We start from the raw sequence: 55,044 nt of genomic DNA, 5'->3' as shown, positions 1-55,044 counted from the left end.
GCGCCGCGCCCGCCTGCCGTTAAGTCGCGCTCAGCGCTGGCTGGCGGCGGGCGAGGATGCGGCCCAGCCGGCGCTGCCGGTCTTCTTCACGCAGAGCGTGATCAAGACCATCGCGCTGCACGCCGCCAGCGATATGGACAACGAAGTGGGCGGCTGGCTGGCTGGGCGCTGGTGCCGGGATGGGCGCGCGGGCACCGAGTTCGTGGTGGTGGAGGCGCTGCTGCCGGCGCAGCAAGTGCGCTCGGGTAGCACCTTCCTCACCTTCACGCATGACAGCCAGGTGGCGATGCTTTCGGCCCTTGAGGAGCAATACGAGAACAAGTGCGTGGTGGGTTGGTATCACACCCACCCGCGTATGGGCATCTTTCTTTCAGGCTACGACACCTGGCTGCACGATCACTTTTTTCCGCAGGCGTGGCAGGTGGCCTTGGTAGTGGAGCCGCATACACGCCAGGCAGGTTTATTTGTACGCAAGGATGGCGAGCTTTCGCCGCGTCGTTACAGCGGCTTTTATGAGCTGCACTCCAGCAGCATGGAGAGCGTAGTGGACTGGACCAACTTGCGGGCCGTGCCGCGGCCAAAACCGGCTGCATCTGCAACGCAGCCGCCGGCCAGCCCTAAGGCTGAGCCCAGCCGCGCAGAGATCACGGATACGCGGCCGGTAGGAGTCAAGACGGTTAGCGCCAAAGCCAAGGTGACGAAGCCGCAAGCCGAGGCGAAGCCAGCAGCGGTGAAACCGCAAACTGACGCTCAGGCGAAGCCCGCGGTCAAACCGCAATCGGATATTCAGGCGAAGCCTGAACATCCAGCTCAGGCTCTGCCTGAGCAAGAGCCCCCAAAAACGGAGAATAAGCAATGAACCGGATGACACGCTTGTATTACTACACCCTGCTGGGGGCAATTGGCGGGTTGATCGGCTGGCAGGCCAGCAATGTGCTGGGCCTCTCGTTCACCCAGAATGTTTATCTCAGCGAAGTGGTGGTGGGCGGGCTGATCGGCTTTTGCATCGGCGCGCTGATCGGCATGAGCGAGGGCGCCGCCCTGCGCAGCCCTGGCTATGCCGTGCGCGCCGGCCTCACCAATGGCCTATTCGGCCTGGTGGGCGGTGCGATTGGCCTGCCGCTGGCCGAAGCCGCCTTCCAGGTATTGGGCGGCGAGAGCTGGACGCGGGCGCTGGGCTGGGCTGTGTTCGGCGGCTTCATTGGCGCCGGGCTGGGCTTCAGCAGCGGCGCTCAGATGTGGAAGCCCGCCTTGGGCGGGTTGCTAGGCGGCGCCATCGGCGGCGCCTTGCTGGAGCTGGCGCGTGAGCGCTTTGCCGATGCGCTCATCGGCAAAGCCATCGGCCTGGGCTTGCTGGGCGCGGCCATCGGCGCGCTGATTGCGCTGGTGGTGCTGCTGCTCTCGCGGGCCTGGCTGGAAGTGGTCAGCGGCAAGCTCAAAGGCACGGAATTCGTGCTAGATAAGTTCATCCATGCCAACGGGCCAACCGCCTATGTGGGCAGCAGCGCCCTCAAGGCAGACATCGTGCTGCCCGACCCGGACATTGACCCGCAGCACGCCATGCTGAGCGGCGGCGACACCCATATGAATATTCGTGACATGAGCCAGAAGGGCACTTTCATCAACGGGCGCAAGGTGGAGCAAGCCCGCCTGCTGGATGAACAGGCCATTCGGGTTGGCAATACTCAACTTGTCTATCACGAGAAGAGGTAAGCATGCAGACACTCACTCGTTTAACGCTTGGCATCATTCTGGCGCTCAACCTGCTGTCCGGCCTGGCCTTCGCGCCGCTGGCGCAGGAGGAGAGCGTGCAGGTGCGCATCACCCAGGTGGATACTTCGCAGTTCCCGCGGGTCACCTTCTTTGTCTCGGTGACGGATGCGGACGGCAACCCGTATCCGGTGGACCCGAGCCGCTTCGTCATTATGGAGAACGGCCAGCCCATCGCGCTGGACCAGATCGAGGGTTTTGGTGAAGTAGAAGCCCTGACCACTATGCTGGTGATGGATGTATCCGGCAGCATGAACCCTGACGGCAAGCTGGACTCGGCCAAGGCGGCCGCGCACCAGTTTGTGGAGCGCATGCGTCCGCAAGACCAGACCGGCTTGATCTCATTCAACACCCAGGTGCGCACCGTGCAGGGGCTGACCTCTGACCAGGCTGCGCTGCACAGCGCCATTGACAGCCTGCAGGGCGATGATGACACCGCCATGTTCAACGCCTTGATGACCGCGCTGGATGGACTGGAAGGCGTGCAGGGGCGCAAAGCCATCATTGTGTTGACCGACGGTCTGGATAACTCCAGCCAATGGAATGCACCGGATGTGGTGGCGCGGGTGCAGGATGAAGGCGCGTCCATCTCCACCGTGGGCCTGGGCACACCGGGCGGCGACCGCATGAGCGGCATTGACGAGCCCGGCCTGCAAGACCTGGCGGCGCAGTCTGGCGGGCAGTATGGTTATGCGGAGGATGAAGAAAGCCTGACGCGCTTGTACGCTGCATACTCGTACGCCCTGCAGAGTGAATACCAGCTCAGCTACATCTCGCCCGCTACGCTGCGTGACGGCGTCAACCGCTCGCTGAGCGTCAGCCTTGGAGCGGATGCCGTTGGCGCAGCCAACGGCGAATCGAGCGAAGCTCGATACAACCCCGGTGGTCTGGTGCCTGAGGTCGAACAGCCTGCTGCCTGGCCGCTGTTTGCGGCCATTGTGGGCGGCCTGGCGCTGCTGGTAGCGTTGCCGCTGATCGTGGGCGGCATGCGACAAGGCGCCAGTGCGAGTAACCCGAAGGCGGGCGGCCGGGCGCAACCGCGCCGCAAGCCGTTTGGCAAGCGGCCGCGCATCAAGCTGAAAGACTAGTGGCTATATAAAAAGCCGCCGCATTAGCGGCGGCTTTTTTGTCCGGCAGGTTTGCCGGGCATGACAAAGGCGGCAATGGCAAACAAGAACGCGCCGATCATCTCCAACGTTTCCTCGGTCCAGCCCGCCCAATGCTGAATACGATAGTTGGGCGTATAGAGCATATCGTCCAGCGGCAAATAATTCTGGTCGATCAATTGGGCGACAAAGATCACCAGCAGGGCGGCTGCCACATAAATGAACGTGGGGTGCTGGCCGAAGGCTTGCAGCACATCTCGCAGCATGATGATGGCAGGCGTGCGCAGGCGGCCGCTCCAGATCTGCACGGCCAGCCACAGCCAAGCTGCTTGCGCCATGGCCCATATCACCACGGGCATCACGCGCTCCAGGCGCACCAGATCGTCTGGCAGGAACGTGAAGCTGGCGTTGAGCTGATACCAAAGCGCGGCCAGCGCCACGGCCGCCAGCAGCAGGCTGGCGGCCACCCGCAGGGCGCGGCGGCCTAACCAGGCGTTGATGCGCGCCTGCAGGGCCGGCCAACGCTGCGGCAGCCGCAGCAGCCAAGCGGGCAGGGCCGCTGCGGCGGTCAAGCCCGCCACCATAGCCAGACGGGTGGGTGAGAGGCCGAGCACGAGCGCGTTCTTGGGGTCTCCGGGCAGCCAGAGCATGAAGCTTAGGGTGGCCAGGCTGGTCAGCAGGCTGGCCCACAGGGTGAGGCGCAGAATGCGCGCCTGCCAGGCAGGCTCGCCGGCCGCCTGTAGCCTGTGGCGGGCCAGCGCCCACATGGCCAGCAGGCCAAGGGCCACAACACCGCTGATGCGCATCAGCGTGGCGAACAGGGCCGGGTTCCAGCCGGCATCGGGCAGCCATTCGTCCAGCACGCCGCGGAGGAAGCCGATGGAGCTGTGCAGATCGCGTATATAGAAGTTGTAGCGTTCAATGTAAATGGGCTGGAAGTCCAGCAGTTCAACGCCGTAGGCGATCTCGTCCAGAAAGATGAGAAGGCACATTGCGACGATAAGCCAATAGACCCAGCGCAGGGGGTGGCGGCCCATGCGCACGGCTCCAGCCAGCAGCAGGACAGCGGCTACGAAGAATACCTGGGGGCTGAACGCTTCAGGGTCGGGCAGGCTGAACTGGTAGACCGTGAAGATGGCAAAAAGCGCTGGCGTAAGGAGCGCCGCCAAAAGGGCATGTTGCCACCAGCGTAATGTACGCATAACGGATCAATTCTACACTCCAGCCCTGGTGGTTGCGCCGGCAGGGAACGCGGCCTTTGAAGGGTAAAATATGGGCACAGGTCGTCGTCTATATTGCATATTGAGAAGACCTGATCTATTTAGATAGGAGAATGATGGAACGCAACGGTTTATTGCAACTGGCAGGGCAGGATGTCACCATTGTAGGCCCCGATATTGAAGTGGGCCAGCAGGCGCCTGAATTCACTCTGCGCGCCAAGGATTGGACAGTGGTGGATGTACTGAAAGCCACCGAAGGCAAAGTGCGTGTTATTGCTGCCGTACCCTCGCTGAACACCAGCGTGTGTGATGCGGAAGCCAAGCGCTTTAATGAAGAAGCCGCCTCGCTGAACCCTGATATTGCAATTGTTACCGTTAGCACGGACCTGCCGTATACACTCAGCAACTGGTGCGCCGCCAGCGGTGTGGAACGCGTGACAACGTATTCTGACGCGTACGACACCAATTTTGGCCAGTCTTACGGTGCCTTGATCAAGGACCGCCGTATCCTGCGCCGCGCCGTGTTTGTTGTTGACCGCAAAGGCAAAGTGACCTACGCTGATTACATGAAGGCCCTGGGTGACCAACCGGACTATGCTGCCGTGCTGGAAGCCGCCAAGGCCGCCCTGGCTTCTTAGTTACAGGCGGCCAGGCCGCAGCGTGCGGTGCCGTTCCCCTAGGGAACGCGTCCCATCGCAATACATGCACGAAACCGAAATAGACAAGTTAACCGCTCGCTCCGCCTGGGGTAATCCCCAGGAGGTGCGATTCCGGCTGACGGCGATCTCACGCCAGTGGGCGGCCCGGCCGCACCTGTGGCGGCCGCCCACGGACCTGCTCGAGACCGAGCAGGCCTACCTGGTGCGCGTGGAGGTGGCCGGCATGCAGGAAGCCGAGCTCAACATTGCCATTGAGGGGCGCGAGATGGCGGTGTACGGCCTGCGCCAGCAGCCGGTGGAACCGCTCAACGAGCAGGCGGCCTATTATCAAATGGAAGTGCGCTTTGGCGAATTCCTCAGCGGGCTGCAGCTGCCCGGTGAAGTCAACACCGACGGCATTCAGGCTGTATATCAAGATGGATTTTTAACTGTGACGTTACCGAAAGTGAGAGCATCCTAATGGCTCGCTCCTGGTTTGATGAACTTTCTGATATGTGGGATTGGATGGAGGCCGAGGACAGCCATGCATTGCATGAGCTGATCTTCAAGCCCACTATCACCAAGATCGCGCGCGGCAAACGCGCTAAGAGTGCGCGCCCGGATGCCGACGGTGATGAAGGCCTACCCGAGATACCGGGCGAGCTGCCCATCCTGCCGCTGCGCGGCCTGGTGGTGTACCCGCAAACCGGCGTGCCGCTCACCATCGGCCAGCCGCGCTCCATCCGCCTGGTGGATGACTCCGTTTCCGGCAGCCGCCTGGTTGGCCTGGTGGCCTCCAAGGACCCGGATAAAGAGAACCCCGGCCCGGAGGATCTGTACTCGGTGGGCACGGTGGCCTCGGTGCACCGTTTGTTCCGCGCCCCGGATGGCACGATTCGCCTGCTGGTGCAGGGCCTGGCGCGCTTCCGCCTGGGCGAGTTCACCGCCACCGAACCGTACCTTAAAGCCAAGATCGAGCTGGCGCCCGAGTTTGAGGAAGAGGGCCTGGAGGTGGAGGCCTTGGCGCGCAGCGCCCGCAACCAGTTCCAGCGCATCGCCGAACTGCTCGGCACCATCCCGCAGGAATTGGTCTCCAGCATTATGGACCTTGAGAACCCGCTGCAGACCACGTACCTGGTGGCTAACTTCCAGCGAATGGAATTGGCCCAATCGCAAGACCTGCTGGAGCTCGACTCTCTGCGCGATAAGCTGCACAAGCTGGTTGAGTTCCTGACCCATGAGATCGAAGTGCTGGAAGTGGGGCAGCGCATTCAAAACGAAGCGCGCTCTGAGATCGAGGGCATGCAGCGTGATTACTTCCTGCGCGAGCAGCTCAAGGCCATCCAGCGTGAGCTGGGCGAGACCGACGAAGTGGCCGCCGAAGTGGAAGAGCTGCGCAAGAAGATTGACGAAGCCAAGATGCCTGACGAGGCCGATAAACAGGCCCGCCGTGAGCTGGACCGCTTGTCCAAGCTCAACACCGCCTCGGCGGAGTATGGCGTCATTCGCAGTTACCTGGATTGGTTGATCGCCATCCCGTGGGCCAAGACCACGGTGGACAATCTGGATATCAAGCACGCCCGCAAGGTGCTTGACCAGGACCACTATGGCCTCAAGGATGTCAAAGACCGCATTCTGGAATTTTTGGCGGTGCGCAAGCTGCGCTCAGAGCGCAGCGCCGAGTTCAGCAAGCGAGCCAAGGACGATTACCAGATCCGCCGGGAGCGCGAAGGCGTGATCCTGTGCTTTGTCGGCCCCCCGGGCGTGGGCAAGACCTCGCTGGGGCGCTCGATCGCCCGCGCCTTGCAGCGCGAGTTCGTGCGCATCTCGCTGGGCGGCGTGCGCGACGAGGCTGAGATCCGCGGCCACCGCCGCACCTACATCGGCGCGCTGCCCGGCCGCATCGTGCAGGGCCTGCGCCGCAGCGGCACGCGCAACCCCATCTTCATGCTTGACGAGGTGGACAAGCTGGGCAACGACTTCCGCGGCGATCCGGCTTCGGCCCTGCTGGAAGTGCTGGACCCCGAGCAGAACAGCGAGTTCCGCGATCACTATATTGAAGTGGCGCTGGACCTTTCGCAGGTGATGTTCATCACCACCGCCAACTCGCTAGACACGATCCCCGGCCCGCTGCGTGACCGCATGGAGATCATTCGCCTGAGCAGCTACACCGAGGGCGACAAGCTGGAGATCGCCAAGGATTATTTGATCCCGCGCCAGCTGCGTGAGAACGGACTGCGCAAGAACGAGGTCAAGTTCAGCAACGATGCCATTCGCCAGATCATCCGCGCCTACACGCGCGAATCCGGCGTGCGCAACCTGGAGCGCCAGATCGGCGCGGTGTGCCGCAAGCTGGTCACCCGCATCGCAGAAGGCACCAGCAAAACGCCGATCCAGGTGACGACCGAGCTGGTGCGCGAGCACCTCGGCCCGCAGCGCTTCTACCGTATGGAGGAGATCGCCAGCCGCACCTCGCTGCCCGGCGTGGTGACCGGCCTGTCGTGGACGCCGACCGGCGGCGATGTGCTGTTCATCGAGGCCACGCGCATGCCCGGCGGCAAAGGCTTCCAGCTCTCCGGCCAGTTGGGCGACGTGATGCAAGAGTCGGCCCGCGCTGCGCTCTCGTATGTGCGCTCACGCGCCAAGCACCTGGGCATCGAGCCGGACTTCTTCCAGAGCACCGACCTGCATCTGCACGTGCCCGCCGGCGCCCAGCCCAAGGACGGTCCTTCGGCCGGCGTCACCATGGTGACCGCGCTGGTCTCGCTGCTCACCGGGCGGCCGATCAAGGCCCATGTGGGCATGACCGGCGAGATCACCCTGCGCGGCCAGGTGATGCCCGTGGGCGGCATCAAGGAGAAGGTGCTGGCCGCCCACCGTGCCGGACTCAAAACCATCATCCTGCCCGCCCGCAATGAGGTGGACCTCGACGAGTTGCCCAAGGAGGTGCGCACCAGGCTTGACTTCAAGTTCGTCAAGACGATGGACGAAGTGCTGGAGTATGCCCTGGTCGCCAAGAAGGCCGCCAAGCCTGCGGCCAAGGCAACAGCCAGCAAACCAGCCAAAAAGGCAGCCCGCAAGACGGCCAAGCCCGTCGCGGCTTCCAAGAACGGGCACAAACCCAAGGCGCGCAGCAAGCGCGCGGTGCGATAGCCATGGCCAAGACCATCCTGGTGCTGGAAGACGAAGAGATCTTGTACCAACTGGTGCACGATCTATTAAGCATTGAAGGCTACAAGGTCAATCGCCTGACCGATTTTGGGCGGCTGGCCGAGGAGCTGCGCACCAACCCGGCTGACGCCATCGTGGCGGATGTGAATCTGCGCGGCGCCAACGGCATCGAGCTGGTGGAAGCGTTGCGCGCCCAGCCGGGCTTTGAGGATGTTTACGTGCTGCTGACCTCCGGCATTGACTACCGCCAGGAGGCGCTGCAGCGGGGCGCGCACGACTTTTTGCAAAAACCCTATATGCCAGATGAACTGGTGAATTTATTGGCGCGCCGCCTGCAAGCATAGCGGCGCTGCCACATTTATTACGGAGACACAGTGAGACAGAATAAGAACCGCACAGGTGGCAAGAAGTGGTACGCAATGGACCTGCATCTGCATACCCCCTCCTCCAGCGACTATCAGGAACCCAGCGTCAGCTATTTGGATATTCTGCGCAAGGCAGAGCAGCGCGGGCTGGACATCATCGGCTTTGCCGACCACAACACTGCTAGCGGCTACCGCCGCATGGAAGAAGAGATCGAGCAGTTGCGCATGCTGCGCAACCTCAAGCGCATTCTGCCTGAGGAAGAGGAGCGCTTGAAGGAATACGAACGCCTGCGCGCCAAGATCCTCGTGCTGCCAGGCTTCGAATTCACCGCCACCTTTGGCTTTCATGTGCTGGCGCTGTTCGACCCCAAGAAGCCGCTGCGCGAGATCGAGCACATCCTGCTCGACTTGAACGTTCCCTCGAACCAGCTGGAGGCCGGATCGGTTACGGTGGGCGCCTCGGCAGATGTGCTAACCGCCTACCAAGCCATCCACGAGGGGGGCGGCATCGTCATCGCCGCGCACGCCAACTCTACCAACGGCGTGGCCATGCGCGGCTTCAATTTTGGCGGGCAGACCAAGATCGCCTATACGCAGGACCCGCATCTGCATGCTCTTGAAGTGACAGACCTGGACAAGCGCGGCCGCCATTCCACTGCGGCCTTTTTCAGCGGCATCAAGCCGGAGTATCCGCGCCGCATGCACACCATTCAAGGCTCAGATGCTCACCGCATGGACAATGACCCCAAGCGTCACAACAACCTGGGCATCGGCGGCCGCATCACGGAAGTGCTGCTGCCTGCGCCCACCTTTGAAGCGTTGAAGGCGCTGTTCGAAAGCAACGACTTTGCCCGCACCCGACCGGCCCAGAGCAAAAAGCAGGCCGAGGGCGCCCACTTCGACTTTGTGCGCTCGGCCCGCGAGCAGGGCAGCAACATCGTGCAGGAATTCCATGAGAGCATGAGCGGGCGCAACAATCTCAACAGCATCATTGCAGATGTGTGCGCCTTCGCCAACACCAACGGCGGCACGCTTTTCGTAGGCCTGAGTGCCGAAGCCAAGCCGGTGGTCGGCGTGCGCAACGCCAGCCAGGCCATCCGCCAGCTGGAGCAGGAGATCGCAAAGCGCATCAGCCCACCGCTGGCCTGCGCGGTGGACAGTCTGCAGAGCGAAGGTAAGAGCGTGCTGCGCGCCATTGTGCCGCGCGGCGATGACCCGCCCTATGCGGTGGACGACAACCAGATCTACCTGCGCGCCGAGGCCGAGACCGGCCTGGCGGTGCGTGACGAGATCGTGCGCCTGGTGGCCGGCATCGCCCCGCGCGTGGAGGAGCCGGCCGCCAAGCCCGGCAAGGAAGGCCGCCGGGGGAGAGGTAGGGGCGGCCAGGCGGCTGGTAGCCAGAACGGCCGCGGCAGCAAACCGCAAGCGGCCGCAGACGCCCAGGCCGCCGCCGAGGCGCCCAAGGCCGAGCTGCCCGCCCGCGCTGAGCATGCCCCGCGCACCGGCGTGGAAGTGGTGAGCGAAGAGCAGCGCAATGGCGTGGCCTATTACATTGTGCGCGATCTGCGCAATAACATGGTGGTCAACAACGTCACCCAGAAATCAGCCCGCAAGCTGTGGCACTATGCCATCACGGAATATGCCGGCCTCTCCAAGACCGAAGCCGATCTGAAAGTGGAGTGGCGCGGCGATTTTGGGCTGCTGAAGCATTATGTGCAGCGCCAGCAGGATCGCTATGACTTTGTGCAACGGGTGGATGGCGGCTTGCGCTTCTACTTCGGCGTCACCGAAGAAGGCGTACACGGCGACTGGCGCCAGTTTGTGGCTGAGGAACCGCAGGAGAATGAAGACCTGGCCGCGTAGCGCCGGCTATTCCACATCCAAAACGTAGATCTCGCCGTACCCACTACCGTAGTTGCTCAGCACGCGCATCGTGCTGGCGGGAATATGCTCCCGCATCTGCTGCGGAGTGGGTACGTCTCGTTTGTAATCCAAGGCATCGCTGAACCACACCAGCCAGGCCGTGTCATCCGGCGCGGGCCAGCCCTCAAAATCGGCCAGGGCAGCTTGTAGGCTGGCCTGGGTCTCGCCGTCGTAGCGCGGCAGGCGGTAAATGCGGCGGCGCAGCAAGAACCATGCCGCCCCCTCGTTGTTGCTGTAGACCTTATCCTCCGGTTGGAAGGGGAACTGGCTGAGATGGGCGGCGAAGTCGGACTGGCGCAGGGCGCGTGTGTTGTACAGGTTGTAGTAGCTCACATCGCCCTCGGCGTGGGAGCTGCGCACATACTCCACTGTGCGATAGAGCGGGAAGATCAGCCCCAGCGCCGCGGCCGCCAGCGCCAGGCCGCGCCAGGCGCGTTGCAGCCGAACGCCAAACTCTTGGTATAGCGTATAGCCCAACACCAGCAGACAGGGCAGCAGCACGGCGTGCAGGCGCTGGCTGCCGTGGACGCGGTGCTCCGAGTAGCTGATCGTGAAGACCAGCATGGCGCCGTACACAAGCGTGAACGCAATAGCGGGCAGCAGGGGGGCAGCCAGGCTGCGTTGCAGCCAGGCAGCCCAGCGCCGGCGCGTGCTGCGCAGCGCCAGCGCAAGCAGCAACACGCCCAGCAGCGCCAGCGGCGGCACGCTGAGCAGAATGCGCTCGGGCACGAACCAGCTGGCTACCTTCTCAACCGCGGCAACGAACAGGCCGGGCGGATACGAGGGCTGGTGGGTGCCGAGCAGGATGCCGGTCAGGCGATAGTTGTGGAACACGGCCCACAGCCCGATCGGCCCGGCGGACAGCGCTCCGTAGGCGGCGGCACGCAGCACTGCCTGGCGCCATTCGTCGCGCCAGACCCACAGCACCATTAGCCCGCCGGCGATGACCAGTGAGGAGCCGGCGTAGCGCAGGAAACAAGCTGCCGCGGCCAACAACGCCATGTGCCAGAAGCTGCGCGGGCTGCGTGTCGCTGCATAGCGCTGGGCCGCCAGTAGCCACAGCAGCACGCACAGCATGAACAGCGGGTCTGAGGCAACATTGGCCGAGACTTCTATGAGAGCGCGGCTGCTGGCGACGACCAGGGTGGCGAACAGCGCAAAAATGTAGCGTCCGGGCAGAGCGCGGGTAAAGAACACGCCGCTGATGGCAATGATGGCCGGGAAGGTGAGGATGTTGATGAGTTGGGCGATCCCCATCACGTCTGCGCCGGTCAGCCGGTGCAGCACGGCGATGATGGCGGGGTAGAGCGGCGGCCAGTTGACCAGCGGCTCGCCCAGATAGTCCAATGTGCCGCGGCCCGCCGCCAGGCTTTCGGCGGTGGAGAGATAGCGAGCGCCATCTGTGGAGAGGCCGGGGCCGAACTGGCTGGTTGCAAAGTACACCGCCAGCCCACCCAGCACGGCGATAAGGGCAAGCAAGTGATAGAAGGTGCGCGGCTTCATTGCGGGGATGATTGTAGCCCAGCGCCTGTTAAGCGCCGCGCCAGCCCTGTCCAGCGTTGGGCGACCTTGTTGTTGTTGACCGCCATGCCGATCGCTTTGCGGCTGCCCACCAGCACACATAGCGATTGGGCACGCGTGACCCCGGTATACAGGAGATTGCGCTGCAGCATGATGTAGTGCTGGCTGAGCACGGGCATCACCACGCAATGAAACTCGGAACCTTGGGCTTTGTGGACGGTGATGGCATAGGCCAGGGTCAGCTCGTCGGCCTCGCTCCACTCATAGCTTACGCGGCGGCCCTCAAAGTCCACGGTCAGGGTTTGCTCTTCGTTGGCAATCTCCACCAACCGTCCAATGTCACCGTTGAAGACGGTCTTGTCGTAATTGTTGCGGATCTGCATCAGGCGGTCGCCCACACGCAGCAGTTGGCCGTGCAGCCTGCGCTCCGGCTTGAGCGCGCTGGGCGGGTTGAGCGCCTTTTGCAGCGCCTCGTTGAGCGCCGCCACACCCGCCTCACCGCGGTACATCGGCGAAAGCACCTGGATGTGCTGCGGGTCGAGCTTGAAGCGGCTCGGAATGCGCTGGCTCACCAGCGCTACGATCTTCTCGTTGGCTTCCTTGGCATTGTCGGTGGCGTCAATGAAAAAGTCACCCTCCGCATCCTTGCTGGTCTGCGGCAGCTCGCCGCGGTTCATGGCATGGGCGTTGCTGACAATGTTGGAGTTCTCGCCCTGGCGGTAGATCGTCTGCAAGCGGGTGACCGGGTACTGGGCGCTGGCGATCAGGTCACGCAGAACATCGCCGGCGCCCACCGAGGGCAGCTGGTCCACATCGCCCACCAGCAGCAGGTGCGTGCCGGGCTTGATCGCCTTGAGCAGCGTATAGGTGAGCTGCAGATCCAGCATCGAGGCTTCGTCGATCACGATCAGGTCAATAGCGAGCGGCTCGTCTTCGTTGTACTTGGGGCCTTCGCCCGGCGTATAGCCGATCAGGCGGTGGATGGTGCTGGCGGGCTGGCTGCTGGTTTGCGAAAGCCGCTTGGCGGCGCGCCCAGTGGGGGCGGCCAGCGCGTAGCGCTTGCCGGCCAGCTCCAGCGCCCCGATGAGCGTCTTCATCGTGGTGGTCTTGCCGGTGCCTGGGCCACCGGTCAGGATGCTGACCGGCTGGCGCAGGGCGGTCAGCACCGCCTCGCGCTGCAGCGCATCTAGTTGGGTCAGGTCGCTCAGCGCTTGCGGGTCCCGCGCCAGCGGCATATCCGCGGTGGCACTATTGGGTGCGTTGGCCAACGCCTGCAGCAGCTCGGCCAGACCCACTTCGGCGGTGTGCATTTCCGGCGGGTAGACGGCTTCGCCTTCCAGCACCACGTCCTGGCGGACGGCCAGGCGGTCTATGGCTTCGCTGACGGGACGCGGGGCAGTGCCCAGCAGCTCCGTGGCGCGCGCCTGCAGTTGCGGGCGCGGCGCGTAGACGTGGCCCTCGCCGGTGAACTCCGCCAGGGTGTAGAGCAAGCCAGCTTCCATGCGGGCGGGGTGGTCGGCGGGCAGTCCGAACGACTTGGCGATGCGGTCTGCGGTGAGGAAACCGACGCCCTGCAGATCACGCGCCAGGCGGTAGGGATCTTTCTTGACCACCTCCATCGCGCGGTTGCCGTACTCTTTGTGGATCTTGGTGGCCAGGTTGGCGCTGACGCCATGGCTGCTCAGGAACACCATCACATCCCGCACCTGGCGCTGCGCATCCCAGGCGGAGAGGATCTGCTTCTGGCGTTTGGGGCCGATGTCGGCCACCTCGCGCAGGCGCTCCGGCTGCTTGTCGATGATCTCGATGGTCTGCGCGCCGAAATGGTCCACAATGCGCCCGGCGATGGTGGGGCCAACGCCTTTGAGCAGCCCGGAGCTCAGATAGCGTCGGATGCCCTCCACCGTGGTGGGCAGGGTTTGCTGCAGCTTCTGCGCCTGGAACTGGATGCCGTGGCGCGGGTGCTTGACCCACTCGCCTTCCATCTCCAGATGCTCGCCGATCGCCAGCTCGGGCAGATAGCCGATGACGGTGACCGTGCCATCGCTATCCTGGCTGAGCGCGTTTTCATCCGGCTTGATGCGCAAGACGCTGTAGCCGTTCTCGTCGTTGTAGTAGGTGATGTATTCAACAGAGCCACTGAGTGCGTCAGGCATGTGGAGATTATAGTGGGGCGCTCAGCAGGAATCAAAAAGACGGGCCATTGGCCCGTCTTTTTTGTATTAGCGGCGGCGGTGATGCCAGGCCAGCAGGCCGGCGATCACAGCCAGTGAGGCTAGCAGCGCCTCCAACACCGGCGCGTTGTAGGCAACCCAACCCGTCAGCGTGGCAGGCGCTTCTTCTTTCATGCTGGGCGGCTGGTCGGCCAGGCCGCCTTCATCGGCAGGCATGCTCTCCAGCATCAGCGTTTCGGCGCTGTCGGCGGCTTCGTTGGCCGGGCCGTTGCCAGCCTCGCCGCCAGCCGCGTAGCTCTCGGCTTGCGGCGCCTCGGCCATCATCAGCACCGGCTCGGCGCTGCGCGCTGCGAGCGGGGTGGGCAGACCGTTGACCGAGAAGTCGGTCACCAGCACGAAGATGAGCGTCAGCGCGGCGACGGCACTGGCGAAGTTGAAACCAGACCATGCTCCCAGTATGCCGCGCTGGGTTTGCCCGGCCATTTGCGGGGTGAGCATGAAGCTGCGCGGCACGCGGCGCTGCGGCGCACGGCGCAGCAGCGTGCGTAGGTTCGTCAGGCTTGCCAGAGCCGCAGCCAGCTGCGGCTCTGCACCCAGGCGCGCCAAGAGCGCCTGTGCTTGCGCAGGCGCTAGCTGGCCGTCCAGGTGGGCAGACAGCTTCTCAAAGTCTTGAGGGGAAATGGCGGCTTTCATGGCGTGCCTTTGCCTGTAAGACGAAATTTATCGGGCAATAGTTCCGCAAAGCCTTGCAGGCATTCCTGCATGCGCATGCGGGCACGCGCCAAGCGGCTCTTCACTGTGCCGAGCGGCCGCTTGACGATCTCAGCCACTTCGGCGTAGTCCATACCCTGCACATCCACCAGCACCACAGCGGTACGGAATTCTTCATCGAGTTGGTTCAGGCAACGCTGGATGGCGGCGTTGAGTTCCACGCGCTCAGCCAGCTCGGCTGGGCTTTCGCCGGGGTCGGCCAGCCAGGCCGGGTCGGGCGCGTCTTCGCCGTCCTGCGGATCCGGTTCCAGGGGCAGCTGTGGGCGGCGTTTTTGGCGGCGCAGCTCATCGTAGCTGCCGTTGGTGACGATGCGCAGCAGCCAGGCTTTGAACGAGCCACCCTTGTAGCTGTGCAGATTGCGATAGGCGGAAATGAACGCGTCTTGCGTGGCGTCCTGCGCGCCGGCGTCATCTCCCAGCAGGCGATAGGCCACGTTGTAGGCCAGGCCCTGGTAACTGATCACCAGGCGGTTGAACGCGTCAAGGTCGCCGGCTTGGGCGTCCCTTATCCATTGCTCTTCGTTCAAGATTTCCTTTTGGCAAAGACCAGCAGGTAGACCGCTCGCCAAGCCATCAGCACCGCGGCTAGGCCGGCGGCGGTGATGGCGGTGAACAGCGGCAGGGCTACCCCGCCCAGCCAGGCGGCCCGCAGCACCGCGCCGAGCGGCGCGGCCAGCAACATGGCCGGCAGCACGGTGAGGATGCTGCGCCAGGTGGGCAGGGCCCACTGGTTGAGGTAGTAGCCAGCCAGCGCCCAGGCCAGACCGAACGGGATCAGATTGGGCAGTAGGCGGGTCGAATCACTTTCGTGAAAGCGCAGGCCCACCAGCATGAAAGCCAGAATCAGCACGGCATCGCCGAGGATTAGAATGTGTTTTGATGTCATGCGCCAAGTTTAATGCATTCATGCAAGGCGCGTTTTGAAATCAGAACAGAGGAAGATTGACGAACGAAACCTTTAATTCCGCCACGGTCAAAGCCATCTTTTTGGATGTGGATGGCACCCTGCGCGATACGGATGACCACTATGCCAGCCTGTTTGCGCGCGGCCTGCGACCGCTGGGCAGCGAGCGGGCGAACCGGCTGGCGCGCAGGATGGTGATGCGGCTGGAGAAGCCCGGCAACGATGCGCTAGGCCTGCTGGATGCGCTGGGCCTGGATGGGCCGATCGGCCGTCTGATGGAAGCGGCGGCCGCCCGCCGCCCACCGCGTTTGCTGGACCCGCATCTGATCGCAGGCATCCCCGCCGCAGTGGAGGCGTTGGCGGCCCGTTACCCGCTGGCGGTCATCACTGTGCGCGGCGCCAGCGCCACGCACGCTTTCCTGCAGGCCAGCGGGCTCGCAGCGCACATCCCGCTGGTGGTGCACGGGCTCAGCACGCGGCGCACCAAGCCCGCCGCCGAGCCGGTGTTGCACGCTTGCACGCATTACGGCGTGCAGGCGGCCGAGTGCGTGATGGTGGGCGATACGACAGTGGACGTGCTCGCCGCCAAGCGGGCCGGGGCGCAGGCCATCGGCGTGCTGTCAGGTTTCGGCGAGGAGGACGAGCTGCGCCTGGCCGGCGCGGATCTGATCCTGCCGTCCGTGGCGGAGCTGCCGGCGGTGTTTGGGCTATAGATACCGAGACTGCTGATTGTGCATCCCGAGCGTAGCGAGGGATCCTCATTGCGCGAATGGATAACTCAACCTAGTACAGAAGACTTGCCAGCAAGGATTCTTCCCTGGCCTGGGTTCGGCGATCTGGTGTAGATGTGTAAAACCCGGTCAGAATGACACGGTGTGGTTGGATGCACACGGAGGCATGCTGCGCCCTACGAAGGTCGAGCGAATGCTAGCCATGTTGTCATTCCGAACCCGAGCGTAGCGAGTGGTGAGGAATCCTTTAGGGCATCAATAAGCCGATTTGCTTGGCCTAAAGGATTCCTCCTCGGCCTTCGGCCTCGTTCGGAATGACAAAAAAGGCGGATGGGGTGATTACTTGCTCAGCCGCTGCAGGAACTGTTGATAACGCTCAGGGTTGGGCGGGTTGAGCGCCAGGATGGCGCGCACGGCAACCTTGGCTCCCTCACGGTCGCCGGCTTCAACTAACAGCTGGCCCACCGTGTTCCAGGCCTTGATCGCATCGCCGCGCTTGCCCATCTGCTGGTAATGCTCCGCAAGACGGCGATGGCCAAGGATGAAGCGCGGATTATCGTCCACCAGCGTAGCCAAAAAGGTACCAGCCTCTTCATCACGGCCGCGGCTGTTGAGATACGAGAGGTAGTTCTCCAGTTCGCCGTTGGCTTTGCCTTCCTGGCCCAGGCGCAAGTTGAGCTGCACCAGGTTCAGGCGGGCGGTCTCGTCATCCGGCGCCAGGCTGCGGATCTGCTCATAGACCAGCAAGCCCTTACGCCAGTCGAGGCGTTGCAAGTCAATATCGGCCATCTGGTGCAGCACCTGCACGTTCCAGGCCGCGTCCACCTCGGCGCCCTGCGCCAGGCGCAGGGCTTTCTCGTAGGTGTCGCGCGCTTTGTCCAGCTGGGCCAGGCGGTAATACACATCCGCCAGCTCCAGGTTCTGGCTGGCGGCCTGCTGCAGCTGGCCGTTGGCGGCCAGCTGCTCGATCAGGCGCAGGCGCGCATCCACATCCAGCGGGGAGACTGAGACAATCCGCTGGTAGGTCTGCGTAGCACGCTCTTTGTCGCCGCGTGAGGAATACACCCGCGCCACAATGGCCAGCTTTTCGGTGGCCTGCTGCGGCCGGTCACTGAGCAGCAGCAACTCGGCCATGTGCACATGCAGGGGCAGGTAGCTGGGCGAGAACTCCAGCGCGCCATACGCCTCTTCCATGGCGGCGCGCGAATGGCCCTGGCGCGAGATCTGGTTGATGCGCCCCAGTGCATCCACCAGGCGGGCGCTGTTGGCATGCGTCAGGATCTCGGCCACCGGCACGGGCGTGGAATTGCCCGGGCGGATGGGCAGCTGGCCGCGCGCCTCGTTGACGCCAATGCGCCAGTTGGGGCGCATCAATAAATAGCGAATGTTCTCCGCCAGCAGTTGGGTGGCCTTGGCATCGTCGCTGGCGGCGGTTCTTTGCAGCAAGGCCTGATAGGCGGCCTGCAGCGCGGGGGCCTTGTCTTCGCCCACCACGGCGCTGTCAGCCAGCGCCAGCGCCTGCAAGTATTCCAACACTGCGTCGTGGGTCTTGCCTTGCTCGCGCAGATAGTCTGCGATCAGCAGGCGGCTGGCCAGCGTATAGTCCGCGTGCTCTACGGCGCGCTGGAAGCTGCGCTGGGCGCTCTCGGAGCGGCCCAGCTTCTCGAGCAGCATGCCCAGGTTGAAATGGGCGGCTGCATGGTCAAGCCCCGCGTCGATCGCCTGCTTCAGTTCATCGGCGGTTTCCTTGTCGTGCTTGCGGGTTTCGTGCTCGATGGCTTTGGAAAGATGGCGCACGATGGCGCGCTCATCAAAGCCGCGTGCCAGCGAACGGGCCAGATTTTGCAGACCGCCGCCGCCCTTGCGCTTGTCGGTGTCCTGCGGGGTCAGGTCAAACAACATGGCAGCCAGCGCTTGCAATGAACGCTGGCTCGCCTCTTCGATCGGGTCGGGGCCTTCTTCAAAGGCGTGCAAGGCAGACTGGAAGGCGGCCGGCCGCGCCCCGGGGCCGGCGGGCAGCCGCAGCGGGCCGGTGGCGGCGCCCATGCGCAGCGGCTTGGGCAGCGTCTTGAACGCCTTGAGCATGGCCACCGCTTCCTGTGCGTCCTTGCTCTTGGGGTTCAGGCGCAGGGCGTGCTCGCCGGAGGCGCGGGCGTCTTCGATCTGGCCGGCGTGCTGTTGCAAGGCGGCCATGGCGATGTATTCGGTGATGGCTTGCGGCGTGCGCCCCAGACGCTCGTACACCAGCGCCAGGCGGCTATGGGCGTCGATGTTCTCAGGCTCCAAGCGCACGACGCGGGTCCAGTTGTTGATGGCCTTGTCGGCATCGCGCAGGCTCAGATACAACTCGGCGGCGCGCATGGAGAACTGGATGGCTTCATCCTTGCGGCCGGTGGTCTTGAAGATGTCGGCCATCTTTTCGATGGGCAGTGGGTCCTCGGGCGCCAGGCGTGAGGCTCGGCGATAGTACTCCAGCGCTTGCTCCAGGTTGCCCAGCTCGTAATGCGCCAGCGCCAGGCTGTTGAGGCAGGGCGGGTTGTCGGGGAATTCCTGCAGGGCGCGGGCATAGTGCTCCACGGCCTCCTGCCAGCGGCCTTCCCAGGCAGCCGAGTGGCCCTGGTTCATGGAACGGCGAAAGATATCTTCGTTACCGAGTGGGGTAAGCATAGGTTGAGAAAAAGTCTAGCACACTCTATGCCAAGCGGGATGGTGCGCGGTTGCGTGTGCAAAAAAGGCGGCGCATAGCGCTCCAGACAGCAGGAACTTGCCGTGAGTATTCACAAGCCGGGAACAGATACTGGTGGCTTATTACCGATTGGTGCGCACGCCGCCTTTTGGCTATTGCGTTGGGGGCGTCCAGTCCGGGCCTACGATGACTTCAACATCCACCTGGCTGTTGGGATCATAGCGGCTGAAGATGTGGCTGGGGTTCACGCCCATCAGTTCCACAAGGAACTGCAGGGTGTACGGGTTGCCCGTATAGTCGATCAGGGTGGTGGCACCCACCTGGTTGGCGTTTCCGGTGCTGACGATGTTGAAACCCTGCGCCTGCAGATAAGCGCGGGTGGTGTCAGCCAGGCCGCTTTGGCCGGAGCCGTTGTTGATCACCACCGCGGCAGCCTCAGCCTGCATATTGGCCTGCGAGCTGCTGTTGATGGCGACCACGCTGCGAACGGTGGAGGTGTTGAACAGATTGTCGCGCAGCGTGCGGATGTTCTCGGTGATCGGTTTGAGGATCGATAAGCCGTCTGGCGAGGTGCCGAGGGTCACATAGTCCGGCGGGGAGATGACGGCTTGTTTGATGTTGCTGGGGTCAACGTTGCGCAGGGTCCAGCCCAGGGCGAACATTTCATCAATGGTCATGTTGGTGTTCACGCCGCTGGAGAGGTCCTGATAGATCTGGAAGCCGCGGGTGATCAGCAGGTTGCGCACTTCTTCGCGCATCAACTGCGTGCGGATCGCCAGAATGATCTCCTGCTGGCGGCGGGCGCGGTCAAAGTCGCCATCTTCGCTGTGGCGGGCACGCGCATAGGCCAATGCATACGCTCCGTTGAGCACCTGGCGGCCTTCTTCAATATGGCGTGGCAGTTCTTCGCCGATCAGTTGCACGTCCAGGCTGTCCTGAACGTCAACCTTGACGCCGCCGATCAGATCCACAAAGCGTTCAAAGGCGCTGAAGTCGATCTGGCCATAGTAGTTGATCTTGATGCCCAGAAATTGCTCGACGGTCTTGATCGCCAGGCCAGGGCCGCCGCCAGGCAGGCGCGAACCTTCGCCCAGCTGGTAAGCTGCGTTGATCTTCTGGTGACCAAAGCCAGGCACGTCCACCCACATGTCACGCGGGATCGAGAGCATGCCCGCCGTGCCGGATACAGGGTCGTATGTGAACAGGATCATGGAGTCCGTGCGGGGCGGGCCGTCACCCGAAGCCCAGTCACGCGCATCCAGACCCATCAGCAGGATATTGACCCGCGACGTGCCGTCCCATTCTTCCAACGAGGGGCCGAGGTTCTGGGCCACGGCGGGAGGGCCGGCCTCCGCCTCACCCGAATCGTTTTGCAGTAAGGCCAGGCCGGGCAGACTGAAAGAGGTAGTACTGACGATGAACTGGCGCACCAGGTTGAAGGCGGCGCTCGCCGTAACCAGCGTGGCGAGGATGAAAGCTACCGCCAGGCCCTTTTGCAGGCCGCTTAATGAGCCGAAGCTCTCAGCAAGTCGTTTAAAGAGTGGTTTTTTCATAGTTTTTCACAACAAGTGCCGATTATAGCATTTGGGCTTTTAAGCCGCATGAAAGCTTGGTGAGCCGCCTTTTGCCGTGGTTTTGAGATGCAACTATGGTGCCATACGCGGGGCTTCGCCGCCGCAAGCATCTTATATGCGGCAGGACTATAATGTGGCCCAAAATGGCTTCCCCTTCAGAAAAAGCAATTGAGACATTGTTCGCCAGCGGCGGCCAGGCCGCCCTGGCGGTTACCGGGGCCGGCTCGCTGGCCGTGCAGTGGCTGCTGGGCGTAGGCGGTGCCTCTGCCTATGTGCTTGAAGCAGTGGTGCCTTATGCCTCCAAATCATTGCAAGACTATATAGGCTTTTGGCCGCAGAAGTTTGTGAGCCCCAACACGGCCCGGGCCCTGGCGGCCACCGCCTACACCCGGGCGCTGGCCGCCCAGCCGCAGCCTGCGCCCGCCGTGGGCCTGGGCTGCACTGCATCCATCGCCACCAACTACGCCAAGCGCGGCGAGCACAGCGCCGTGGTGGCCACTCACACCGCCCAGTATGTGCGCACCTATCACCTCAGTATTCAAAAGGGGCTGCGCCAACGCGAAGGCGAAGAGCAGCTGGTGAGCACGCTGATCCTGAATGCCTTGCTGGATGCCGCTGGGCAGCCGCGGCTGCCGCTACCGCTGGCCGACGGCGAAGCGCTGCATGAAGAGCAGCAGCCCGCCAGCCAGGCGCTGGACGCCCTGGTGGCCGGCGAGGCGGGCAATGTGCTGGTCTACCCGCCGGCCGCCTATGTGCAAGACGTGTCGTTCAGTGGGGCGATCCTTTCCGGCTCATTCAACCCCATCCACGAGGGGCACTTGCTGCTGGCGCAGACCGCCCAGCGCAAGCTCAGCCGCCAGTTCGCCTTCGAGCTCTCGCTGGACAATGTCGAGAAGCCCAGCCTGCGTATGGAAGAAATGCAAGCGCGGCTGGAACAGCCGCGCTTGCAGGGGCAGCGCCTCTTGCTCAGCCGTGCTCCGCTGTTCCGGGATAAGGCCGCGCTGTATCCCAACAGCGTGTTCGTTGTCGGCTATGACACCGCTCGCCGTCTGATCGACCCCAAGTACACCAACGGCGAGGCGGCCATGCTGGAGGCCTTCGACTTCATCCGCGCCCAGGGCTGCAGCTTCCTGGTGGCCGGGCGCAAAGTGGATGGTCGCTACTCCACTATGACCGATCTGGCCATGCCGGCCGGCATTCAAGACCTGTTCATTGCCCTGACCGAAGATGAATTCCGGCTTGACCTGTCCTCCACCGAAATTCGCAACCAGAAGAAATAGGCGTCGCCATGCCAAGCACCTTGCCCCGCGCCTCTTTTCGCCTGCTGCCTGCCGGGCTGCGCGACATCAGCGCCATACGTGATCTGGAGCAGCTCAGCTTCCCGCTGGATGCCTGGCCGCTGATCGAGATGATCGGCGTGCTCAGCCTGCCCAACATGCTGCGCTGGAAAGCGGTGGATGGTGAACGCGAAGAGCTGGTGGGTTTCATCGCCGTGGATGTGCGCCGACGCCAGAACGTTGCCTGGATCGCCACGGTGGCGGTGCACCCTGAGCGGCGCGGCCAGGGCATCGGCGCTGCCCTGATGGCCGAGGCCGAGGCCGGCGTGGATGTGCCGCGCATGCGCCTCTCCACCCGCATGAGCAACGAAGCCGCCATCTCGCTGTACGAGAAGCGCGGCTACCACCGCGTGGATGTATGGCCCAAGTACTATGCCGGCGGCGAAGATGCCCTTGTAATGGAAAAGTGGCTGTTTCACGAATAAAAAAAGAACTCCTTAAGGAGTTCTTTTTAGATTTTTTGCTAGCGCCGTTTGGCTTTCGCTTTGGCCTTTGTCTTTGCCTTCGCTTTGGCCTTCGGTTTCGCTTTGGCTGCCGCCTTCCTGGCGGGCTTTGCCTTTGCCTTGGCTTTGGCCGGCGCCCTCTTGGCGGCTGGTTTGCCGCCGCCGGCTGGCGCCTTGCTCACCAGCAGCTTGGTCTGCTGGATCTTCTTGTCTGACAAGTCCCAGGTCTTGACCTCACGGTTCACCAGGGTCTTGTGCTTCTTGGCAATGTCGCGCAGCGCTGCGCCCACTGAGCGGCGCACGTATTCGCTCTCGTCGGCGCGCAGGCCGCGCAGCAGGTTGATCGCCGCTTCCGGGTTGGTCTTGAAATAGGGGCGGGCGGTCCACACTCGCAGGCCTTCGGTGACGGCGCGGCGCACGCTGGGGTTGTCGTCGCCCAGCCAGTCTTTGATCAGCGCCAGGCTTTCCTGGTAACCAGCCTTCTCGCAGATCAGGTCAAAGGTCTGGGCCAGCGCTTCCTGCACGCGGTAATCCGGGTCACGGCTGACGCGCTGGCGCAGCAGCTTGAGCGTCTCGGGCATCTCGCCCGCCAGGTGGCCCAGCAGGTAAGTGGCCAGGATGCGCGCCTGGTACACGTGCGATTCAAGCAGGTCCTTGGCCAGGTCCAGGTTCTTGAGCGACGTCTCCTTCTTAATGGACTGTTCGGCCATGCGCTGCAGCTGTGGGAAGCCCACACTAGCCTTCGAGATCTTCAGGATCAGAGCGTCTAGTTTTGTTTTGGCAACCATAAGGTTCTCTCTTCTTTATACAAGTGGCGCAGCCTAAGGCTGCGCCACTTCGCGTACACATATACTCTACCGTTCAGCGCACCGCGCCGCTCACGATTTCACCACCAGCTTTTCATATACAGGGTAGTTCCAGTGGCGGAATTCTGGCAGACGCCCGCGTACCGCGTCGTCGTACAGCTGGCGCAGGCGGGCGGCCACCGGGCCCATCACGCCGTCGCCGATCACGCGGTGGTCCACCTTGGTGATGGCGGTCACCTGGGCGGCCGTGCCGGTCATGAACATTTCGTCCGCCAGGAACACTTCCGTGCGGTCGATCGAGCGCTCGATGACGGTGTAACCCTCGCTGCGGGCCAGCTCAATGATCGAGCGGCGCGTGATGCCTTCCAGAATGTTGTCGGTGATCGGCGGGGTGTAGACCACGCCGTCACGCACCATAAACAGGTTCTCGGCGCTGCCCTCGGAGATGTGCCCGTCAGCCGTCAGCACGATCGCCTCGTCGAAGCCCGCCCGCACCGCATCGGTCTTGATGAAAGCGGTGTTGACGTAGGCGCCGGCGATCTTGCCGCGGGCGGGGATCATGTTGTCGTCCAGGCGGCGCCAGGAGGAGAAGGTGACGTGGGCGCCGGTGTCGTTGGCTACGTACTTGCTGAACGGCACCGAGAACAGAGTCACTTCGGTTTGCAGGTCGTGCAGTTTTACGCCAATGATCTCGTCGGCAAAATAGGCCATGGGGCGCAGGTACACATCCTGGCGGTGGCCTTCCATCTGCAGCAGCTCCACCATGCGCTCCATCAGCTCGTCCGGGCCGACGGGGATGTCCATCACCATCAGTTTGGCTGAGTTGTACAGGCGCTTCAGATGGTCCTGCGGGCGGAAGATGAACAGCTCTTCCTCTGCATCATTCCAATAGCCGCGCACCCCGCCGAAAATGGCTGTGCCATAGTTCAGCGCGTGGGTCATGACACCGATCTTGGCCTCGGAATAGGGAACGATCTTGCCTTGAAAATATGCGTAATTGGGAACTGCCACAAACACCTCCAGCTGGTTTCAGACCCTCAGGCCTGGCGGTTTAGGCCCCCACAACCGGCATTATACCGCAAAGGCGTCTGGCGCCCTACTGCCTGGCATTTGGCCGTTTCCCACCCCGCCTGGGAGTGTTATAGCCGCTGCAGCCAAAAAAGCCGGGTTTGGCGGCCTAACGCTAGTAAAATCAGGCCCTGAGACGGGCTAACCCGCCGAATTTTCACCGAGGAGACGCCCCATGAAGCGTGCAGTAAGCATCAGCATTGGTTCTTCCAAGCGAGACAAGGCCGTAGAAGTGAAGCTGTTGGGCGAGACCGTGCGCATTGAGCGCATTGGCACCAACGGCGATATGGAAAAGGCCGCTGAACTGTTCAAGGAGTTGGATGGCAAGGTGGACGCCTTTGGCCTGGGCGGGGCGGACTTGGGCCTGCTGGTGGACAAGAAGTATTACCCCCTGCATTCGGTCAAGCCCATCGTTCGCCATGTGAAGCAGACCCCGCTGGTGGACGGCGAGGGCCTCAAGAACACGCTGGAGAAGCGTGCCGTCGGCTTTCTGCATGCCAAGACTGGTGACTACATCAAAGAGAAGAAAGCCTTCATCACCATCGGCACTGACCGCTGGGGCATGACCGACTCGTTCCTGAAGGCTGGTTATGACTGCGTATTCGGCGACTTCATGTTCGCGCTGGACGTGCCCATCGCCATCCGCTCAGAGAGCGGGCTCAAGACCATGGCCGCCCTGGTGACTCCGGTCGCCACCCGACTGCCGTTCAAGTGGCTGTATCCCACCGGCGAGAAGCAAGACCAGCGCACCCCCAAGTGGGAGCAGTATTTCAACTGGGCCAGCGTGATCGCCGGCGACTTTCATTACATCAAGCGCCATATCCCGAATAGCCTGCCGGGCAAGGTGATCGTCACCAACACCACCACGCCAGACGATGTGAAACTGCTCAAGGACATTGGCATCAAATACCTGGTCACCACCACGCCGGTATTCGACGGGCGCTCCTTCGGCACTAACATGCTCGAAGCCGCCCTGGTGGCCGCCGCCGGCAAGGGCCGCAAGCTGACCCATGCCGAGCTCAACCAGATGATCGACGAGCTCAAGCTTGAGCCGCAGATCCAGGAGCTGAATTGAAATTCGACGCGCTGCTCTCCGCTGGGGGTATCCCCGAACCCGGCGAATCCCTCTACGAATTCAGCCAGGGTCGCTCCAAGGCCCTGATCGAGATCGCGGGCAAGCCGATGGTGCAATGGATCCTGGATGCGCTCAGCCAAGCTGAGCACATCGGCAACGTGGTCATCGTTGGCCTCAGCGAGGCCGATGGGCTGACCTGCAAGAAGCCGCTGAGCTACGTGCCTAACCAGGGCGAGATGCTACCCAACATCCGCGCCGGCGCACGCAAGATCGCCGAGCTCAATCCGGACGCCAAGTACTGTGTGCTGGTACCTTCCGACACGCCGGCCATCACCGGCGAGATGGTGGATTGGGTGCTGGAGCAGGTGCGCATCCCCGACGATGAGATGCTCTACAACGTTGTGGAGAAAGACGTGATGGAAGCGCGCTTCCCCGATTCGCGGCGCACCTTCACGCGCCTCAAGGACGCCGAAGTGTGCGGCGGGGATGTGACCCCCGTGGCGCTCAGTGTGATCCTCTCCAGCGGCGGCACCTGGGAGAAGCTGACCGAAGTGCGCAAGAGTCCGCTCAAGCAGGCCGCCATGATCGGCTTTGATACCCTGTTCCTGGCGCTCATCCGCCAACTTACCATCGCCGACGCCGCTCGCCGCGCCGGGCGCAGCCTGGGCCTGCGCGCCCGCGCTCAAAAATGCCCGTATGCCGAGATCGGCATGGATGTGGACAAGGCCCATCATCTGGAAGTGATCCGCAAGTACCTGGAAGCGAAGAACTGATGAATCATTGGCTTGAACAAGACGCCCAGCTGTCTACGCGCCTGCACATAGCAGAGAAACCCGGCCCGCTGCGCCAGCTGGCGATCTTTTTTGGGCACTCCGGCGATTCGTGGTTCTGGGGCATTGGCCTGGCGCTGGTGATGTGGCTGGGCAGCCCGGCCTGGAAGCAGGTGGCCCAGGCGCTGTTCATCGGCATTGCGCTGACCGCCATTGTGGTGCTCATCATCAAGTTCAGCGTGCGCCGCTCGCGCCCGGCCGGCGAGTGGGGCCAGATCTACCGCAAGACCGATCCGCACTCGTTTCCCTCCGGCCACGCCGCCCGTGCCGCCATGTTGGCTGTGCTAGGCCTGGCCATGGGGCCGGCTTGGTTCGGCGCGCTGCTGGTTGTGTGGGCGCCGCTGGTTGGCCTGGCCCGCGTGGCCACTGGCTTGCACTTCGTCTCCGATGTGCTGGCCGGCTGGGCGCTGGGCATCCTGATGGGGTGGGTCACTCTGCAAGTGCTCGGCCTGGAGTTTGTGGCGGCGCGGCTGCCCTTCTAGCTGGCTATAGGGCAAAATAGCCCGCATGCTTAAGTCTCTGCTCAAGCGCATCCCAAGCTCGCTGTTCGTCATTCTTGTGCTGATCTTCCTGGGCGGCTACTGGCTGGGCCAGTGGCGCGCTGCGCCGCCCAGCGCCGAGAGCGCCAGCGGCTATACGACCAACAACGTTCGCGCCGAAGTGAGCGAGATCGTGCAGGCCGGCCAGGTTGACCTGGGCGGCCGAATGCAGAACTTCCAGATCCTGGCTGTGGAAGTGCTGGAGGGCCGCTATGCCGGGCGCACGTTTGAGATCGACTATGGCCGCCGCCAGATCGTGGCGGCCGGCTCCTACTTTGCGCCCGGCGATCAGCTGCTTATCACTGTCAGCGAGTTTCCCGAGATGCAGGCCCAGGCTTATTACACAGACTATGTGCGCAGCCGCCCGCTGGCGGCGCTGTTCGTGCTGTTCGTCATCACAACTCTGCTCATCAGCGGCAAAAAGGGCGCCCGCAGCCTGGTGTCGATGGCGTTCAGCCTCACCGTGATCCTGGCCTTCATCCTGCCCCGCATCCTCGGCGGTGAGGATCCGGTGTGGGTCAGCGTGCTGGGCTCTTTCGCCATTCTGGCGGGTTCGCTGTATCTTGTGTACGGGTGGACGATCAAGACCCATGCCGCCGTGATCGGCACGCTGATCGCGCTATTGCTCACGGGTCTGATGGCGGATGCCTTCATCCAGCTGACCCGCATGACCGGCTTCAGCAGCGAGGAAGCCATGTTCCTCAGCCAGCAGTCACAACTGGTGGTGGATTTCCGCGGCCTGGTGCTGGGCGGCATCATCATCGGCAGCCTGGGTGTGCTCGACGACCTGGTGATCACGCAGGCTTCGGTGATCTTCGAGCTCTATTTGCTTGACCCCAAGCAGACCTGGCGCGCCTTGTATCGCCGCGGCATGCGCATCGGGCAGGACCATGTGGCCGCCACGGTTAATACGCTGGTACTGGCTTACACCGGTGCAGCCCTGCCGCTGTTGTTGCTGGTCACCGGTGCGGGCACCGACTGGTTTGCGTTTATCAACCGTGAATTTGTCGCCGAAGAAATTTTGCGCACCCTGGTGGGTTCGCTGGGGCTGATGGCCGCCGTGCCGCTGACCACGCTGGTGGCCTGCTGGGCGGCCACCAGCATGTCAAGTTGGGGGCGCGTCCGCCCGCTGCTTGGCCCGGCTGTGCAAGCCGATTTTGACCATGAGCCTCATGGTCACGGCCACCACCATCACTAGCTAACTGTTCGCCCGCATAAATGCGGCGGTCGTCTCCACCAATTCCTTCATCACATCTGCATCCGTGCGGCCTGAGCGCTTGAGCACCTTGAAGCTGTGGTCGGCCGCGTCTACCCAGTGCAGGGTTGCATTCGGCAGCTGGCTGACGACCGGCTCCAGCAGGGCAGGCGTGGCTAGCTCATCGCGCGGGCCTTGCAGGAATAGCATCGGCACGCCGACCTGCGCCAGGTGCTCAGCCCGCTTGGTGGCCGGCGCGCCGGCTGGATGCAGCGGGAAGGCGAAGAAGACGAGGCCGTGCACACTTGGCAGCGGCGCCTCGCTGGCCGCCAATGAGGTCATCCGCCCGCCGAAGGAGCGTCCGCCGGCAAACAGCGGCAACTCGGGCGCAACCTCGGCCGCCGCGGCGCAGGCGGCTCGCACTGCTGCCCCGGTTACCACTGGCGAGTCCGGGCGGCCGCGCTTGTGCTCCTTGTACGGAAAGTTGTAGCGCAGCGTACCGATGCCGGCCGCGGCCAGCGCATCGGCCAGGCTTTGCATGCTGGCGTGGCGCATATCCGTGCCGGCGCCGTGCGCCAGGGCCAGCAGCGCCGTGGCGCCGACTGGCAGCTGCAGCAGGGCCGAGACCTGGCCATATTCCCCCAGATCGAGCTTGAGTTCGCGTGTAGGCATATGGCGAGTCTAAAGCAAAACGCCCAGCCGTTGGCTGGGCGTTTTGCTGTTGGTTTTCGCGCTCTGCCTTATTTCCTGCGCGTAGTTTTCTTTACTGTCTTCTTGGCGGCGGTTTTCTTCGCACCCTTTGGGCGCGCTCCGCTCAGTCGCAGCTTGTTGCTCGGGTCGCTGTGCGTGCCACCGCTGTTGACATGCTTGTCGCTGATGACCGCGCCGTTCTTGATGACGTGCACCAGCGCCATGGCGTGGCCGCGCCCCAGGTCAAAGTCTTCCTTGAGCCAGGCCACGATGTCGCCGGCTTTCGTGTCTGCGCCAAAGCCTTTGGCCTTAGCCAGCGCAATGAACTCGTTGGGCGTTTTGCCGGTCTTGGCTTCGATATTGTCCAGATAGGCTTGAAATGACATGGCCAGTTCCTACTTCGCCAGCAGCTCTTCCAGGCGGTCCCAGGTTTCGGTGATGCCTTGTTCCACGCCCATCTCCATGATGGTCTCGAGCTCCTCGGCCGAAGCATAGACGCCGCGGCTCAACACTTTGGTGCCGCCGTCCACCTCTACGAAGTCCATAGTGATCTCGCTTACCGGCATGCCCGGCACCTTGCCGCCCTCGGCGTTGGAGAAGGCGTCAATATACGTATAGCTGTCGGGTGCGCTGATGGCGGTGTAGTCGGCCAGCCCCCACGATTGAATGGCTTCACCATTCTCCGGGTTCTTGCCGGTCATGCAATAGTGCCAGCGGCCGCCCACGCGGAAGTCCATATCGCAATGGGTTAGGTCCCAGCCTTTGGGTCCCCACCAATTGGTGAGATGCTGGCACTCGGTAAAGGCAGCCCACACGCGCTCACGCGGGGCGGCGAAGGTGCGCTCCAGGTACAGCTCGGCGCCGTCCGCCTTGATGATCATTTTGTCGTTCATTTCTTTCTCCTTGATGGTTTGTGTTTTTTGGGTTTGGGCGCTCGCGGCTTGGTGTGCGCATCGGCTGCTTCCAGCGTCTTCAAATACGCGTCCAGCTTGTCGAAGCTTTCGTGCCAGTTGCGGCGGCAGCGCTCCAGCCACTCGGTGACCAGGGCCAGTTGCTCGGCCTCCAGGTGGGCCGGGCGCGCCTGGGCGGCGCGCCCGCGGCTGATCAGCCCGGCCTTTTCCAGCACCTTGAGGTGCTTGGAGATGGCCGGCTGGCTCATGGCGAAGGGCCGCGCCAGCTCGCTGACCGAGGCGTCGCCGCCGGCCAGGCGCTCCAGGATCGCCCGGCGGGTGGGGTCGGCCAGGGCGGCAAACTTAAGGCTGAGTGTGTCGTTCATATATAACCGTTTTATTATATAACTATATAGTTATATAACAGAATGGCGCAGCGCTGTCAAGCATTTAAAACGCAAACGGCGCCAAGGGGCGCCGCTATGCGCAGATACGTGCTTAGTTGTTACTGAGTTGCTCTGCCAGCCCTATAAGCAGGCCTTCCGGCCCGCGGATGTAGCACAACCGGTAGCTGTCTTCGTACTTAACCACCTCGCCAACCAGCTGGGCGCCGTGCTTGCTCAGCCGGGACAGCATTTCGTCAAGGTCGTCCACCGTGAACATGGCCCGCAAATAGCCCAGCGAATTCACCGGCGCTGTGCGGTGGTCTGACACTGTAGACGGGGTGAGGAAGCGCGACAACTCAAGCCGGCTGTGTCCGTCAGGCGTGACCAGCATGGCGATCTCCACCGATTGCGTGCCCAACCCAGTCACCCGGCCCGCCCATTCGCCTTCTATCATGGCGCGCCCTTCGAGGGCCAGGCCGATCTTTTCAAAGAAGGCGATCGCCGCATCCAGCGATTCGACCACGATGCCGATATTGTCCATCCTAAGCAGTTTGCTCTTCGTCATGGCTGGCTCCTGATATGAAAACGACGCCGATCCGGCGCCGCTGGGGGAATGGAGCGGAGAGGGAGGGATTCGAACCCTCGATACCTTGCGGTATACGCGCTTTCCAAGCGCGCGCACTAGGCCAGACTATGCGACCTCTCCAATGAGGCGCACATTATAACCGAGTAGAAACTGCCAATCTCGTATACTCTCCCATCATGCGCACCCTTATCTATCTCGGCCTGGGCAGCAACCGCGGCGACCGGCTGGCGAATTTGCACGCCGCCATCGCCGCTCTGGCGCCGGCTGTACGCGTGCGGCGCCAGAGCGCCGTGTACGAGACCGAGCCGTGGGGCTACGCCGAGCAGGCCAGTTTCCTCAACATGGCCCTGGAAGCCGAAACCGAACTGACGCCGGCTGATCTGCTGGCGCATATCAAGCAGGTCGAGCAGCAAGTGGGGCGGGTGGCCAGCTTCCGCTACGGCCCGCGCGAGATCGACATTGACATTCTGCTGTATGGCGACCAGCAGCTTGAACTGCAAAGCGTGCTCGGCTCCGCCGAGTACGCTCTGCAAATTCCCCACCCGCGCCTGGCGGAGCGCGCCTTTGTGCTGGCGCCGCTGGCCGAGCTGGCGCCCGAGCTGCCGGTGCCTGGCAGCGGGCGCACCGTAGGCCAGCTGCTGGCCGCACAAGACGCCAGCGGCGTGCAAGCGTTTGACACTGGAGCAGAGCAATGAAGATCGGCAATCACGAATTTACCTGGGGCAGCCGCACCTATGTGATGGGAATCCTAAATATCACGCCAGACAGCTTCTCCGGCGATGGCCTGCTAGAGAAGCATGCCGTTGAGGCGGCTCTGGCGCAAGCCCGCCGCTTTGTCGAGGCCGGAGTAGACCTGCTTGACGTGGGTGGTGAGAGCACGCGCCCCGGCAGCCAGCCGGTCTCCGCAGACGAAGAGCTGCAGCGCACCATTCCCGTGGTGCAGGCGCTGGCCGCCGAATTCGATACGCCGATCTCCATTGACACTTACAAAGCCAGCACCGCCGCCGCCGCGTTGGACGCCGGCGCCGTACTGGTGAACGACGTGTGGGGTCTGCGGGCTGACCCTGCCCTGGCGCCGCTTATCGCCGCCCGCGGCGTGCCGGTGGTGCTGATGCACAACCGCAGCCAGCCCGCCAACGCTGAAGTGCGCGAGCGCCTGGGCGGCCGCTACGTGGGCGTGGAATACACCGAGCTTATCGAAGACATCAAGCGTGAATTGCAGGAAAGCGTGGCCATCGCCCATGCTGCCGGCATCTCTGATGAGCGCATCATTCTTGACCCCGGGATCGGCTTCGGCAAGACCGTCGAGCAGAACCTGGAGTTGCTAGACCGCGGCGGTGAGTTGCGTAGCCTGGGTTACCCGCTGCTGGTCGGCCCCTCGCGCAAATCCTTCATCGGCTACACCCTTGATCTGCCGCCTGACCAGCGCATGGAGGGCACCGCCGCGGCCGCGGCCGTCAGCATCGTGCGCGGCGCAGACATTATTCGCGTCCACGATGTCGAGCCGCTCGTGCGCGTGGTGCGCATGACGGATGCAATCGTACGCCACAGTAACGGCGTACGCCGCAAGTGACGGCGCACGCCTTAAAATGACTGCGTACGCCCGCCAGGCGCACCGCTTCAAACCATTGCGGTATAAAGGGCACTCATGGTTGCTGAAAGCTCCCGCACACTAACTCGTGACGACCTAATGCGCTATTCGCGCCATCTGCTCATCCCCGAGGTGGGCTTGGCCGGCCAGCAGAAACTGCGCGATTCCGCCGTGTTGCTCATCGGCACCGGCGGCCTCGGCTCGCCGGCGGCCATGTACCTGGCCGCGGCGGGCGTGGGCCGCATTGGCCTGGTGGACTACGATGTGGTGGATGCATCCAACCTGCAGCGCCAGGTCATCCACGGTACGGCTCAACTGGGCACGCTCAAGGTCGAATCCGCCCGCCAGCGCATTATGGATATCAATCCCACCGTGCAGGTGGATGTGCACAATGTGCTGTTCACCTCAGCCAATGCGCTGGAGATCGCGCGCGGCTATGACCTCGTCATTGACGGCACGGATAACTTTCCCACCCGCTATCTGGTGAACGATGTCAGCGTCAAGCTAGGCATCCCCAATGTGTACGGCTCCATCTTCCGCTTCGATGGCCAGGTCAGCGTCTTCGACGCCGAGCACGGCCCGTGCTACCGCTGCCTGTTCCCCGAGCCGCCACCGCCCGGCCTGGTGCCTTCCTGCGCCGAGGGCGGCGTGCTGGGCGTGCTGCCCGGCATCATTGGCAGCATGCAAGCCAGCGAAGGCATCAAAGCCCTGTTGGGCATAGGCGAAACGTTGGTGGGGCGCCTGCTGCTCTTCAATGCGCTGGATATGCGGATAGAATTCGTCAAGCTGCGCAAGGACCCCAACTGTGTCGTATGCAGCCAGCCAAAAGACAAGATCGAGCTAATAGACTACGAAGCCTTCTGTGGTCTGCCCGCTCACGACCACGATGAGGCAAGCATGGATAAAAAATACGAGGTCACTCCCAAGGAGCTGGCCGAGCAGCTCAAAGCTGGCTCACAGGTCAAAGTGATCGACGTGCGCGAGCCGCACGAACTGGCCATCTCTCGCATCGAGGGCAGCATTGACATCCCCCTGGGCGAGGTTGCCGCCCGCTTATCCCAACTCGATACGGCCAACGAATATGTGGTGATATGCCGCGTCGGCGGCCGCTCGGCCCGCGCCGTGGAGTTGATGCTGGCCGCGGGCTTCGGCAAGGTCAAGAACCTCGTCGGCGGCATCAACGCCTGGGCTGAGCAGGTGGATCCGGACCTGCCAACGTACTAAATTCCTTATCCACACCAACTCGGGTTCAGCAGGACTATAATTCTGCCCATTCGCCATGGAAACACAAGCTAACCCCCATAAAACCGTCCTGGTCGTGATGGCCCATCCGGACGATGAGTCCTTCGGCATGGGCGGCGCGATCGCTTACTGGGATACCCAGGGTGTGGATGTGCACCTCGCCTGCGCCACGCGCGGCGAAGCCGGCACCGTGGACGCAGAGTACCTGACCAAGTACGAGACTATCGCCGAATTGCGCGAGGCCGAACTGCTGTGCGCTGCGGATGCGCTTGGCCTCAAAAGCGTCAACTTCCTCGAGTATCGTGACAGCGGTATGGTCGGCTCTGAAGACAACAGCCGCCCCGAGGCCCTGGTGCAAGCCCCGCTGGAGCAGGTGGCTGAGCGCATCGTCGTCCTTATCCGCCGCCTGCGCCCGCAAGCCGTCATTACCTTTGACGAGACCGGCGGCTACTACCACCCTGACCATATCCACATTCACAAGGCCACCGTGGCGGCCTTCCATGCCGCCGGCGATGCCAGCCAGTATCCAAAAGCAGGCCAGCCGTACCAGCCCGCCATGCTCTATGTCAACGCCCGCAACCGCGCCCGCCTGCGCCGAGCCGTGTTCCTGATGCGCCTGCTGGGCAAAGACCCATCCAAAGTGGGCCGCAACAAGGATATTGACCTCACCGTGCTGGCGCGTGACAAAGACACCCCGCCGCACATCACCATCAACTATCGCAGCGTGCAAGCCCGCAAGGATAAGGCGGATGCCTGCCACGCCAGCCAGGGTGGGGGGCGTTTCATTGGCTCTAACCTGCTTGAGATTGTCGCCCGCTGGCTGGGCAACAAAGACCGCTTCACCCGCATCTACCCGTCCACGCCAGACGATTATCGCTCAACCGACCTGTTTGCCAACTAAGTGGCGTGTGGTACAATCTGCCGCTGTGTTTGAAACCCATTAAGGAATGTACATGTCTGACTTGCTGAAGGCCGTAGAGGCCAAGAAAAACGAAAATATCCCCGACCTGCGCCCCGGTGACCTGGTGAGTGTTCACGTCAAGATCAAAGAAGGTGACCGTGAGCGCATTCAGGAGTTCAAGGGCACCGTGCTCAAGGCTGGCGGCTCCCGCAACAACCGCAACTTCACCGTGCGCCGCATGGCCAGCAACGGCATCGGGGTCGAGCGCACCTTCCTCACCGCCTCTCCGCTGATCGAGAAGGTGGTGGTCGAGCGCCACTCCAAGGTGCGCCGCGCCAACCTGCGCTACCTGCGCGATGTGAGCGGCAAGAAGGCCCGCCTCAAGCAGAAGTTTGACAAGTAAGAATCCGCATCTGGTATAACCAAGAGCGCAGCAACCCGCTGCGCTCTTTTTATTGCCTATGACCTCTTCGCAACCCATTGGCGCATTCGATTCCGGTGTGGGCGGCCTCAGCGTGCTGCGCGCCCTGCGCGCTCAGCTGCCGGCCGAAGACATCATCTACTTCGCTGACCAGGCGCATGTGCCCTATGGGCCGCGTGGCCTGGACGAGGTGCGCGCCTTCTCGGAAGGCATCGCTCGCTATCTGATCGCTCAGGGCTCCAAGCTGATTGTGATCCCTTGTAACACCGCCTCCGCCGCCGCGTTGGTATCAATTCGTGAGCTGTTTCCCAATATTCCCATCGTGGGCATGGAGCCAGCCGTCAAGCCGGCCGCCGAGCATACCGAAAGCGGGGTCGTGGGCGTGCTTGCCACTGCCACCACTTTTGAGGGCGAGCTGTACGCGTCGGTCGTGGAGCGCTTCGCACAGGAGGTTACTGTGCTGCAAAACCCCTGCCGCGGACTGGTGACCGAGATCGAAGCCGGCCGCGCCAATGGGCCTGAGGCTCGCCGCATCCTGGAAGCCGCGCTGCTGCCAATGCTGGCGCAGGGCATGGATACGGTGGTGCTGGGCTGCACGCACTACCCCTTCGCCTTCGATACGATACGAGACATCGTTGGTCCCGCCGTGCGCCTGGTGGACCCGGCGCCTGCGGTCGCCCGCCGCGTAGAGAGCCTGCTGGCGGAGCGCGGCCTGGCCGCGGCGCGCGAGCGCGGGTCTACACGCTACTTGACCAGCGGCGACCCAGGCGCTTTGCAGGACCGCCTTCGCGAATTTTTGGGTGAAGCTGCTGAGGTTGAGGGAGTTGCTTGGCGCGATGGGGAGATAATTACCGCAGATGAACGCGGATGAACACAGATAAACCTAAAATCCCTTTACAACCCTCTGAACTTCCACGCGGGACTTAGCAAAGTTGAACAGCAGGCCAAGCGTTAAGTTTGCGGCGGTCAGGTAGTTGAGGCACTGTGCCATGTGGGCTTTGTCAAAACTACGGGCAACTTTGATTTCAACCAGAACCTGGTCTTCAACGATCAGGTCAGCAAAATAATCACCCACAACAACTCCTTTATAGGTGATCTTAAACGGAACTTGCTGTGCCGTTTGTAAACCCTTATTGCGTAGTTCCACGGCGAGGGCGTTCTCATAGACCTTCTCTAAGAAGCCAGCGCCAAGTGTATTGCTGACTTCATAAGCACAGCCTATGACTGTCTTGGTAAGTTCATCTGCACTTTGCAACACCCACCTCTATTGAAACCAACTATCAGCGTTTATCCGCGTTCATCTGCGGTCTAATCGCTGTTGAAATCTACCCATCTGCGAAGCGAATACCCGCTCGCTGCAATGAAACCTCAATCCCGCTAAAGTTATCAAACGACAGGTCAGTAAAGCGAAGCCCGTACAGGTCCTTCAGGCGACGGAAGATGCTGATGTACGTCTCCGGCAGGCGGAGCTCCCAATCCAGGCCCAGCTGCACCGCCGCATTCTGGATACGCTCCGGTTCCGTGCCCTCGATCTCGATGAAGTTGCCGTAGGGCATCTCATCCAGTGTGATCTTCAGCCCATCCATGCCGTAGGTCGTGCGGTACTTCTCGTACATGAACTTGGAGCGAAAGCCCAGCGCCTCGATCAACTTCTGCGCCTGCGTGAAGTTGGATACCTCAAACTCAAGCTCCTGGCGCGCCAGCACCCCGCCCAGCGTGGTGCTGGGCCCCTTGAAGGTCATGTGGCTGCTGCTGTCGCGGCGCAGGCGCAGCATGCACTGCGCCTGGCCCAGCGCCCCATTGGGGCTGTCGAAGCGCAGGTTGTGCTCATGCATCCGCGGTTGCAGCAGCGTGGCGCCGGCATCCACCAGGCGGCGTTCCAGCTCTGCCAGGCTGCTTATATGAAATTTAACTTCGAGTTCTTTGTCACCAACCAGTGTAACCATGACTTATTCAACACTTACCATGCTCTGGCGTTGCTCTACGCTGTCGCCAGCCTTCACTTGAATTCGCGTAACCTTACCGTCACGCGGTGATTTCAGTTCGTTCTGCATCTTCATCGACTCTAGGATAACCAATACCTGGCCCTTTTTAACCTCATTGCCTTCTTCTACGGCGACTTTAACGATCAGGCCAGGCATGGGCGCCTTGAGCACAAATTCGCCGCCCTCGCCGCTGCCACCGCCGCCGGCGGCGCGCAGGCGCTTCTCGCGCTCGTCTTCCACCTTGGCGGTGTGCAGCACGCCGCGCAGCAGCACCTGCAGGTCATCCTCGTCGCCGGTGTACACGTGCGCCTGGTATGACTTGCCGTCCACCAGCAGCGAATAAATCGGCTGCCCGCTCACGGATTTGAAGTCGACCTCATACACCTTGCCGTTGATGCTAACCTGGCGGTCACTGAGGATCTCAACTTCGTACGGAGTATCGTCGATCGTGGTTATGTATTTCATCAGCGGTGCATCCGTTCCCAGCGTGAGACCCACTTCCAGTTGCTCGTATCACGCTTGCCGCGCGAAATGATGTGAGCGGAACGCTGTGTCTGGTCATTGGCCACCAAGGTCGCCACGATGGCAGCGATCTCCGGGTGGGTTTCCATGCTTTCCTCGGCCTTCTCCAGCGAGAAGCGCTCTTCCACAAAGCGGGTGTCAAAGTTGCCGGCAATGAAACGCGCCTGCTCCAGAATGCGCTGGTGGAAGGGGATGTTGGTCTTGACGCCCACCACGTGATATTCCTCAAGGGCGCGGCGCATGCGCAAGATGGCTTGCGCACGTGACTCGCCCTTGACCACCAGCTTGGAGATCAATGAGTCATAGTAGGGCGAGATGTTGAACCCAGCATACACGCCGGTGTCCACCCGCACGCCCGGCCCGGTGGGCACGGTGAGGTGCGAAATGAAGCCGGTGGACGGGAGGAAGTTGTTATGCGGGTCCTCGGCGTTCACGCGGCATTCGATGGCCCAGCCCTGCATACGCACTTGCTCCTGCGTCAGGCTCAGCGGCCTGCCGCGGGCGATGCGCAGCTGCTCTGTCACAATGTCCAGCCCGGTCACTTCTTCAGTGATGGGGTGTTCCACCTGCAGGCGGGTATTCATCTCCAGGAAGTAGAAGTTCTTGTCCTTATCCACCAGGAATTCGATGGTGCCGGCGTTGACGTAGCCCACCGCCTTGGCCGCCTTCACCGCCACCGCGCCCATCTTCTGGCGGAAGTCTTCGTCTTCATCAATAAAGGGGGAGGGCGCCTCCTCCAGCAGTTTCTGGTGGCGGCGCTGCAGTGAGCACTCACGCTCGCCCAGGTGAATGGTGTTGCCGTCTTCGTCGGCGATCACCTGGAATTCGATATGGCGGGCTCCCTCGATCAGCTTCTCAAGGTACACGTTGCCGTCACCGAAGGCGGCCTGTGCCTCGCGGCGGGCGCTCTCCAGCAGTTCGGGCATTTCTTCCAGGTTGCGCACTTCGCGCATGCCCTTGCCGCCGCCGCCCGCCGTAGCCTTGATCAGCAGCGGGAAGCCGATCTCCTGCGCGGCCTTCAGCAGCTCTTCGTCGGTCAGGCTACCTTCGCCCTCAGTACCGGGCACCACCGGCACGCCGGCGGCGGCCACGGTGGCGCGGGCGATGGCCTTGTCGCCCATCGCCATGATCGCCGAGGGCTTGGGGCCGATGAAGCGGATGCCCGCGTCCACACAGGCTTGCGAGAAGTCCGAACGCTCGGCCAGGAAGCCATAGCCGGGGTGAATGCCGCCCGCGCCCGACTTCTTGGCCACGTCCAGAATATGGTCCATACGCAGATAAGACTCGCGCGAGGGCGCCGGGCCGATGTAGTAGGCCTCGTCGGCCAGGCGCACATGCAGCGCCTGACGGTCAGCCTCCGAGTACACGGCTACGGTTTGGATGCCCAGTTCACGACAGGCGCGGATGATGCGCACTGCGATTTCCCCACGGTTGGCGATGAGTACTTTATTGAACATGGCGGCCTACAGAGGGATGTTCCCATGCTTGCGGGCCGGGTTGCTGTCGCGCTTGTTGGTCAGCATTTCCAGCGCGTTGATCAGGCGCGGGCGGGTGTCGCTCGGCTGAATGACATCATCAATGAAGCCGCGACTGGCCGCAACGTACGGGTTGGCAAATTCCTGGCGATACTCGGCCACCAGCTCGGCCTTGCGCGCCACCGGGTCCTTGGCTTCGGCGATCTCCTTGCGGAAGATGATGTTGACCGCGCCGTCCGGCCCCATCACGGCGATCTCCGCCGTGGGCCAGGCCAGGTTCACGTCACCACGGATGTGCTTGCTGCTCATCACGTCGTAGGCGCCGCCGTAAGCCTTGCGCGTCACCACCGTCAGCTTGGGCACAGTCGCTTCGCAGTAGGCGTACAGCAGCTTGGCGCCGGCGCGGATGATGCCGTTGTGCTCCTGCGCCGTGCCGGGCATGAAGCCGGGCACATCCACCAGCGTCAGGATGGGGATGTTGAAGGCATCGCAGAAGCGCACAAAGCGGGCCGCCTTGTCGGATGCGTCAATGTCCAGCACGCCGGCCAGCACCATCGGCTGGTTGGCCACGATGCCGACCACATGCCCGCCCAGGCGGCTGAAGCCCACCACCACATTCTGCGCGAACTGGTCGTGAATTTCATAGAAGGCGCCTTCGTCCATCACCATGCGTATGACCTCTTTGATGTCATACGGCTTGGAAGGGTCGTCAGGGATGAGGCTGTCCAGCGCCTCATCGCGGCGCAACGGATTGTCCTTGCTGGGCTTGAAGGGCGGGTCTTCCAGGTTGTTCTGCGGCAGGTAAGACAGCAGCTTGCGGATGAGGAACAGCGTATCCGCCTCCGAGTCCCCCACCACATGGCACACGCCGGATGCACTCGCATGCACGCTGGCGCCGCCCAGATCTTCGAAGCTGACTTCCTCATGCGTCACGCTCTTGACCACTTCCGGCCCGGTGACGAACATATATGAAGAGTTGCGCACCATGAATATGAAGTCGGTCAAGGCAGGGGAGTACACCGCGCCGCCAGCGCACGGCCCCATGATGGCGCTGATCTGCGGGATCACGCCCGAGGCCATGGTGTTGCGCAGGAAGATGTCGGCATAGCCGCCCAGCGAGATCACGCCTTCCTGAATGCGCGCCCCGCCCGAGTCGTTGAGGCCGATCACGGGTGCGCCATTCTTGATCGCCATCTCCATGATCTTGACCACTTTCTCGGCGTGCACTTCACCCAGGCTGCCGCCGAAAACAGTGAAGTCCTGCGAGAATACGTACACCAGCCGGCCGTCCACCGTGCCCCAGCCGGTCACCACGCTGTCGCTCAGGATCTGCTGCTTGTCCAGGCCGAAGGCGTGCGTGCGGTGCTTGACGAAGGCGTCCACCTCGCGGAAGGAGCCCTTGTCGAGGAATAAGTCCAGGCGCTCGCGCGCCGTCAGGCGGCCTTGCTTGTGTTGCGCTTCAACACGGGTGGGGCCGCCGCCTTGCTGGCTTTGCAGGCGCAGCTCTTGCAGCGCTTCGATCTTTGAGGGTTTTGTCATCCTTCACTCCTGATGGCGTTGTTCATCGTAGTAGGCCTTTGCATCCGGCGAGGCCAAGATGGCGAAAAGGGACGCTAGCATCAGCAATCCCAGCCCGGCCGCGAACATCCAAGTGCTGTTGTGCGGGCCGCGCGTTTGTAGCAGCAACCGGTCGATCCAGAAAAATGCGGTGTAGGCCAGCCCGGCCCAGCGCGCCGCACGCGGCGCCCAGGCCCGGCGCAACGCCAGGCCGTATAGCAGCCCGCCGCCTGCCGCGGCCCACACCAGGCCGCTGCCCAGCAGGTAGACTGGCGACGCCTGCAGCGGCAGGCGGCTCAGCACATCCCAACTGCTGATGGCGGCCCACACCCGCAGAATCTGCAGGACTGTGAACATTAACACTAACCCTATCAGCACGGTTACGCCCCATGGGCGATTCGGTTGGGAAAGGGCGCCCATTCTATTGTCAGCTGTCCGTTTTCAGGCTATGAAAGACGTACCCTTGCTCGGCCAGGGCCGGCAGCAGCTGCTCTACCGCCGCCACGGTCTGGCTGCGGTCGCCGCCGCCATCGTGCAACAGCACAATGGCGCCGGGCTTCACCCCCGCCAGCACCTGGCTCGCAATGGCTTCGGTGCCCGGCTCGCTCCAGTCCTCCGGGTCTACATCCCACATCACCATGGCGTAGCCCAGGGCGTTCACCCATGGCTCAGTGTTCTCGTCGTGGCTGCCATAGGGCGGGCGCATCAGCTTCATCTTGCCATCCGGCAGCAGTTCCTGCGCGGCTTCGGCCACGGCGGCCGCGGTCTGCTGCATCTCGATCAGGAACTCGGCTTCAGGCATGCCGCCCAGGCGCGGGTGGGTGAAGCTGTGGTTGCCTACCGTATGGCCAGCCTGCAGCATTGCTTGCACGGTCTGCGGCAGTTCCTGCACGCGGCGGCCCACTATAAAGAAGGTGGCCTGCGCTCCGTGGCGGGCCAGCGCGGCCAGCACGCCCGGCGTGTCGGCTGCGGGGCCATCATCGAACGTGAGGTACACGATTGGCTTTCCCGCAGGCGTATGGGTGGGGCGGCCCACAACACTGAGCGCCATGCTATTTGACCTTCTTCAGGCTGGCGACATAACGCTCCAGGTCAGGCTGGTGCTCGGCGTAATGCTCAAAGGTGTCGGTGACCAGCAGCCAATATGGTGCGCGGCGTTTGCCGCGTGTGACGTTGAGGGTCGTCTCGGTCAGCGAGCGGCATAGCGCGCCAAAGCGCGGCAGGTTGCTGCGCCAGGCCGCCAGCACATCCTCCAGCGCCAGGTCTTTGTTCATGGCGAACACCTGGGCATTGATGGCGTCAAAATCCTTCAGCTTCACGGTCTCTTCGCCCGCCAGCATCAGGGTGGTGCGTTCCAGCGCATAGTTCTCCCACCAGGTTAGATGGGCGATCTGGTCTTTGACCGACCAGTCCTTTTGCGCGCCAGGGCGGCGCGTCATCTGTTTCTCGTTCAGTCCGGCGTACACCGCGTCATACGCGGCGCGGCCTTTCTGAATACGCTGCCACAGCTGTTTTGGGGTCATGCGGTTGGGAGTATCCATGTTCACCTTCACATAGGCGGTTGAATGGCCGTAAGCGGCTGCGCCAACCACTGGCGCATAACAATTTTAACGGAGTTGTAGTTATTACATAGAGTTAACAAACACAATGGCCTAGTGTGCTAAACTAAACTCAAGGATGCCTGTGTTCAGGCGGACCAAGTATTAGTAAGGAGAAAGAAAACATGGGTATTTTTGACAAGATTCTTAAGGGTCTGGGTATCAAGAAAGACGATGACGCCAAGGATGCTGGCGCCACCGCCGCCCCCAAGGCGGGCGTGAGCGCCGCTCCGCGTGGCAAGCTCTCCACCGGCCTGGGCGCCAACAAGCCCGCCGCCATGGACGCCGTTGACGTGGCCGCCAAGATGGACGCGTTGGCCAAGGCCAACCCGCAGGAGCTCAACTGGAAGGTTTCCATTGTGGACCTGCTCAAGCTACTCGACATTGACAGCAGCTTCGAGAACCGCAAGGAACTCGCCATTGAGCTGGGCGTGCCCACCGAGTACCTCGAAGACTCGGCCAAGATGAACACCTGGCTGCACAAGACCGTGCTCAAGAAGATCGCTGAGAACGGCGGCAACGTGCCTGCCAGCCTGCTGGACTAAAACAGCAAGCCAACAAAAAAGCCCCGCCATACGGCGGGGCTTTTTTTTTAAGCCTGTCATTGCGAGGCGCAGGCTTGCCTGTGCACGAAGCAATCTGGATTTTTGACGCACAGTCACTGCGCACTGACTTCCAGCACGATCTTGCCCATCTGCCCACCCGCCTCCATGCGCTCGTGCGCCGCGGCCGCCTCCGCCAGCGGGTAGCTGCGGTCCACCACGGGCTTCAGTTCGCCGGCAAATACCAGTGCCATCACATCCGCAAAATCTTTGAAGGTGCCCATCGTCGAGCCCAGGATGCTCAAGTGCTTGCTGAAGATAAAGCGATTATCAATTTCAAACTTCGGCGCGCCCGTGTTGCCCACCGTCAGCAGGCGGCCGCCTTTGCGCAGCGTGCGCAGGCTTTGCATGAACGTGGTGCCCACATTGTCCACCACCGCGTCCACGCCGCGCTTCTCGGTCAGCAGGTAAGCGGCCTTGCTCCAGTCCTCCTGACTGCGGTCGATCACCTCGTCCGCCCCCAGGCTGCGCGCCAGCGCCAGCTTGTCCACATCCGAGCCCACCACGATCACGCGCAGCCCCAGGTGCTTGCCGATCTGGATGCTGGCCGTGTTCACCCCGCCGGATGCGCCCACGATCAGCAGCGTCTCGCCGCGTTGCAGCTGCCCGCGGCGTACCAACGAGTGCCAGGCGGTCACGTACACCAGCGCCGCCGCGGCCGCATCCGCAGCCGGGAAGCCATCCGGCACCGCCAGCAGATTGCTGGCCGGCACACATACATATTCGGCATAAGTGCCCGGCAGGCTCTCACCCAGCAGTTCCCAATGGCGGCACAAATTCTCCTGGCCGCTGCGTGTGAAGCTGTCTTCTTCCATACAGATACTGGCGTTGATCACCACACGTTGGCCGGGTTGCCAGCCGGTAACGCCTTCGCCCAGGGCGTCCACTACGCCGGCGCCATCCGCCCCCAGGATGTGCGGCAGGGCCAGCTTGATGCCCGGCCAGCCAGCCCGCACGAACAGGTCAGCATGGTTAAGCGCCGCCGCGTGCACTCGCACCCGCACCCAGCCGGGCGCGGGCTGCGGGGTGGGGCGCTCGCCGTATTGCAGCACTTCCGGCCCGCCATGTTGCTCAAAGTAGACTGCTTTCATGCCGTGATTATATGCGCTGGGTCTTTGTTGGGGATTGCTTCGTGCGCAGGCAAGCCTGCGCCTCGCAGGGTAAGGGCGTTGGTAACTTGCAGCTTACGCCATATGCTTCCAGCTGAACGCTGAAAGCTAACCGCTGATAGCTACTAGCCAACGCTCCCGAGTAGTAAAATACGCGCAATCAAAGGAGCAACCGAATGGATTTTGTGACTCGCTTGCATGAAGGATTAGGTTCAACCTCGCTGTACTATTTTCTCATCCTGTCTGTTTGGGGTTATGTGCGCTTCTTCCGCAAGCAAGGCATCGATTCTTCGTACTGGGGCATGCTCGTCATTGCCGAAGTGCTCATCGTCGCTCAATGCCTGTTCGGCGCCTATCTCTGGCTGGAAGGCTCTCGTCCGATGCGCAGCATCCATGTCCTCTACGGGGTCATCCTGCCGCTCATGATCCCCGCCGCCTACCTCTACACCAAGGGGCGCAGCTCCCGCGCCGAGATCCTTATCTACGCAACCGCCACCATCATCACGGTTGGGCTCATCGTACGGGCCATATATACCGCTCAGGTAGCGCTGCCTGGCTAGGGCTGCTACATATGCTTGCCCTGGGTTCAATAGTAGTGATAAAATACGCAAATACGGAAACATCTGTTAGGAGAGCCGAATGACCCAAGCTGCCGTTCCCACCGGCCAAACTGAAAACGCTCCACCGGAAGAGCAAGCCAACCCGCCGTTGAACCGCCGGGAGTTCCTGAACATTGCCTGGCTGGCCTCTTTGGGCTTCTTGACAGTTGCCCTGGGTGGCGGTGCGGTGATTTTTGGTATCCCGCGCTTCCGTGAAGGCGAGTTTGGCGGCATGTTCACCGTTGGCCGCGTGGCGGATCTTCCTCCGCAGGACGCCGGCCCGGCCAACTATCCCAAGGTGAAACTGTGGATCTCCAACAGCGCTGAGGGCCTTACCGCGCTGTACAAGGTGTGTGTGCACCTGGGCTGTATCTACGGTTGGAGTGACCAGGAGACCAAGTTCATCTGTCCCTGCCACGGCTCCCAGTACGCCCAGAATGGCGACTACATCCTAGGCCCCGCGCCGCGCAGCCTTGACCGCTTCGTCATCACCATTGAAGACGAGAACGGCAACATCCTCGCCCAAACCCCTGAGGACGGCGGCCCGGTCGCCATCCCCAATAACCCGAATGCGATTGTGCGCGTAAACACTGGCGCCAAGATCCTTGGCGAAGTTCACGGCTAAGAGCGAGAGATATGACCTTCATCAATAACATTCTCAAGCGACTCAATTACACGCAGCTCCCGCCCCGCGGTGAGTGGAAAGAGTTCATCTTCAAGCTGATCGATGAGCGCGTCCGCATCATCACCGCCGGCCTTAACCTGCGTGAGCTGCGCGCCATCATGCGTGGTGACCCGCCGACCGAGAAGCCGAACCCGCGCTACAAGGTCATCACCACCAGCTTCGTGGCCCACTTGCGCCCGCGCTATTACCCGCAGGCCGCCACCTGGTTCACGCACACCTTCCGCCTCGGTTTCTTCGTCACCTTCTTCTTCGTGGTCGAAACCATCACCGGCATTGTGCTCATGGCCTACTACGTACCGTACCCTGACCAGGCGTACGGCTCCGTGCTGGCCATCGAGAGCAATGTCTTCTTCGGCGAGCTGATGCGTGACATCCATCGCCTGGGCGCTGAGGCCATGGTGGCCTTCAGCTGGCTGCACTTGCTGCGCACCTACTTCACCGGCTCCTACAAGGGGCCGCGCTCCTTCACCTGGCTGACCGGCGTTATCTTGCTGGCCATCACCGCCTGGCTCAGCTTCACCGGTTACCTGCTGCCGTGGGACCAGTTGTCCTACTGGGCGGTGACGGTGGGTACCTCCATCACCGAGTCTGGCCCCATCGTTGGCCCAACGCTTAACCTGGTGATGCGTGGCGCGCCAGACATTGGCGCGGGCGGTCTGTTGCGTTTCTATTTGCAACACGTCATCCTCTTCCCGTTGCTGGCCATCCTGTTCATCAGCATCCACTACTACAAGGTTTCGCGTGAGCACAGCATCTCGCTGCCCGCTGTAGTAGAAGAGCTAGAGCTGCCGCCTGACAAGAAGAAGGAGTACAACCGCCGCATTGACCTCATCCCTGATCTGCTCAGCCATGAGATTTTCCTCATCGCCCTGGGCACTTTCGTGATGCTGGCCATCCTCTACTTCCGCTGGTTCCATTCCCCTCTGGAGACGCACGCCAACCCGCAGAGCACGCCGCTGGATACCAAAGCGCCGTGGTACTTCTGGTGGCTGCAAGGCATCCTTAAGATCGACCCTGCTAACATCCTCGAGAACATGCTCAACCCCATCCTCCAGCCGCTCCTGGGCCTGTTTGGGATCGAATTCACCCTGGAGCTGAGCAAGCTGCTCGACTCCAAGTTCATCATGGGCCTGATCGTGCCGCCCGTGTTGGTCGTCATCCTGGCCTTCCTGCCGTACATCGACAAGAACCCGTCACGCCTCTCCAGCAAGCGTCCGTTCGCCATTGCCTGGGGTATCGGCTGGATCTTCATCATGCTCGCCCTCAGTTACATGGGCTTGCCTGAATACGGTATCGAAACCCCCGCCGCCACCCGCGTGATTCAGGACCTTGCGCCGGAAGAGGGCGAAGGCCCCCTGCGTGAGATACCCTACGCAGAGCTTGAATATGCCCACGGTGTCTACACAGTGGGTGAGGACTACGGGCGTGACCTGTGTCCGGGCTTGGCCTACCAGCCTGACCATGACAAGCCTGAAGACGTCGTCATCGGCTGCCCGCATCTGACCGCTGTGTTCGAGCAGTTCGGTGAGCGCTTGCGTGTCGCTGAAGCGGACGGCCGCCTGCCTGACTTGGTGGCCCGCATCGTCGTCGAGCAGTTCCAGCCCGGCATGGTGCGCGTTACCCCGCAGGTGGAATGGTCTGACCCTGAAACCGGCGAGCCCAAGGCCTACGAACATACATACTTCCTGCATGAGAACCGCGTTCTGGGTTCCCATTAGTAGGGTACGAGGAGAGTAAGCACACATGAAACGCGTTCAACTCGAGATCGTACTCGGCACCATCTTCGTCCTGCTCAGCGCGGCCATCGTCATCATTCTGGGCATCCGCGAACCGCAACGCCTGGCAGACTATGTCTTGCAGCAGCGCGGCCGCCAGATCGAATTTGGCGCCGCCGTCTTCCAGAACAACTGCACCGCCTGCCATGGCAGCCAGGGGCAGGGCATCACCGGCATCGCTCCCAGCCTGCGCGATGAGCACTTCTTCACTGAGCGCTTGTCTGAGATCGGCTGGGGCAGCACCCTGGAGGACTACATCGTCTCTGTGGTCACCACCGGTCGCCAGGTGTCCACCCGCCCGCAGTACGTGGGCGGCGGCACCCCGGCCATGCCCACCTGGTCTGAGCGTTTCGGCGGCCCCCTGCGTGATGACCAGATCCGCGCCGTTGCCGCCTTCATCATGAACTTTGAGCAGTACGCCCTCGGCGAACTGCCCACGCCCGTCGCCATCGGCCCGGTCGTGGACGAGTCCACGCCGGAAGGCCGCGGCCAGGCCCTCTTCACCCAGGCCGGCTGTGTCGCCTGTCACACCATCCAGGGCATCAGCACCGCCACGGTTGGCCCGGCCCTCGACGGCCTGGCCGGCCGCGCCGGCAACACCGTCTCGGGCCTCACCGCCGAGGAGTACATCCACGAATCCATCGTGGATCCGAATGCGCACATCGTTTCCGGCTACAGCCCGGATGTGATGCCCCAGAACTTCGCCGAGATCCTGACCGAAGAGCAGATCAACGACCTGGTCGCCTTCCTCATGGATCGCACGCAATAAGCCCTAAACCAACCCATACCAAGCGCCCCTTCATTATGAAGGGGCGCTTGTGTATGTGCACGAGACGCAAAAATCACGGATGTTATACTGGCTGTTCCCGCTGCAATGAGACGTATCCTGGCCTTTACCTTCTTTGCCTTGCTGGCTGCACTGTGCCTTGTGGCCGCCGGGCGCGCCTGGTCGGCCCAGGTGGTGGGCGATGCCGTGCGGGGGGGCCGTATCTACGACAACTGGATCGTTACCGTAGACCAGCCAGCCCCCACAGCCAGTCACCCCCTCTGGCAGACCCAGGAAAACAACCGCCGCAGCGGCGCCGTCACCTGGCTGTGCACCGAATGCCACGGCTGGGACTATAAGGGCGCTGATGGCGCCTACGGCCTGTACTCCAGCCACTACACCGGCTTCACCGGCGTTCTGGGCATGGTCGGCGCCAGCCAACAGGATGTGCTCGAATGGTTCAACGGCACCGCCAACACCTCGCATGACTTTGGCCGCTATTTTGATGCCACCTCCATAATGGACCTGGTGGCATTTCTGCGCACCCGCCAGATCGATACCAACCTGCTCATCGATCGCTTCACCGGCCGTTCACTGGGCGATCCGCAACAAGGAGCCGGTCTCTACGAGAGCACCTGCGCCAGCTGCCACGGCGATCAGGGTGCCGAGATCAACTTCGGCACCGACGCAGACCCGCTCTACCTGGCGGATATGACCGTCGTAGACCCCTGGCGCAGCGTGCACAAGATCCGCTTCGGCACCCCGCTCGACTTGCGTATGCCCGCCACCGAAGAGCTGGGCTGGTCGCTCACTCGCGTGGCCGACGTGCTGGCCTATGCCCAGACCCTGCAGCGCGGCAATCCCTCGCTGCGGCCGTTCAGCGCCTCGGCCACCGGTCCGGTGCTCGAGAGCCAGGGCAACATCCGCCCGCTGGTCTGGGCATCTTCGATCCTGCTGCTGATCGTGCTCGCTGGCGTGGCGTACGACTTTTACCAGCAGCGCAACCCCACGCCGCAGACCCGCAATGGCGGCAGCCAGCCCAAAACAGGCAAAACCAGCCACAAACATTGAGCCTGCTCTTAGCTGGCTTGGGTACACTTTCCCTATGAAGTTGAAGCGCATTCATTGGCTCGCCCTCGGCGGCCTGCTGTTGGCCGCCATCGCTGTGGGCGCCTATGCCTTGCAGACCCGCACGGTCACCGTGCTGGCCGATGGCCGCGTCCAGCAGATCAGCACCCGCGCCCTCACCGTTAGCAGTGCCCTGGCCGAGCTCGGCATCCAGCTCCACAGCCAGGACGGCGTGACCCCTGCCCGCTGGATGCCTTTGCGCAGTGACCAGGTCATCGCCGTGCAGCGCGCCGCCCGCGTCCAGCTCTACGCCGACGGGCAGCGCTTCACCGCCACCACCGGGGAGAAAGACCCCGCCGAGGTACTCGACGCCCTTGGCGTCGAGCTCGGCCCCGCTGATACTCTGCTGCTGGCCGGGCAGCCGCTGCCCGCCGGGCAGCCGCTGCCGGAGGCCGCCGTGCTGGTGCTTGAAGTCCGCCGCCCGCATATCGTGACCCTCCAGATGGACGACCAGACCCAGCAGTTCCAAAGTTCGGCCGCCACCCTGGGCGAAGCCCTGACGCAAAACGGTGTTGAGTTGAGCAACGCTGACCGCCTCAGCCCCGCGCCCGAAACCCCGCTGGATGGCGCGCTCAGCGCCACGCTCGTGCGCGCTCGCCCGCTCACCATCCTGCTTGGCGAGCGCAGCCTGGCGCTGCACAGCGCCGCCGCCAGCGTGGGCGAAGCCCTGGCCCAGGCTGGCATTGCCCTGGTGGGCGAGGATTACAGCCGGCCCGCCGAAGACCAGGCGGTGCCGCAGGATGGCAGTATCCGTGTGGTGCGCGTCACCGAAACAGTCCAGCTGGTGCAAGAGATCATTCCCCACGCCACCCAATGGCAGCCGGATGCCACCGCCGATCTCGACACCATCTCAGTTGTCCAGTTGGGGCAGGATGGCGTGCAGGCCAGCCGCGTGCGTGTGCGCTACGAGGACGGCGTCGAAGTCGACCGCCAGACGGAAGCCGAGCGCGTGCTGGTGCAGCCGCTCGACCAGATCAATGGCTATGGCACCAACATCGTCATCCGCACCGCCGTGGTGGATGGCATCACCATCGAGTATTACCGCGCCATCCAGGTCTACGCCACTTCGTATTCGCCTTGTCGCTCTGGTGTGCCCAATCAATGCTTCCACGGCACTTCGCACGGTCTGGGTTCACCTCGCCGCGGCATCATTGCCACTTGGTACAACTGGTACATTGCCCTCGGTGGTCACACAGTCTATGTGCCCGGCTACGGCGCCGGCATCATCGCCGACGTGGGCGCCTACCGTGACCGCAGCGTGCCCTGGATCGATCTCGCTTTCACCGACGCCGACTACGAGCCCTGGGCCACTTACGTCACTCTCTACTTCACCACCCCCGTGCCGCCAGACGTGCCGCTGGTCTGGCCGCCATAAACTAGCGTGTGTCCTGAGCGGTTTTCTAGACCAAACACCGGGACGCTGGAGCCCGACTAGCGAAGGATCCTCGCTGGCAAGTCTTCCGTGTGGCGCTTGAAGTCAGCACGCCTTAATCCCCTCTTTGCGAGGATGTGAGGCGGCCTAGCCGGTGATCAACGAAGCAATCTGCAATCTCTGCTAACTATCCTTCCGCCCCGCGTTGCGAAGCAACGCAGCCTCCTTATAATTGCCCCATGCTCTCCCCCCTCAATGTCCCTGCACTTTTGCGCGCTCATGGTCTGCGTCCCAACAAGCGCCTCGGCCAGAACTTCCTGGTAGACGAGGTCCACCTGGCTCACATCGTCAGCGCCGCCGGGGTGGGGCCGGGCGATGAGGTGCTCGAGATCGGCGCCGGCCTCGGCTCGCTGACCCGCCACCTGGCGGCCGCCGCCGGCCGCGTGGTGGCAGTGGAGCTCGACGCCGCGCTGCTGTCGCCTTTGCAAAGTACGCTGCAGGGCCTCGACAATGTGCAGGTCTTGCACGCCGATATCTTTGATGTTGCCATCGCCGAGCATTTCACGCGAGATGGTTTCCTCGTCGTCGCCAACATCCCCTATTACTTGACCTCGAACCTCATCCGCCACCTGCTCGAGAGTCGCCCGCGGCCCGCTCGCCTGGCGCTCACCGTCCAGCTGGAGCTAGCCCAGCGCGCCTGCGCCAGCGCGCCCGATCTTTCCCTCTTGGCCCTCAGCGTGCAGCTATACGGCAAGCCGCGCCTGGCCCACCACATCCCCGCCGGCGCTTTCTACCCTGTGCCCAATGTCGACTCAGCCCTGTTGCTGGTCGAGCTCTACGATCAGCCCCTGCTACCCTGGGAGCAGATCGACCCCTTCTTCCGCATTGCCAAAGCCGCCTTCGCCCAGAAGCGCAAAACGCTGGCCAACTCCTTGGCCAGCGTCTGGCCCAAGGCCGAAGCCGCCAGCCGCCTGCAGGCGGCTGGCATTGACCCCATGCGCCGCCCCCAAACCCTCACCATCGAGGAGTGGGGTCGCCTGCTGGTTGCCAAGCCTTGATCGCGTGCATCCCGAGCGCAGCGAGGGATCCTCGCTGCCAAACACGCTAACTGGACGAGAAACGCAAGTCCACTCACGTGGGGCGGGTCTTAGACCCGCCCTTGTTTTTACACTCCCTTTGTCATTCCGAACGAGCCGCGCAGCGGCGAGGAGGAATCCGTTAGCGGCTAATAGGGAAGCGTTCACATCTGGTCGAATGCCACCGTGTCATTCTGAGCCGAAGGCCAATAATCCCCGCCGCGCCAATTTCAAACACTCGCACATCGGAATAAACACCAACAAAGACCCTTCGCTGGCCTGGCCTCTGCGTCCTGATGTAGCTCTACTCACTCGCTCAGCGTGTCACGTTGCTTGCGTAGGGGCGGGTCTCAGACCCGCCCTCCGTTTTGCTGTCATTGCGAGGACGTGAAGCGGCGTAGCCGCTGAGCAACGAAGCAATCCAGCTGCACACTGAGAGATGGTTGCCTAGCCAACCCCAGCGATTAACAGATTAGTAGATTGCTTCTGATTTTTTGCTACCTACTACCCAGCGGCCATCTCCTTCAACACCCCCAACATCTCCGCATACACCCCCGGCCCCGCCGCCAGCACCCCGTTCTGCTCGCGCAAGAACTCTGTCTGGCCCAGAACCCCGCTCGCCACGCCGCCCGCCTCCTGCACCAGCAAGGCGCCCGCCGCCAGATCCCACGCGCTCAGCTTCAGCTGCCAATAACCATCCAGGCGGCCGGCCGCCACGTAGCACATGTCCAGCGCGGCCGAGCCCAGGCGGCGCACGCCCTGGCTCAGGCGTGAGAAGCGCTCAAACTCTGCAAAGTTGTTGCGTGGGTTGGTACGCACATCGTAGGGGAAGCCGGTCACCAGCAAACTTTCCCGCAGCGAAGGCGGGTTGCTCACCTGGATCCTCTCGCCGTTCAGCCACGCGCCCTGGCCGCGTTCGGCGCTGAACAGCTCGTTCGCCATTGGGTCATACACCGCGGCCAACTGCAGTTGGCCGCGGTGTTCATAGGCGATCGATATACAGAACGTCCGCATGCCGTGCGCATAGTTCAGCGTGCCGTCCAGCGGGTCCACGAACCAGGTGTGCTCCGCGTTGCCGCTGCGCTCGCCGCTCTCTTCGCTAAAAATGCTGTGTTCGGGGAAGTGGCGCATGATTTCGCCCAATATCAGCGCTTCCGAGGCGCGGTCCACTTCGGTCACCAGGTCCGCTTCACCTTTGTATTCGATCTGGTGTTGTTGGCCGTAGCCAGTGCGCAAAATTTCGCCGGCGCGGCGTGCCAGATCTTCTATGTAAGCCAGGGTGGGGTGCATGCGCAGGTTATACCATCCTCTGTCCAGCAGCTTGACGCGTCGTGCGATTTTGGTGTGTTGTAAGTGATTGTGAATATGATGCCAGCCCACTTGCCAGCGGGGGAGTACAGCTCGTTCACACAAGGGAGAGAAAGTTGTTAGTAATAAATTTTGACCCCCACCCAGTTTCGCGCAATAACTTCTTATTTGCCGCTCACCGGGCTGTCAAGCCGCTTGAACCATTAAGGACGACGCCCCCGCCATTTTTAACCGTGATGATGATCAAAGGTTTTTAGGCACTAGCCGTAGTGAAGCTCACGCTAAAACTGACCGCGCGCTTCTTTCGCCAACTGCTCAAAATACGTGTTCAAAAATTCCTGGCGCTGCGCCCCGATCGCCTTGGCCGTCGGCGTGTTCAGGCGCTCAATGATCTTGCTCAGCTTGAACAAATACTCATGGTACGAGCTGTGCGTCTCGCCTTCGGCCTTCTCGCCGGTCTCCGTGAAATGCTCAGACGGCTCGGCGAAGAACGGCCATTCCATCACCACATCATAGGCCAGCGTGCGCGCCACACCGTAGGCGCCGATCACATCCAGCTTGTCGGCGTCGAACACCACCTTGGCTTCCAGCGTCTCCGGCCGCTCCGTGCCGCGGAAGCGGTGAGCGCGGATGCAATGCTGCACCGCCGCAATGCGCGCTGGCGGCCAGCCCTCAGCCGCCAGCACCCCGGCGGCAAACTCGGCCCCACTTTCCTGGTGGTCAGCCCGCGTCTCACCGCCGGTCTGCCCGCTGGCGTCGTGCAGCAGCACCGCCGCCCGCACGATCTCGATGTCAGCGCCTTCGCGCTCGGCCAGGTGCTCGGCCGCCCGCAAGACGCGCAAAATGTGATCAAAGCCATGCACCGGGTCGTAAGCAGGGTACCAGGCGCGGGCTTGATCGATTGTAGGCATAAGTGAGGGTTCTCGTTTTCTTACCGGGCGATGTAGTAAATAACGCCCAGCAGTATAACGCCAACCACTCCAAAGAAAACGGCGCGCATGGCCAGTTTGATGATGGCGCGCAGGATAACCACAGACAGGCCGATCACCAGGATCAGGGCCAGCAGGGCGTATGGCGCGGGCATGCCGCTAAACAGGTTTTGAAGAAGGCTCATGTTGCCAACTGTGCACCGGGTACGGCGCTCCTTTCTTGTACACGGTATGTACAAGATTGGTGCCAAATCGGTACCCAAGTTGGCGGTAATCGGCCACATCCAGCACCAGCAGGTCGGCCTGCTTGCCGGGCTCCAGCGAGCCCAGCCGCTTGGCCGCGCCGATGGCGGCGGCGGCGTTGATAGTGGTAGCGGCGATGGCCTCAGCCTGGGTCAACTTGAGCTGGCGGCAGGCCAGTGCCAGGGTGAACTGCAAGCTCTCGCACCAGGCCGTGCCTGGGTTCAGGTCGCCGCCTATGGCCAGCAGGCCGCCGGCTGCAATAATCTTGCGCGCCGGCGCAAAGTGAGTCTCCGCCAGTCCGAACGGCGTGTTGGGCAGCGCCACGCCCACGGTTGGGCTGGCGGCCAGCGCGGCGATCTCTGCGTCAGAGATCGCCACCAAATGGTCCACCGAGGCTGCGCCTAGCTCGATCGCCAGCGCCGTGCCGCCCAGGTTGTCGAACTCGTCGGCATGCACCTTGAGCGGGAAGCCGTGCGCCTTGGCCGCCTCTAGCATCAGGCGCGTTTGCGCCAGGTTGAAGGCGCCGGTTTCACAGAACACATCAAAGAAGGGCAGGGGGCGGTCGGCGGCGTTGGTTCCCCACCAGCGTTTGAGTTCCGGGAGCCAATGCTGAGCCAGCTCCTGCGCGTAATCGCCGGAGCGGTTCTTGAATTCGGCGGGGATGGCGTGCGCCCCCAGGAATGTGATCGCCAGCTCCCATGGACCTTGTGCGTCCAGATCCAGCAAGACTTGCAGCAGGCGCAGCTCGCTCTCCAGGCTCAGGCCGTAGCCGCTCTTGGCCTCGATCGTGGCACTGCCGTGCGCAAACATGCGCTGCAGGCGCGCCTCGGTCTCGGCGTGCAATTGCTCCGGCGTGGCGGCACGTGTGGCCCGCACGGTGGAGAGGATGCCGCCGCCAGCCGCCAGCACTTCAAGGTAGCTCTTGCCTTGCTGGCGCAGTTCGAACTCGGCCGCCCGGTCGCCGGCCCACACCGGGTGGCTGTGGGAATCAACGAAGGCCGGCATAACAGCCCGCCCGCTGGCGTCGTGGCGCGGCTCGTCCGGATGCGCCGCGAGCAGCTCGGCGCTGGGGCCAACCGCCACTATGCGCCCCTCGCGCAGCAGCACGGCGCCATCTTCGATGATGCCCAGGCTGCCCAACGCCGTACCGCGTTGCGGCCCTCCGGCCAGGGTAAGTACTTGGGAGGCAGAATGGATCAGCATGGAGAGAAGTATACGCTGAGCCTACTTGCAGGATTGGTAAAGGAATCAGAGATTGAGATTAGTTTCTAGCTGTGAGCAGATTGTTGACAGCTGACTACTACCGCTGCTGTCAAGTGTTGACTGCCAACTGTCTCCGTGCTAGAGTTACCCGTCTTTATGAGCACCTCACGCACGCAGCAACTCAACGAACGCCTGCATCAACTGCTCACCAGCACGCCTGAGATTGAGGGCGCCGCCCTGGTGAGTGATGACGGCTTGATCATCTCGTCAGTCCTGGCCCCGCCGGCTGACGAAGACCGCGTGGCGGCCATGTCTGCCGCAATGCTCTCGCTCGGCGAGCGCATTGCGCGTGAGCTGGGCCGTGGTTCGCTAGAGCAGGTGTATATCAAGGGTGGCAACGGTTTCGCCTTGCTCACCGCCGCCAATCCCAATACCGTCCTGACCATCATGGCCAGTAACGAGGCCCGCCTGGGTCTGCTACTGTTGGAGCTGCGTAAAGTGGTGGCTGATCTGCAGCCCTTGCTCTAGTGCCGCATGCAAGCCCTCACGCCCAGCGGC

Annotated in this window: 59 protein-coding genes and 1 tRNA gene (2 of these 60 running past the window's edge); 31 read left to right on the top strand and 29 right to left on the bottom strand. The window is 62.6% G+C overall.

The features are described from left to right. The 3 genes in view from KIT08_01920 to KIT08_01910 are tightly spaced (at most 2 nt apart) and all read left to right on the top strand, a layout consistent with a single transcriptional unit that may run on beyond the window. A protein-coding gene (locus tag KIT08_01920) for a Mov34/MPN/PAD-1 family protein (GenBank protein UYN90006.1) crosses the window boundary here: on the top strand, window positions 1-859 show its 3' portion. The gene continues 62 nt to the left of window position 1, outside the view; only the last 859 of its 921 coding nucleotides appear in the window; its start codon lies off the left edge, out of view; it ends in the stop codon at window positions 857-859. Continuing rightward, a complete protein-coding gene (locus KIT08_01915; GenBank protein UYN90005.1) occupies window positions 856-1,713 on the top strand; it encodes an FHA domain-containing protein in 858 nt (285 codons plus the stop codon). Before KIT08_01920 ends, KIT08_01915 begins: the two co-directional genes overlap by 4 nt. 2 nt (window positions 1,714-1,715) lie before the next feature. Then, window positions 1,716-2,858, top strand: a complete 1,143-nt coding sequence (locus KIT08_01910) for a VWA domain-containing protein (GenBank protein UYN90004.1) — start codon at window positions 1,716-1,718, stop codon at window positions 2,856-2,858. Window positions 2,859-2,881: 23 nt separating this feature from the next. On the opposite strand, the gene KIT08_01905 is transcribed toward KIT08_01910, so the two are convergent. Further along, the gene (locus KIT08_01905) at window positions 2,882-4,078 is read right to left on the bottom strand and encodes a hypothetical protein (GenBank protein UYN90003.1); all 1,197 of its coding nucleotides are present in this window, start codon (window positions 4,076-4,078) and stop codon (window positions 2,882-2,884) included. Window positions 4,079-4,209: 131 nt separating this feature from the next. Between KIT08_01905 and tpx the strand changes: the two genes are divergently transcribed. The 5 genes from tpx to KIT08_01880 all read left to right on the top strand — a co-directional run bounded on the left by tpx (window position 4,210) and on the right by KIT08_01880 (window position 10,133). Beyond that, a complete protein-coding gene (gene tpx, locus KIT08_01900) occupies window positions 4,210-4,734 on the top strand; it encodes a thiol peroxidase (protein ID UYN90002.1) in 525 nt (174 codons plus the stop codon). A 64-nt stretch (window positions 4,735-4,798) separates the two neighbouring features. Beyond that, the gene (locus tag KIT08_01895) at window positions 4,799-5,215 is read left to right on the top strand and encodes an Hsp20/alpha crystallin family protein (GenBank protein ID UYN90001.1); all 417 of its coding nucleotides are present in this window, start codon (window positions 4,799-4,801) and stop codon (window positions 5,213-5,215) included. 44 nt (window positions 5,216-5,259) lie between these two features. Then, complete coding sequence (gene lon, locus KIT08_01890) at window positions 5,260-7,887, top strand: endopeptidase La (protein UYN90772.1); 2,628 nt, start codon at window positions 5,260-5,262, stop codon at window positions 7,885-7,887. 2 nt (window positions 7,888-7,889) lie between these two features. Beyond that, the gene (locus KIT08_01885; protein UYN90000.1) at window positions 7,890-8,249 is read left to right on the top strand and encodes a response regulator; all 360 of its coding nucleotides are present in this window, start codon (window positions 7,890-7,892) and stop codon (window positions 8,247-8,249) included. Window positions 8,250-8,279: 30 nt separating this feature from the next. After that, entirely contained in the window at window positions 8,280-10,133 is a 1,854-nt protein-coding gene (locus tag KIT08_01880; GenBank protein ID UYN89999.1) for a putative DNA binding domain-containing protein, read from the top strand. A 6-nt stretch (window positions 10,134-10,139) separates the two neighbouring features. On the opposite strand, the gene KIT08_01875 is transcribed toward KIT08_01880, so the two are convergent. From KIT08_01875 to KIT08_01855, 5 genes are all read right to left on the bottom strand, one after another. Further along, entirely contained in the window at window positions 10,140-11,696 is a 1,557-nt protein-coding gene (locus tag KIT08_01875; protein ID UYN89998.1) for a glycosyltransferase family 39 protein, read from the bottom strand. Further along, on the bottom strand, window positions 11,693-13,870 hold the full coding sequence (locus KIT08_01870) for an ATP-dependent RecD-like DNA helicase (protein UYN89997.1): 2,178 nt from the start codon (window positions 13,868-13,870) through the stop codon (window positions 11,693-11,695). The genes KIT08_01875 and KIT08_01870 overlap by 4 nt, the downstream gene beginning before the upstream one ends. Window positions 13,871-13,936: 66 nt before the next feature. Next, complete coding sequence (locus tag KIT08_01865) at window positions 13,937-14,581, bottom strand: hypothetical protein (protein ID UYN89996.1); 645 nt, start codon at window positions 14,579-14,581, stop codon at window positions 13,937-13,939. Further along, window positions 14,578-15,186, bottom strand: a complete 609-nt coding sequence (locus tag KIT08_01860) for a sigma-70 family RNA polymerase sigma factor (GenBank protein UYN89995.1) — start codon at window positions 15,184-15,186, stop codon at window positions 14,578-14,580. Before KIT08_01860 ends, KIT08_01865 begins: the two co-directional genes overlap by 4 nt. After that, window positions 15,183-15,545 (bottom strand): DUF3054 domain-containing protein, encoded by a 363-nt coding sequence (locus tag KIT08_01855; protein ID UYN89994.1) that lies wholly within the window; start codon window positions 15,543-15,545, stop codon window positions 15,183-15,185. Before KIT08_01855 ends, KIT08_01860 begins: the two co-directional genes overlap by 4 nt. 56 nt (window positions 15,546-15,601) lie before the next feature. On the opposite strand from KIT08_01855, the gene KIT08_01850 reads away from it, so the two are divergent. After that, window positions 15,602-16,276 carry an HAD family hydrolase gene (locus KIT08_01850; GenBank protein ID UYN89993.1) on the top strand — a complete coding sequence of 225 codons (675 nt, stop codon included), beginning with the start codon at window positions 15,602-15,604 and terminating at the stop codon, window positions 16,274-16,276. Window positions 16,277-16,633: 357 nt separating this feature from the next. Here KIT08_01850 and KIT08_01845 read toward each other — a convergent pair whose 3' ends face one another. Beyond that, window positions 16,634-18,961, bottom strand: coding sequence for a tetratricopeptide repeat protein (locus tag KIT08_01845; protein ID UYN89992.1), 2,328 nt, complete (start codon window positions 18,959-18,961; stop codon window positions 16,634-16,636). A gap of 171 nt (window positions 18,962-19,132) precedes the next feature. Beyond that, complete coding sequence (locus KIT08_01840; GenBank protein ID UYN89991.1) at window positions 19,133-20,533, bottom strand: LCP family protein; 1,401 nt, start codon at window positions 20,531-20,533, stop codon at window positions 19,133-19,135. Window positions 20,534-20,697: 164 nt separating this feature from the next. On the opposite strand from KIT08_01840, the gene KIT08_01835 reads away from it, so the two are divergent. After that, window positions 20,698-21,834 (top strand): hypothetical protein, encoded by a 1,137-nt coding sequence (locus KIT08_01835; GenBank protein ID UYN89990.1) that lies wholly within the window; start codon window positions 20,698-20,700, stop codon window positions 21,832-21,834. A gap of 8 nt (window positions 21,835-21,842) precedes the next feature. Then, entirely contained in the window at window positions 21,843-22,316 is a 474-nt protein-coding gene (locus tag KIT08_01830; protein ID UYN89989.1) for a GNAT family N-acetyltransferase, read from the top strand. 38 nt (window positions 22,317-22,354) lie between these two features. Here KIT08_01830 and KIT08_01825 read toward each other — a convergent pair whose 3' ends face one another. Both KIT08_01825 and KIT08_01820 read right to left on the bottom strand, forming a co-directional pair. Continuing rightward, a complete protein-coding gene (locus tag KIT08_01825; protein UYN89988.1) occupies window positions 22,355-23,122 on the bottom strand; it encodes a HEAT repeat domain-containing protein in 768 nt (255 codons plus the stop codon). Window positions 23,123-23,212: 90 nt separating this feature from the next. Then, complete coding sequence (locus tag KIT08_01820) at window positions 23,213-24,151, bottom strand: branched-chain amino acid transaminase (GenBank protein UYN89987.1); 939 nt, start codon at window positions 24,149-24,151, stop codon at window positions 23,213-23,215. A gap of 232 nt (window positions 24,152-24,383) precedes the next feature. Here KIT08_01820 and KIT08_01815 point away from each other — a divergent pair, with 232 nt between their 5' ends. From KIT08_01815 to KIT08_01800, 4 genes are read left to right on the top strand one after another with little or no spacing between them, the layout of a single operon-like run. Further along, window positions 24,384-25,283 carry a hypothetical protein gene (locus tag KIT08_01815; GenBank protein ID UYN89986.1) on the top strand — a complete coding sequence of 300 codons (900 nt, stop codon included), beginning with the start codon at window positions 24,384-24,386 and terminating at the stop codon, window positions 25,281-25,283. Then, window positions 25,280-26,056, top strand: coding sequence for a nucleotidyltransferase family protein (locus tag KIT08_01810; protein UYN89985.1), 777 nt, complete (start codon window positions 25,280-25,282; stop codon window positions 26,054-26,056). Before KIT08_01815 ends, KIT08_01810 begins: the two co-directional genes overlap by 4 nt. Next, the gene (locus KIT08_01805) at window positions 26,056-26,595 is read left to right on the top strand and encodes a phosphatase PAP2 family protein (GenBank protein UYN89984.1); all 540 of its coding nucleotides are present in this window, start codon (window positions 26,056-26,058) and stop codon (window positions 26,593-26,595) included. Before KIT08_01810 ends, KIT08_01805 begins: the two co-directional genes overlap by 1 nt. Before the next feature lie 25 nt (window positions 26,596-26,620). Further along, on the top strand, window positions 26,621-27,850 hold the full coding sequence (locus KIT08_01800; protein UYN89983.1) for a YibE/F family protein: 1,230 nt from the start codon (window positions 26,621-26,623) through the stop codon (window positions 27,848-27,850). On the opposite strand, the gene KIT08_01795 is transcribed toward KIT08_01800, so the two are convergent. From KIT08_01795 to KIT08_01770, 6 genes are all read right to left on the bottom strand, one after another. Beyond that, on the bottom strand, window positions 27,851-28,519 hold the full coding sequence (locus KIT08_01795; GenBank protein UYN89982.1) for a hypothetical protein: 669 nt from the start codon (window positions 28,517-28,519) through the stop codon (window positions 27,851-27,853). Window positions 28,520-28,587: 68 nt separating this feature from the next. Continuing rightward, the gene (locus tag KIT08_01790) at window positions 28,588-28,923 is read right to left on the bottom strand and encodes a DUF4287 domain-containing protein (GenBank protein ID UYN89981.1); all 336 of its coding nucleotides are present in this window, start codon (window positions 28,921-28,923) and stop codon (window positions 28,588-28,590) included. A gap of 9 nt (window positions 28,924-28,932) precedes the next feature. Continuing rightward, window positions 28,933-29,430: an SRPBCC domain-containing protein gene (locus KIT08_01785; protein ID UYN89980.1), complete on the bottom strand. Its 498-nt coding sequence runs from the start codon at window positions 29,428-29,430 to the stop codon at window positions 28,933-28,935. Then, a complete protein-coding gene (locus tag KIT08_01780) occupies window positions 29,427-29,813 on the bottom strand; it encodes a winged helix-turn-helix transcriptional regulator (protein UYN89979.1) in 387 nt (128 codons plus the stop codon). The genes KIT08_01785 and KIT08_01780 overlap by 4 nt, the downstream gene beginning before the upstream one ends. A gap of 112 nt (window positions 29,814-29,925) precedes the next feature. Beyond that, window positions 29,926-30,378 carry a VOC family protein gene (locus tag KIT08_01775; protein ID UYN89978.1) on the bottom strand — a complete coding sequence of 151 codons (453 nt, stop codon included), beginning with the start codon at window positions 30,376-30,378 and terminating at the stop codon, window positions 29,926-29,928. A gap of 54 nt (window positions 30,379-30,432) precedes the next feature. After that, window positions 30,433-30,519, bottom strand: a tRNA-Ser gene (locus KIT08_01770). A 56-nt stretch (window positions 30,520-30,575) separates the two neighbouring features. Between KIT08_01770 and folK the strand changes: the two genes are divergently transcribed. From folK to murI, 6 genes are all read left to right on the top strand, one after another. After that, complete coding sequence (gene folK / locus KIT08_01765) at window positions 30,576-31,094, top strand: 2-amino-4-hydroxy-6-hydroxymethyldihydropteridine diphosphokinase (GenBank protein UYN89977.1); 519 nt, start codon at window positions 30,576-30,578, stop codon at window positions 31,092-31,094. Further along, on the top strand, window positions 31,091-31,972 hold the full coding sequence (gene folP, locus KIT08_01760) for a dihydropteroate synthase (GenBank protein UYN89976.1): 882 nt from the start codon (window positions 31,091-31,093) through the stop codon (window positions 31,970-31,972). The genes folK and folP overlap by 4 nt, the downstream gene beginning before the upstream one ends. A gap of 75 nt (window positions 31,973-32,047) precedes the next feature. Then, window positions 32,048-33,214: a molybdopterin-synthase adenylyltransferase MoeB gene (gene moeB, locus KIT08_01755; GenBank protein ID UYN89975.1), complete on the top strand. Its 1,167-nt coding sequence runs from the start codon at window positions 32,048-32,050 to the stop codon at window positions 33,212-33,214. Window positions 33,215-33,269: 55 nt separating this feature from the next. Continuing rightward, a complete protein-coding gene (locus KIT08_01750; protein UYN89974.1) occupies window positions 33,270-34,133 on the top strand; it encodes a PIG-L family deacetylase in 864 nt (287 codons plus the stop codon). A 52-nt stretch (window positions 34,134-34,185) separates the two neighbouring features. Then, the gene (gene rplS, locus KIT08_01745; GenBank protein UYN89973.1) at window positions 34,186-34,536 is read left to right on the top strand and encodes a 50S ribosomal protein L19; all 351 of its coding nucleotides are present in this window, start codon (window positions 34,186-34,188) and stop codon (window positions 34,534-34,536) included. 58 nt (window positions 34,537-34,594) lie between these two features. Then, window positions 34,595-35,425 carry a glutamate racemase gene (murI, locus tag KIT08_01740; GenBank protein UYN89972.1) on the top strand — a complete coding sequence of 277 codons (831 nt, stop codon included), beginning with the start codon at window positions 34,595-34,597 and terminating at the stop codon, window positions 35,423-35,425. Between the two features lie 12 nt (window positions 35,426-35,437). Here murI and KIT08_01735 read toward each other — a convergent pair whose 3' ends face one another. The 8 genes from KIT08_01735 to KIT08_01700 form a co-directional block, all read right to left on the bottom strand. Further along, on the bottom strand, window positions 35,438-35,812 hold the full coding sequence (locus KIT08_01735) for a GxxExxY protein (protein ID UYN89971.1): 375 nt from the start codon (window positions 35,810-35,812) through the stop codon (window positions 35,438-35,440). Between the two features lie 67 nt (window positions 35,813-35,879). Then, the gene (locus tag KIT08_01730; protein ID UYN89970.1) at window positions 35,880-36,500 is read right to left on the bottom strand and encodes a class IV adenylate cyclase; all 621 of its coding nucleotides are present in this window, start codon (window positions 36,498-36,500) and stop codon (window positions 35,880-35,882) included. 3 nt (window positions 36,501-36,503) lie between these two features. Beyond that, window positions 36,504-37,004 (bottom strand): biotin/lipoyl-binding protein, encoded by a 501-nt coding sequence (locus KIT08_01725; protein ID UYN89969.1) that lies wholly within the window; start codon window positions 37,002-37,004, stop codon window positions 36,504-36,506. Further along, the gene (gene accC, locus KIT08_01720) at window positions 37,004-38,518 is read right to left on the bottom strand and encodes an acetyl-CoA carboxylase biotin carboxylase subunit (protein ID UYN89968.1); all 1,515 of its coding nucleotides are present in this window, start codon (window positions 38,516-38,518) and stop codon (window positions 37,004-37,006) included. Before accC ends, KIT08_01725 begins: the two co-directional genes overlap by 1 nt. A gap of 6 nt (window positions 38,519-38,524) precedes the next feature. Continuing rightward, entirely contained in the window at window positions 38,525-40,075 is a 1,551-nt protein-coding gene (locus KIT08_01715) for an acyl-CoA carboxylase subunit beta (protein UYN89967.1), read from the bottom strand. Between the two features lie 3 nt (window positions 40,076-40,078). Continuing rightward, window positions 40,079-40,450: a hypothetical protein gene (locus KIT08_01710; protein UYN89966.1), complete on the bottom strand. Its 372-nt coding sequence runs from the start codon at window positions 40,448-40,450 to the stop codon at window positions 40,079-40,081. A 70-nt stretch (window positions 40,451-40,520) separates the two neighbouring features. Beyond that, a complete protein-coding gene (locus tag KIT08_01705) occupies window positions 40,521-41,144 on the bottom strand; it encodes a polysaccharide deacetylase family protein (GenBank protein UYN89965.1) in 624 nt (207 codons plus the stop codon). 1 nt (window position 41,145) lies between these two features. Then, the gene (locus tag KIT08_01700; GenBank protein ID UYN89964.1) at window positions 41,146-41,685 is read right to left on the bottom strand and encodes a DinB family protein; all 540 of its coding nucleotides are present in this window, start codon (window positions 41,683-41,685) and stop codon (window positions 41,146-41,148) included. Between the two features lie 131 nt (window positions 41,686-41,816). On the opposite strand from KIT08_01700, the gene KIT08_01695 reads away from it, so the two are divergent. Then, the gene (locus tag KIT08_01695; GenBank protein ID UYN89963.1) at window positions 41,817-42,236 is read left to right on the top strand and encodes a DUF3597 domain-containing protein; all 420 of its coding nucleotides are present in this window, start codon (window positions 41,817-41,819) and stop codon (window positions 42,234-42,236) included. Window positions 42,237-42,349: 113 nt separating this feature from the next. On the opposite strand, the gene KIT08_01690 is transcribed toward KIT08_01695, so the two are convergent. Further along, entirely contained in the window at window positions 42,350-43,384 is a 1,035-nt protein-coding gene (locus KIT08_01690) for a zinc-binding dehydrogenase (GenBank protein UYN89962.1), read from the bottom strand. Window positions 43,385-43,578: 194 nt separating this feature from the next. On the opposite strand from KIT08_01690, the gene KIT08_01685 reads away from it, so the two are divergent. The 7 genes from KIT08_01685 to rsmA all read left to right on the top strand — a co-directional run bounded on the left by KIT08_01685 (window position 43,579) and on the right by rsmA (window position 50,785). Beyond that, the gene (locus KIT08_01685; GenBank protein ID UYN89961.1) at window positions 43,579-43,962 is read left to right on the top strand and encodes a hypothetical protein; all 384 of its coding nucleotides are present in this window, start codon (window positions 43,579-43,581) and stop codon (window positions 43,960-43,962) included. Between the two features lie 79 nt (window positions 43,963-44,041). Then, window positions 44,042-44,626 carry a Rieske 2Fe-2S domain-containing protein gene (locus KIT08_01680; protein ID UYN89960.1) on the top strand — a complete coding sequence of 195 codons (585 nt, stop codon included), beginning with the start codon at window positions 44,042-44,044 and terminating at the stop codon, window positions 44,624-44,626. Window positions 44,627-44,637: 11 nt separating this feature from the next. Next, on the top strand, window positions 44,638-46,404 hold the full coding sequence (locus KIT08_01675) for a cytochrome bc complex cytochrome b subunit (protein UYN89959.1): 1,767 nt from the start codon (window positions 44,638-44,640) through the stop codon (window positions 46,402-46,404). A 25-nt stretch (window positions 46,405-46,429) separates the two neighbouring features. Next, window positions 46,430-47,230, top strand: a complete 801-nt coding sequence (locus tag KIT08_01670) for a c-type cytochrome (protein UYN89958.1) — start codon at window positions 46,430-46,432, stop codon at window positions 47,228-47,230. Between the two features lie 105 nt (window positions 47,231-47,335). Then, window positions 47,336-48,298 carry a cytochrome c gene (locus tag KIT08_01665; GenBank protein ID UYN89957.1) on the top strand — a complete coding sequence of 321 codons (963 nt, stop codon included), beginning with the start codon at window positions 47,336-47,338 and terminating at the stop codon, window positions 48,296-48,298. A gap of 34 nt (window positions 48,299-48,332) precedes the next feature. After that, the gene (locus KIT08_01660) at window positions 48,333-49,730 is read left to right on the top strand and encodes a DUF348 domain-containing protein (GenBank protein ID UYN89956.1); all 1,398 of its coding nucleotides are present in this window, start codon (window positions 48,333-48,335) and stop codon (window positions 49,728-49,730) included. 236 nt (window positions 49,731-49,966) lie between these two features. Continuing rightward, the gene (gene rsmA / locus KIT08_01655) at window positions 49,967-50,785 is read left to right on the top strand and encodes a ribosomal RNA small subunit methyltransferase A (GenBank protein ID UYN89955.1); all 819 of its coding nucleotides are present in this window, start codon (window positions 49,967-49,969) and stop codon (window positions 50,783-50,785) included. A 522-nt stretch (window positions 50,786-51,307) separates the two neighbouring features. Here rsmA and KIT08_01650 read toward each other — a convergent pair. From KIT08_01650 to hutI, 4 genes are all read right to left on the bottom strand, one after another. Beyond that, window positions 51,308-52,093 (bottom strand): inositol monophosphatase, encoded by a 786-nt coding sequence (locus KIT08_01650; protein ID UYN89954.1) that lies wholly within the window; start codon window positions 52,091-52,093, stop codon window positions 51,308-51,310. Window positions 52,094-52,392: 299 nt separating this feature from the next. Then, complete coding sequence (locus KIT08_01645) at window positions 52,393-53,022, bottom strand: HD domain-containing protein (protein ID UYN89953.1); 630 nt, start codon at window positions 53,020-53,022, stop codon at window positions 52,393-52,395. A gap of 20 nt (window positions 53,023-53,042) precedes the next feature. Then, window positions 53,043-53,225 (bottom strand): hypothetical protein, encoded by a 183-nt coding sequence (locus KIT08_01640; protein UYN89952.1) that lies wholly within the window; start codon window positions 53,223-53,225, stop codon window positions 53,043-53,045. Then, window positions 53,200-54,486, bottom strand: coding sequence for an imidazolonepropionase (gene hutI, locus KIT08_01635; GenBank protein UYN89951.1), 1,287 nt, complete (start codon window positions 54,484-54,486; stop codon window positions 53,200-53,202). Before hutI ends, KIT08_01640 begins: the two co-directional genes overlap by 26 nt. A 156-nt stretch (window positions 54,487-54,642) precedes the next feature. Between hutI and KIT08_01630 the strand changes: the two genes are divergently transcribed. Together KIT08_01630 and KIT08_01625 are read left to right on the top strand one after the other, a co-directional pair. Continuing rightward, the gene (locus KIT08_01630; GenBank protein UYN89950.1) at window positions 54,643-55,014 is read left to right on the top strand and encodes a roadblock/LC7 domain-containing protein; all 372 of its coding nucleotides are present in this window, start codon (window positions 54,643-54,645) and stop codon (window positions 55,012-55,014) included. 6 nt (window positions 55,015-55,020) lie between these two features. Continuing rightward, window positions 55,021-55,044 carry the 5' end (the start) of a 4-vinyl reductase gene (locus KIT08_01625; GenBank protein ID UYN89949.1) on the top strand. It continues 612 nt past the right edge of the window, so only the first 24 of its 636 coding nucleotides appear in the window; it begins with the start codon at window positions 55,021-55,023; the stop codon falls past the right edge of the window.

It is taken from the genome of Anaerolineales bacterium (genome assembly GCA_025808555.1).
In the GTDB taxonomy this organism is placed as follows: Bacteria; Chloroflexota; Anaerolineae; order Anaerolineales; family UBA11579; genus JAMCZK01.
Note: the sequence above shows the minus strand (reverse complement) of the source record. Positions and strands in the feature narration are given on the sequence as shown.

What these genes read in the sequence shown, in the direction of transcription:
- KIT08_01730 (UYN89970.1), bottom strand. Translation starts at nt 36,500, where the DNA reads ATGGTTACACTGGTTGGTGACAAAGAACTCGAAGTTAAATTTCATATA.
- KIT08_01805 (UYN89984.1), top strand. Translation starts at nt 26,056, where the DNA reads ATGAATCATTGGCTTGAACAAGACGCCCAGCTGTCTACGCGCCTGCAC.
- rsmA (UYN89955.1), top strand. Translation starts at nt 49,967, where the DNA reads ATGCTCTCCCCCCTCAATGTCCCTGCACTTTTGCGCGCTCATGGTCTG.
- KIT08_01780 (UYN89979.1), bottom strand. Translation starts at nt 29,813, where the DNA reads ATGAACGACACACTCAGCCTTAAGTTTGCCGCCCTGGCCGACCCCACC.
- hutI (UYN89951.1), bottom strand. Translation starts at nt 54,486, where the DNA reads ATGCTGATCCATTCTGCCTCCCAAGTACTTACCCTGGCCGGAGGGCCG.
- KIT08_01800 (UYN89983.1), top strand. Translation starts at nt 26,621, where the DNA reads ATGCTTAAGTCTCTGCTCAAGCGCATCCCAAGCTCGCTGTTCGTCATT.
- KIT08_01685 (UYN89961.1), top strand. Translation starts at nt 43,579, where the DNA reads ATGGATTTTGTGACTCGCTTGCATGAAGGATTAGGTTCAACCTCGCTG.
- KIT08_01690 (UYN89962.1), bottom strand. Translation starts at nt 43,384, where the DNA reads ATGAAAGCAGTCTACTTTGAGCAACATGGCGGGCCGGAAGTGCTGCAA.
- KIT08_01795 (UYN89982.1), bottom strand. Translation starts at nt 28,519, where the DNA reads ATGCCTACACGCGAACTCAAGCTCGATCTGGGGGAATATGGCCAGGTC.
- KIT08_01680 (UYN89960.1), top strand. Translation starts at nt 44,042, where the DNA reads ATGACCCAAGCTGCCGTTCCCACCGGCCAAACTGAAAACGCTCCACCG.
- KIT08_01705 (UYN89965.1), bottom strand. Translation starts at nt 41,144, where the DNA reads ATGGCGCTCAGTGTTGTGGGCCGCCCCACCCATACGCCTGCGGGAAAG.
- moeB (UYN89975.1), top strand. Translation starts at nt 32,048, where the DNA reads ATGGTTGCTGAAAGCTCCCGCACACTAACTCGTGACGACCTAATGCGC.
- lon (UYN90772.1), top strand. Translation starts at nt 5,260, where the DNA reads ATGGAGGCCGAGGACAGCCATGCATTGCATGAGCTGATCTTCAAGCCC.
- KIT08_01640 (UYN89952.1), bottom strand. Translation starts at nt 53,225, where the DNA reads ATGAGCCTTCTTCAAAACCTGTTTAGCGGCATGCCCGCGCCATACGCC.
- KIT08_01790 (UYN89981.1), bottom strand. Translation starts at nt 28,923, where the DNA reads ATGTCATTTCAAGCCTATCTGGACAATATCGAAGCCAAGACCGGCAAA.
- KIT08_01855 (UYN89994.1), bottom strand. Translation starts at nt 15,545, where the DNA reads ATGACATCAAAACACATTCTAATCCTCGGCGATGCCGTGCTGATTCTG.
- KIT08_01830 (UYN89989.1), top strand. Translation starts at nt 21,843, where the DNA reads ATGCCAAGCACCTTGCCCCGCGCCTCTTTTCGCCTGCTGCCTGCCGGG.
- KIT08_01905 (UYN90003.1), bottom strand. Translation starts at nt 4,078, where the DNA reads ATGCGTACATTACGCTGGTGGCAACATGCCCTTTTGGCGGCGCTCCTT.
- KIT08_01915 (UYN90005.1), top strand. Translation starts at nt 856, where the DNA reads ATGAACCGGATGACACGCTTGTATTACTACACCCTGCTGGGGGCAATT.
- murI (UYN89972.1), top strand. Translation starts at nt 34,595, where the DNA reads ATGACCTCTTCGCAACCCATTGGCGCATTCGATTCCGGTGTGGGCGGC.
- KIT08_01875 (UYN89998.1), bottom strand. Translation starts at nt 11,696, where the DNA reads ATGAAGCCGCGCACCTTCTATCACTTGCTTGCCCTTATCGCCGTGCTG.
- KIT08_01885 (UYN90000.1), top strand. Translation starts at nt 7,890, where the DNA reads ATGGCCAAGACCATCCTGGTGCTGGAAGACGAAGAGATCTTGTACCAA.
- KIT08_01870 (UYN89997.1), bottom strand. Translation starts at nt 13,870, where the DNA reads ATGCCTGACGCACTCAGTGGCTCTGTTGAATACATCACCTACTACAAC.
- folK (UYN89977.1), top strand. Translation starts at nt 30,576, where the DNA reads ATGCGCACCCTTATCTATCTCGGCCTGGGCAGCAACCGCGGCGACCGG.
- KIT08_01660 (UYN89956.1), top strand. Translation starts at nt 48,333, where the DNA reads ATGAAGTTGAAGCGCATTCATTGGCTCGCCCTCGGCGGCCTGCTGTTG.
- KIT08_01815 (UYN89986.1), top strand. Translation starts at nt 24,384, where the DNA reads ATGAAGCGTGCAGTAAGCATCAGCATTGGTTCTTCCAAGCGAGACAAG.
- KIT08_01710 (UYN89966.1), bottom strand. Translation starts at nt 40,450, where the DNA reads ATGTTCACAGTCCTGCAGATTCTGCGGGTGTGGGCCGCCATCAGCAGT.
- KIT08_01675 (UYN89959.1), top strand. Translation starts at nt 44,638, where the DNA reads ATGACCTTCATCAATAACATTCTCAAGCGACTCAATTACACGCAGCTC.
- KIT08_01910 (UYN90004.1), top strand. Translation starts at nt 1,716, where the DNA reads ATGCAGACACTCACTCGTTTAACGCTTGGCATCATTCTGGCGCTCAAC.
- KIT08_01750 (UYN89974.1), top strand. Translation starts at nt 33,270, where the DNA reads ATGGAAACACAAGCTAACCCCCATAAAACCGTCCTGGTCGTGATGGCC.
- KIT08_01725 (UYN89969.1), bottom strand. Translation starts at nt 37,004, where the DNA reads ATGAAATACATAACCACGATCGACGATACTCCGTACGAAGTTGAGATC.
- KIT08_01825 (UYN89988.1), bottom strand. Translation starts at nt 23,122, where the DNA reads ATGGTTGCCAAAACAAAACTAGACGCTCTGATCCTGAAGATCTCGAAG.
- KIT08_01845 (UYN89992.1), bottom strand. Translation starts at nt 18,961, where the DNA reads ATGCTTACCCCACTCGGTAACGAAGATATCTTTCGCCGTTCCATGAAC.
- KIT08_01895 (UYN90001.1), top strand. Translation starts at nt 4,799, where the DNA reads ATGCACGAAACCGAAATAGACAAGTTAACCGCTCGCTCCGCCTGGGGT.
- KIT08_01665 (UYN89957.1), top strand. Translation starts at nt 47,336, where the DNA reads ATGAGACGTATCCTGGCCTTTACCTTCTTTGCCTTGCTGGCTGCACTG.
- KIT08_01840 (UYN89991.1), bottom strand. Translation starts at nt 20,533, where the DNA reads ATGAAAAAACCACTCTTTAAACGACTTGCTGAGAGCTTCGGCTCATTA.
- KIT08_01865 (UYN89996.1), bottom strand. Translation starts at nt 14,581, where the DNA reads ATGAAAGCCGCCATTTCCCCTCAAGACTTTGAGAAGCTGTCTGCCCAC.
- KIT08_01630 (UYN89950.1), top strand. Translation starts at nt 54,643, where the DNA reads ATGAGCACCTCACGCACGCAGCAACTCAACGAACGCCTGCATCAACTG.
- KIT08_01775 (UYN89978.1), bottom strand. Translation starts at nt 30,378, where the DNA reads ATGACGAAGAGCAAACTGCTTAGGATGGACAATATCGGCATCGTGGTC.
- rplS (UYN89973.1), top strand. Translation starts at nt 34,186, where the DNA reads ATGTCTGACTTGCTGAAGGCCGTAGAGGCCAAGAAAAACGAAAATATC.
- KIT08_01645 (UYN89953.1), bottom strand. Translation starts at nt 53,022, where the DNA reads ATGCCTACAATCGATCAAGCCCGCGCCTGGTACCCTGCTTACGACCCG.
- tpx (UYN90002.1), top strand. Translation starts at nt 4,210, where the DNA reads ATGATGGAACGCAACGGTTTATTGCAACTGGCAGGGCAGGATGTCACC.
- KIT08_01650 (UYN89954.1), bottom strand. Translation starts at nt 52,093, where the DNA reads ATGCACCCCACCCTGGCTTACATAGAAGATCTGGCACGCCGCGCCGGC.
- KIT08_01670 (UYN89958.1), top strand. Translation starts at nt 46,430, where the DNA reads ATGAAACGCGTTCAACTCGAGATCGTACTCGGCACCATCTTCGTCCTG.
- accC (UYN89968.1), bottom strand. Translation starts at nt 38,518, where the DNA reads ATGTTCAATAAAGTACTCATCGCCAACCGTGGGGAAATCGCAGTGCGC.
- KIT08_01835 (UYN89990.1), top strand. Translation starts at nt 20,698, where the DNA reads ATGGCTTCCCCTTCAGAAAAAGCAATTGAGACATTGTTCGCCAGCGGC.
- folP (UYN89976.1), top strand. Translation starts at nt 31,091, where the DNA reads ATGAAGATCGGCAATCACGAATTTACCTGGGGCAGCCGCACCTATGTG.
- KIT08_01715 (UYN89967.1), bottom strand. Translation starts at nt 40,075, where the DNA reads ATGACAAAACCCTCAAAGATCGAAGCGCTGCAAGAGCTGCGCCTGCAA.
- KIT08_01785 (UYN89980.1), bottom strand. Translation starts at nt 29,430, where the DNA reads ATGAACGACAAAATGATCATCAAGGCGGACGGCGCCGAGCTGTACCTG.
- KIT08_01695 (UYN89963.1), top strand. Translation starts at nt 41,817, where the DNA reads ATGGGTATTTTTGACAAGATTCTTAAGGGTCTGGGTATCAAGAAAGAC.